Source organism: Fodinibius sediminis (assembly GCF_900182555.1).
Lineage (GTDB): Bacteria > Bacteroidota > Rhodothermia > Balneolales > Balneolaceae > Fodinibius > Fodinibius sediminis.
This window is the reverse complement of record NZ_FXTH01000018.1, coordinates 1-57,671: the sequence shown is the minus strand read 5'-3', so window position 1 is coordinate 57,671 and position 57,671 is coordinate 1. Positions and strand designations below refer to the sequence as shown.

The following is a 57,671-nucleotide window of genomic DNA, read 5'->3' as shown; positions in this document are numbered from 1 at the left end:
CCCCAGCTGGTCCGTTCGTGATTGATAACCGCAGCCACTTCTTCGTCGGACATCATTTCGCCGAACGGCTGCATGATACCCTGGTACTCGGTTCCTTCGATAGGTACTCCCTGTAATCCGTAAAGCACAATTCGAATATGATCCGTAGGATCCTCGGCTGTCACTACCGGATCCCCTGCCATGGGTGGGAACACTCCTTCTACGCCCTGCCCATCACTTTGATGACAAGAGGCACAGTTGTTCGCATAAATTGTGGCACCATCTATTTTCTTTTTGGCAGCCTGAGCTGCAATGGAATCAGCCTTTGCTTTCTGGGCAGCCGATGCTTCAGCATCCATGGATACCTGCTTTAACGATTGCAGGTAGGCCACCAGCGCTTCGGCCTTCTCAGTAGCAATAATTTTACCGTTGGATGGGCCATATTCCCCGGGCATAGAAACGACGGTAGCATCTTTGGAAGGATTTTCAACAATCTTAAATAGCCACGGGTAGGAAGGCATGATAGATTCTTTCACCACCGAACGGGGATTATACAGGTGCATGTAATGCCACACCGCACTGGGCTGTCGCTTGCCAATACTTGTTAAATCCGGTCCGGTTCGAGCACTGCCCAGAACGGCCGGTGTCTGTCGCCAAACGCTGGGACGGTTGATACGTGCATAATCACCAGGCGCCGATGGCCGACCCCAGTTTTCATCCATAGCAATCGGACGAACCTGCTGGGTATGACAGTACACACAACCTTCATTGATGAATACTTTCATCCCTTTGCGTTCTAGCTCAGTTATCGGTTCACTGGCAGGCAGTGGTTCATTTTCCTGTTGCACCCAAAGGGCTGGAAATACCGCTATTATTAAGCTGAGGAACACAAATCCCCAGAAGACCACGCCGAATAGTAATTTGTGATTTTTGTGAAAATTAAGCTTCATGACAGGTTAAATAATTTATGAATTGGTAGATTCAGCTGTCTCAATACGATTTCCGGGCCGCATCTTCCAGACGTTATAGGCGAATATCAGATGTGAGATAAACATCATCGTGCCGCCTACGGCTCTCCACACCCAGTAAGGTTGCATCAAGGTGACGGACTCGATAAAAGACTCACCAGCTATCCAGCTTAGTCCCTGCAGCGTACCGCCAACCATCAATGGAATACTGTACACCAACACGCCAATCAGCGCCAACCAGAAGTGAGCTCCGACGGCAAATTGTGGCGGCTCGTTGCCGGTCATTCGCGGAATAAGTCCGTAAACGCCGCCCCAAATCAGGAAGGCAACAAAACCATACAAGCTCATATGCGAGTGGGCAATAGTAAAGTTGGTAAAGTGCCACACCTTATTAAGAGATCGGAAAGCTTCCAACGTGCCCTGATATGAAACAATGGCATAGAAAATGACGCCAACCAGAATAAACGGCAGTGAGTAACTACGGGCAATGGATCGCCACTTGCCACGCATCGTCAGCAGGAAGTTTCCGGTACCGGCTGTTACTGGTACGATCATACCCACACTGAAGACGATAGCAACGGTTTGAATCCACCATGGGATAGGACTAAATACAAAGTGGTGCGATCCGATCATAGTGTAAAACACCATTTGCGTCCAGAAGGCCAGCACCCCCAGTGAGTACGAATAAATAGGTCTGTTTAACAATTTGGGCAAGAAGTAGTAGGTAAGACCTAATACCATAGGCGTAAACCACTGTCCCACGCCTTGGTGCATGTAATAGCCCTGAATCACCGTTTGGCTTATTCCATCCTGCTGGTAGCCCGGCAGATAAGCCACCAATACAAGAATAATAGTCCAAAGGCAGGCCGCAAGGATATACCAATTGGAGATATAAATTTCTTTCACATTCCGATCTGCAATGGTTTTATACAGATTGTAGGCAACCAGTATGAGTCCCAACGCAAAAAGGGCGAAGATCGGCCAGATAAACTCGCGATATTCCTGCGCGCCATTGTTTATACCAGCCATTAGAGCAATGACACCTAATACAACAGAAAGATTCATCAGACCTAAACTGCTCCATCCTAACCGATAGCTAAACAGTTCGCGTTGACTTGTGCGCGGTACCACGTATAAAGCAAGCGCTAGCATCCCTTGGGACAAAAATCCCCAGAATACGACGTTGGTATGAACGGGACGCAGGCGCCCAAAAGACAGCCAGGAGATGGTATCGAGTTCCGGCCACACAAATTTAAGCCCAAGATATTCACCGACGAGAGTTCCAAACACCAGCCAAAAAGCCGAACAGGCAATAAAGGAAAATATCAGCCTGACAGACTCTGGGGATGTATCTATGCGCTCCTCGGCTTTTGCTTTTTCGACCGTTAGCGGCCGCTCCACAGAAAGTACAGCAGAAGGTTTATTCATTGTTGATTTCTATTTTTTGACGTATTTCTTAAAATTAATTCTCCAATTCAACCTGCAACCTTTTTAATACTTTGGCAATTGTTGGTTCCGGCACTTCAGACTGATCACGTTCTTTTAAGTTTGAAAACCCCGGTGCAATTTCAATTTTTGTCTTTTCTTCACTGAGTTGCATTAGGTGAACATACAGCATCACCTCTGAAGCCGATTTTATACTCATTAGCCCCATATCGCTTTTACATCCAACAAGTTTCAAATCTAATCCAGGTATAGTTTTTTTAAGCTTATCCATTACCGTACTCTTTCGAGCATTCACTATTTCTTGGATTGGATGTGCCATCAATTTTTATCAGTGTGATTTTTCAACCTGTTTCATTTTGAACTTCTTCTTCTCAAATGCCTTGGATAACAACTGATACAATACCCCTGCCAGAAAAAGAATAATGGCTAATACATTACCGTGACTACCTATTATTCTGACAAGCGGGGATAACACCAGGTCACCAAAAATTCTGACTGCTAAAAAGCTGTGCAGCAAAATCAAGGGTAGGTAGAAATACCCGTGCCAGGGCACCATTTTTCCTGACAATGAAGGAATAATGACCGAAGCGTGAGCAAATATCATGCTGAAAACAAATCCTACAAAAATTATGTGGAGCAGTCCGTCATACATTGGACCCGCGGTTGGGAAGCCGTACCAGAGCCCGAATAGTCCTGCCAATATCAGCCAACCATAGCCCGTGAGCAGGCAGATGGCACTGTAGCGGGTCCACTCGACCGATTTGATCGTGCGCCGGGCTACATCGTATTGTATCAACCAGCCAGCTACTCCGATTAACAGCAGCGAAGCTATACTCCATCCAATGGCACGATCAACGTGTGTAACAATTAATGCTATAATCCACCCTAAAATGAGTCCGGCAAATATTTGTTGCGCCTGCTTGGGCGGACGCATGATACGATTGAGCTCTAGCCGTTCGCCAAAAATGGTAAGCATGGGAAAGGCCGCCCACCAGCCAACCAGCATATAAATCGGATACCCAGATACATAAAACAGATTACCAACCAGTAAAGCGCCAGCTCCCAACGCCATGATCAGGTGGTAAATTTTAGGCTGCAAGTAGTATAGAAAACCCATGACAACGGCAAGGCCAACCGAACCTAATATGAGGCTCCACTCCCCCAGTACTTGCAAGCCGGTTAACAGAAAAACCGTTGAAACGGCCATAAAAACGGGACCGATGAATGCCCATTTCTTGTCAAGTGCGGCCGCTCGTTCCAGTCCAATGAGCGTACCTAAAAAACCGTTAATCATAAGTGGCCCATGGGCTAAAGGAGATACGGCATGATCAACTTCCGACAGGAATCCCAATCGGACTAAACCAGCATATAATCCCGTCAATAAACCGATGGCAGCCAGAAACAACAATCCTACCAAAATATATGTCGGTACGTTTACCTTACTATTCATCGTCGCCTACACATTTTTTATTGCACACGTTGCTGAGGTGGTGGATGTGCAAAAAAATCCACGTCCTCTTTGATCATATCTACGGTCCATTCGGGCTCCCAAACCATGCGGGCTTCATACTCATTGATTTCATCAATGGATGCCAGCTTTTCTTCGACTTGTTGTTGCAAAAAACGACGCATAGGACAGCCCGGAGTCGTAGCCGTAAATTCTACAATCACTCTGCCATCGTCATACAGAATGTTGTAGACCAAACCAAGGTCTACGATGTTTACTCCGAGTTCGGGGTCAATCACTTCTCGAAGCTTCCGGGCTATCTTGCGCCGATCTATGGAAGTATAATCCATCATTTGTTACTCAGCATTTTTACCGATATGTACCTTCCAGACTTCGGGACCTTCTTCCAGATAATCCCAACTGAAGCTATCCTGTCCATGCATTGCAGACATTTGGTAACGCAGAGGTTTCGGATCATGGTCATTAATGATGATAAAAGCCTCTCCCTCATCAAGCCCGTCATAGGTATCAAAAATTGTTGCGTGCTTTTTATGAGGAGGAATTTTACGAACATCGATTTCTTCTACGGTATCAGGCATTTCTTCGACTTTTTTGTTATTAGCTATTGGTTGATAGTTATCAGGTTTTGCTACTTGTGAATAACCATTGAATAACCATTAACAAATAACTATTTTACTGCTTTTGCTTCTTCCCAACTTTCAATCAAGTGCTCACGCTTGTTTTCGCGACCGCTCCATTTATCTACCTCCGGAAGGGCATCCTTTGCTTCATTTATTACGTGATCCATCCATTCTTCGGACAACCGCTCGTTTAGTTCGATATAATCTACCCACTCCATAGGCACTTCATCGTCAGGATAAATAGCTTCCTCGGGACATTCGGCTACACACGCATCACAATCAATGCATTCAAAGGGATCAATCACTAAAAAGTTGGGCCCTTCCCGAAAGGCATCTACGGGACAAACAGCAGCACAGTTTGTGTGCTTGCACTGGATACATGGGTCAGTTACTACGTAAGCCATTGCTCCTATCGTCGGTCGTTATTCTTTGTTTCAGTCCAAAGGTAGGAGTAGGAAAAATTAATTTCAACTATAAAATCGGTTTTTACCAATTTAATTGATTAAATAGTTACAGATGACTATTTTCCTATTGGTCGATCTGATAAAAAAACATATAACCATGAGCAATAATCACTCACTAAAAGGTATGACACCCGATGCCACAATAGGGCAAATCGTAAGTGCTGAAAAAAACGCTGGAGAATTGCTTTCCTCTATTGGGTTATCACCTAAAAATCACCAATCCGAAACTCTGCGATCGGTATGCCAACAAAAGAAATGGAGTGAAGTAGAAGTCTTAAAATGGCTAAAGAAGAACCAGCAGCATAATGGTGCACAAAAAAATGCAAAGGATAAGGAAGAACCACCAGACTTTGGAAAAAACTTACAGAAGTGGTGCAAGTATCTGGAACAACATTTTCTGACAAGAAATACTGAGCTACTTGATGACATTAACCGCGATTTTCCCCGAGTCCACAAAATACATGGCAATCAATACGAGTGGCTAAAAAATATGCAGTGGTACCTTGATAAACTGGAAGAGAAGCTAAACTACTACTTTTACTTCCAGCGCCAAAAACTATTTCCTCTTCTTGAAAGCCTAAAAGACCCAAAAAAGAAAGTATTACATGGTACCATCAAAAAGGTGAATAGTGGAATTGAAATTATCGAGGACGACCAAAATACAATTTTAGAGTTAATTGATGCTATTGAAGAAAAAGGACAGGGATTAAAAAATCCAGAAGATGCATGTTCAACACTTCGTATTCTTAATTACAATGTTAAAACACTATTTTCTTCGCTGAGAAAACAGATAGAAATAGAACGGGAACACCTCATTCCATTGGTAAAACAAAAATTAGAATCGGGATAATCTGACCATTCATATTAAATCCTACTGTTATGTTTACAGGATCAAAAGAAAAACTACTAGAACTTATTAAGAGAAAAGGTACCATCTCGATTGATGAAGCGGTTGAAAATACTGATTTAGCAAAAACCACATTACGAGAACACTTTCTGCAGCTGGAACGAGACGGATATATAGAACGCGATTATGTACGATCCGGCCCAGGCCGGCCAAGCCTTGAATACCAACTAACACAAAAGGGAAATAACCTATTCCCCTCCTATGAATCAGCTCTCATCAAAGAATTACTTAGTTTTTTAAAATCAAAAGATGATGATGAAACGATAAAAGAATTCTTCAAAACTTTTTGGGAGAATCGAATTGAAAAAGCCCAACATCGTATGGATCAATCCTCAGAAACGGACTTCGATACAAGGATTGAGGCTTTAGAACATATGTTGGAAGAAGAAGGGTTCATGCCTGAAATTAATATGGATGAAGAAAGTGAAACACTCACCATTAAAGAGTGCAATTGTCCATTCAGTGAAGTAGTCAAAGAAACCAGGCTTCCCTGCAAACTTGAAGCCATGTTTTACAAGAAGCTATTTAATGATAAGGCTGAGCGAACCACTCATATTGCTGAAGGAGATTTCTCTTGCACTTATAGTATTCCAACCAATGACTGAATTTTATTACATCATATCCTTAATATTTCCATAACCCTGTAAAGGTGATACCCATGATTGTACATGACCTAGCAAAATTTGTAACCAGTGCAACGTATAATGATTTATCTGATGAGGCGGTTAAGCAGCTTAAAATAAGGCTGCTGGACTCTTTAGGAACAGCTATTGGGGCCATCGAGGGACTGCCAGTTCAGTCCATTCGAAAAATGATTGACGATTACCTGGGTGGATCGCAATTATGTACGTTGATAGGAGGAGAGAAAACGACCCCGGAGCGCGCCGCTCTTTACAATAGCGCCCTGGTACGATATCTCGATTTTAATGACAGCTATTTGGCAAAGGGAGAAACCTGTCACCCCAGCGATAATATTGGCTCAATCCTGGCGGCCGGAGAAACAACTGATCTTAGCGGAAAAGATTTTCTAACGACTTTGGCTGTTGCCTACCAGATTCAATGTCGATTGAGCGATGAGGCCCCGGTCCGAGACAAGGGATTTGACCATACTACCCAAGGTTCCTATGCCGTAGCAGCAGGCGTATCGAAAGCATTTGGACTCGATGAAGAGAAAACAGCCAACGCAATCGCCATTGCCGGTACCTCACTGAACGCCCTGCGTGTAACCCGAACTGGAGCCCTTTCTAACTGGAAAGGACTGGCTTATCCCCATACAGCCTTTGGCGGAACCCACGCGGCACTTCTGGCAAAGCACGGAATCACTGGCCCACCTGCTGTTTTTGAAGGTAATAAAGGATTTATGGATTCTATAGCCGGAGAGTTTTCTATTGACTGGTCCGCCGAAAACCTTGAGCGCGTGACTAATACCATTATCAAAAAGTACAACGCCGAGATTCATTCGCAATCCTCTATTGAAGGAATGATTGAACTGAAGGATAACCACGGTTTTTCGGCTGATCAGGTAGAAAAGATAGAAATCGAAATTTTCGACGTAGCCTACCATATTATTGGCGGCGGTGAAGAGGGTGACAAAACCATTGTGCGAACGAAAGAAGAGGCTGACCATAGTCTTCAATATATGGTTGCTGCTGCCCTATTGGATGGAGAAGTGATGCCCAAGCAGTATCGAAAAAAACGCATTGAGGCCGATGATATCCAGTCACTGCTCCAAAAGGTACACGTATCTCCCAAGGAGGAATACAGTGACCGCTTCCCTGATGAAATGCCGACAAAGCTAACGGTGCATCTTAAGAATGGAGTAACACACGAGATTGAAAAACATGATTATGAAGGTTTCCATACCCGACCTATGAGCTGGGACACTGTTATTCAAAAGTTTGAAGGATTGGCTGAACCTTATACCTCGCAAGAGCTTCGAGAACAAATAATTGATCACGTAACCAATTTTGAGAATTACAAAGTAACAGATTTGATGGGCTTGCTAAAAGATGTCGAGCTTGTCTCTCTAACCACAATCCCCACGATGAATAATTAAAGGAAGTTATATTATGAGTGAAGAAAAAACATTCGATTTCCTCAACAAGAACGAGCGAGAATCAAAACCCCGAACTACAGGCGTAACAGAAATTCGCGGCCCCTACTATGCTGTAATGGGTAAACGATACCTGCAGGATATTATGGAAACGATGGGCGAACATGTGGATTCGCTGAAGTTTTCCGGCGGATCCTTCTCGATCATGCCCAAAGAGGCTGTGACTGAGCTGATTGATATCGCCCACGACCATAATTCGCTGGTATCTACCGGTGGTTTTATGGAATACGTGCTAACGCAAGGTAAAGACGCCGTAGATCAATATATCGACACCTGCAAAGATTACGGCTTTGATATCATCGAACTGTCGGCCGGATTTATTACCCTGCCTACCGACGACTGGCTACGGCTGATTGAAAAAGTCCAGAAAGCTGGACTCAAAGCGAAACCCGAAATCGGCATTCAGTTTGGTGCTGGTGGTGATACGGCAAAAGGAGAACTTGAGTCGGAAGGTACGCTTGATACCAGTTATGCGGTGAAGCAAGCCAAGCGCTTTATCGAGGCCGGAGCCTACATGATCATGATTGAGTCGGAAGGTATCACCGAAAATGCCGATCCCTGGCGAACGGACGTGCCCGCAGAATTTATCAACGAAATCGGTCTTGAAAAACTGATGTTCGAAGCGGCCGATCCGGAGGTGTTTGCTTGGTACATTAAGAATTACGGTCCCGAAGTCAACATGTTTGTTGATCATAGCCAGATCGTACAGCTAGAAACACTCAGACGTGGTATCTGGGGAACCAAAAGCCTTTGGGGACGCGTGTTAACCTATAAAAATTAGGACCCATCTGGTGCAGTACTTTTGAAAGAGGTACTGCATCTTTCTTACTAACCAAGAAATAAATAACCGTTTATGCTAACTCATAATATTGGATATCCGCGAATCGGAGCTGAACGAGAACTAAAAAAAATTATTGAATCATATTGGGCGGGGGATATTGATAAAGCAAACCTGTTGGAAACCACGAAGGAACTTCGGGTGAAACACTGGGCGACACAGAAGGAAGCCGACATAGACCTGGTGCCGTCGAACGATTTTTCGCTCTATGATCAGGTGCTCGATACCACCCTGCTGGTCGGCGCTATCCCAGAGAGATATAGGCATCTGCTCCACGAAGAGAATGAAAAAAATCAAAGCTATCCGATCGATACGTATTTTGCAATGGCACGCGGGCTGCAGGATGATGATCACGATATCGCCGCAATGGAGATGACCAAATGGTTTAATACAAATTATCACTACATTGTGCCCGAATTTTCGGTCGATCAACAATTTCAGTTTCGTTCAACAAAGATTTTTGATGAATTTAAGGAGGCAAAATCCGCAGGTATCAAAACAAAGCCAACGCTGATTGGCCCGGTTAGCTTCTTGCTTCTGGGAAAAGAAAAGGACGGTTCCGAGGATTTCCATCGCCTGGATTTGCTGGATGAACTACTGCCGGTATATCAGGAAATTCTGAACCGGCTCGAGCAGCAGGGCGCGGAATGGATACAAATTGAAGAGCCATTTCTTGCACTTGAACTGGAAGAGCATGCCCAGGTCGCTTTTCAAACGGCCTATCAGCAGCTGGCAGAAGACCGCAGCGAGCTGAAGTTGATGCTGACGACCTATTTTGAAGGGTTGGGTGAAAATACCGAGTTGGCCTGTGGGCTGCCGGTCGATGGGCTGCATATTGATTTAGTCGAAGCGCCCGATCAGCTGGATAGCGTCCTGAATAAACTTGATGATTCCAGTAAGCTATCCCTCGGGCTCATTGATGGTCGTAACATCTGGAAGGTTGATTTTGAGAAAACAGCAGATATTGTCCGAAAAGCTGCGGAAGCAATTGGACACGATCGGCTGATGATCGCCCCTTCAAGTTCGTTGCTGCACTGCCCCGTAGATCTGAATCAGGAGACTGACGTGAAAGCGCTTCCGACAGATATAAAACGCTGGATGGCTTTTTCAAATCAAAAACTGGAGGAGCTGTCTCTGTTGAAAAAATTAGTCGGGGATGACCTTTCAAAAACAGAACGCATAAAAGTAAAGGCGCAACAAGCCGCCCTGGCTGATAAGCGGGAATCGGCGCTGGTGCATAATTCCGATGTACAAGAGCGCTTGGAGAACCTGGACGATGATATTCTACATCGCAATAATCCCTATTCTATACGTAAAAAAGCCCAGCAGGAATATGTGGATCTTCCTGACCTATTCCCATCGACGACCATTGGATCTTTTCCTCAGACGAAAGAGGTTCGCCAGTGGAGGGCTGATTATCGCAAAGGTAAGCTCTCAAAAGAGGAATACGAGCAAAATATTAAAGAAGCCATTGAGGAACTTATCCGGAAACAGGAAGAAATTGGCCTCGATTTGCTGGTACACGGAGAGTTCGAGCGCAATGATATGGTGGAATACTTTGGCGAACAGTTTGCGGGTTTTGCCTTTACTCGACATGGCTGGGTTCAGAGCTACGGGACCCGGGGCGTAAAACCGCCCATTATTTACGGTGATGTCCATCGCCCTGATCCCATTACTGTTCGATGGTCGTCATATGCACAGTCGCAAACGAATAAGCCGGTGAAGGGAATGCTTACCGGTCCGGTAACTATTCTGCAGTGGTCGTTTCCACGGGATGATCAGCCCCGTTCCGAAACAGTCAAACAGATTGCACTGGCGATCCGAGATGAAGTCGCCGATCTGGAAGAAGCCGGCATTCAGGCTATCCAGATTGATGAGCCGGCTTTCCGGGAAGGACTTCCGCTGCGGCGTGGTAACCGGGAGCACTACCTCGACTGGGCGGTAGATGCGTTCCGGATGGCTTCAACCGTGGTGGAGGATAAAACGCAGATCCATACTCACATGTGCTACTCGGAGTTTAATGATATTATTGAACATATCGCCCGTCTGGATGCAGACGTCATTTCTATGGAAACATCCCGTTCTCAGATGGAGCTTCTGGACGCCTTTGTAGAGTTCAACTATCCCAATGAAATTGGTCCCGGTGTTTATGATATCCATTCGCCGCGCGTACCTTCTACAGCCGAAATGACAGAGCTGCTTGAGAAGGCCGTTGACGTTCTTCCGCCCGACCAACTGTGGGTTAATCCTGACTGTGGACTTAAAACTCGCGGCTGGGAAGAGACGCTACCGTCTCTTAAAAACATGGTAGCTGCAGCTCGACATATGCGTGATAACATTTTAGAAACAATTTAACCTCAGATGAAGCCCAGCTTTAAAATGGGTTCCATCTTACACTTACCAAATCATAAATAAAAAAAATAGGATTATGAGTTCTAATAACGAAAGCATTTTTCCACCCGCAACACCAACGATGTCAAAAAAGCGAGCCGACCTGGCCCCCGATCAGGTGGAGGCCTTCCGAAATTTCAGCAGCGAGGTTTTCAAGGAAGGCGCTCTCGATGAAAAAACAAAACAGCTGATCGCCGTGGCTTCGGCTCACATCACTCAGTGTCCTTACTGCATTAAGGGACATACCAAGCAGGCTAAGCAAAAGGGCGCGACTAATGAGGAGATTATGGAAGCTATTTGGGTTGCTGCAGAAATGAGAGCCGGTGGTTCATATGCGCATGCAGCTCTGGCTATAGATGAAATCGAAAAAATAGACGGTTTATAATATACACGATTATGGAACAACGAATTAACTATCAGGAAATAGCACCAAAATCATTAAAAGGTATGTATGAGATTGAAAAGTATGTCGCAAATTCGCAATTGGAAGAATCACTAGTTCAATTAGTAAAATTGCGAGCTTCTCAGATTAACGGTTGCGCATATTGTATTGACATGCATACCAAAGACGCGCGACAGGCAGGGGAAAGCGAACAGCGATTGTATACCCTCAGCGTATGGCAAGAATCACCATTTTATACCGATAAAGAACGCGCTGCCTTACGATGGACCGAAGCACTTACCAAGATTTCAGAGAATGACGTTTCAGATGAACTGTATGAGTCGGTTCGTAAACACTTTGCCGAGACCGAGCTAACGGCCCTAACTATGGCCATCATTGCCATTAACGGCTGGAACCGGCTGGCCATTAGTTTCCGCAATATTCCAGGCAGTTACAAGCCAGAGCTATCCAAATAAAATGACAACACTTTATTTCAATGATCATAAAACACATCATCTGTTATGTGCCACAAACTAAAGAACCTTTCTGCTAATCAGTTAGAACACCTGATAAAAAGATCAATTGATGAATATAATGGTGAAAACTACCTGTACACGGTTAAAGATCTCAACTCACCAAATGTGAACTCAACCGAAGAGAAACTAACTTTTAAAGTGGAAATAGAATGTGCCGAAAGGACGACCCATTGATAAACTATATTCAAATACCATCAATAATGTACAATCATGGTTAAACAAAATCATCGACATATCGTTATTGTAGGCGGCGGCTTTGGCGGTATCACAGCGGCCAAACAGCTTAAAAAAGCCAATGTGGATGTTACGCTTATAGACAAGTCGAATCACCATCTGTTCCAACCACTGTTGTACCAAGTGGCCACTGCGGCTCTTTCGCCGGGTGATATTGCAGCCCCTATCCGAGCCATTATCGGTGAGCAACCGGGCATGCACATATTGCTGGGAGAGGTGACAGATGTTCATCCCGAGAAAAAGAGTCTTGAGCTGGCCGACGGGCGCACTGTCTCGTATGATCAGCTTATCATGGCTCCAGGCGCCCAGTACAATTACTTTGGCAATAATAAATGGAAGGAGCACGCCACAGGACTAAAATCCATTGCTGATGCCCTGGATACTCGCGAACGCATCCTTCTTTCACTTGAGGAGGCTGAGCAGATTGATGATCCCAAATTGCGTGAACCTTATCTGACCTACGTGATCATCGGCGGTGGGCCTACCGGCGTGGAAATGGCCGGGGCAATTGCCGAGATCGCCAAACGCAATATGATGCGTGACTACAAGAATATCAGCAAAAACGAAACGCGCATCTTCTTGGTCGAGGCGGGTCCCAGGATCCTGAACGGTTATCCAGAGGAGCTCTCCAAGCGTGCTCGTCAAATGCTGGAAGATATGGGGGTTCGCGTGCTACTCAACACACCAGTTACTAATATAGAAGAGAATGCTGTTCAGTTTAGCGAAGGAACCATTAATACACCTAACATCATTTGGGCTGCAGGCGTTGTAGCATCACCATTGTTAGATACGTTAAATGTGGAGCAAGATCGTACCGACCGGGTAAAAGTAAATGACAATCTAAGCGTGCCCGAATATCCAAATATATTTGTCATCGGCGATGCGGCCCATGTTAAAGGTGAAGACGGAAGTCCACTGCCCGCCCTGGCACCGGTAGCTATGCAGCAAGGTAAATTTCTCGGCCAACTTCTTAAAAAGGAACCTTCCAAAATAAATGATTCTCCTGCATTCCATTATAAGGATAAAGGAACTATGGCAACCATCGGACGAGCTAAAGCTGTAGCTGATATTAAAGGATTTAAATTTAGTGGTTTTTTTGCCTGGTTTATGTGGTCGTTTGTTCACATTCTGCAATTAATGTGCTTCCATAATAAAACGCGCGTTTTCCTTGAGTGGATATGGTACTATTTCACATTTAAACGCGGGGTTCGCCTGATTACTGATCGCCTTGAATGTAAACATTGTAGCGAAAATGAAATTTTATCAAAACTAAAAACCGACCATCCAGAGTATGACCTCTCAAAAAACAACCATAACTAAAAATATCTGGATCATGATAAAATATATATCTGCACTCGTACTAGGAATAATGCTGCTTGTAGCTGGCACGACGTTCATATCTGCCCAGGATAGTGATACAACCGGCACATCAAAGCAGGATGAGTTATCGCTTATTACCGAAACGCCCGAGGAAGGATTCGAAGTAGCGGTTCAGCTGGCCAGAAAAGGAGTAACAACAACGCAGCCCAATAAAAAGGTACTTTTTATGCTGCGAGATGTATACTCTAAAGACCCGGACGCGCTTATTGCCAGCTCCCACGTTGTTGCCGTACACTACCAAACAGTAGCGGCAGCCAACAATTACTGGCACGAATAAAAAAGAGAAAGGTGCTGCTATGACAAGCTCTCTTTTTGATGCTTTGAAGTCTCAGGTCGGTCGTAAGATCTTGACCGGCGCAACGGGCCTGGGACTCATTGTTTTTATTGTAGTCCATTTAGCAGGTAATCTGACGCTCTTTGGCGGTGCAGAAGCATTTAATCGATATACTTTTAATCTGGAAAGCCTTGGCTGGATTTTATATATCCTGGAGGGATTTTTGGCCTTGGCGTTTATCTTACATGCGGCAATCGGTATATCAATATGGCGCAAACGTCGCAAGAGAAAGCCGGTTGGATACAAAAATTTTCAGAGCAAGGGAGGACCCAGCCATATCAATTGGTCGTCACGTTCGGCTATTTTTACTGGTATCGTACTGCTTATATTTCTGGTTATCCATCTTGAGAATTTCAAGTTTGGGGACACCCAAACTATCATTGTGGATGGGCAGCAGATGCGAGACTTAAAAACGCTGGTAATCGATACTTTCCAAAATCCGTGGTATGCTTTTGGCTATACCTTTGTGATGATAGCTCTTGGCTTTCACTTGGCTGATGGATTCTGGAGTGCCGTTACTTCGCTGGGGATGAAACGCCGTCGATTCTCAGATATTTTCTATGTAGTCAGCATCATATTTGCCATCCTGATGGCCATCGGCTTCTTGTTTATTCCACTATATATCTACTTGACCGGCGGCCACGGCACACTGATTTCTTACTGAGTTATCGATCAATTTTTCTATAAAACAGACATACAAACGAATTAGATAAGAAGACTTGATAGTTTCAAAGCTAAGAATACAATTATGAGCAATACAACTAACACAACTCAGGAACTGGACGTACGTAACCTTATCCCCATCAAAAGACATGAAAAGCTGTTAAAGCTTTTTAAAGATCTGCCTGTTGGTGAAAGCTTTATTTTCATCAACGACCACGACCCCAAACCACTGTATTATGAGTTTCGGTCGATATACGGGAATGTAGTGGGCTGGGAATACCTGCAGCGTGGCGGCCAGGAATGGAAGGTAAAAGTAACCCGAACCGAGGAGTCTAAGGGTCGCGAATTTGAGGATATTTCAACCCTGATGGATCTCCGCGAAGCCGATAAAAGCGACTGGAAGCATATTGTTTTCCACCGCTACGGCATGATGATGAAAGGAGATACGATGGAACTGATCGCTGAAGAAAATCTCGAAGAGATCCAGAACATTTTTAGTAAGAAGTTCACCAACGAATATAAATGGGAAAATAAAAAGGAAGAGCCGGGTGAATATGTCGCCCATATCACCAAAAAAGAAACCGGTGACGGTATTGCTGCAGATGATGCAAGCGTTGTAAATAAATTTGATGTGCGCCCCCATCCCCCGGCCAAACGGCACGATATGATCTTTGACGCTTTTGACGAGCTGGAGCCCGGCCAGGCGTTCGTGTTTACCAACGACCACGATCCCAAGCCGCTGTATTATCAGATGGAGGCCGAAAGCGAGGAGTCCTTTGAGTGGGAATATCTGCTGGCTATGCCCGAGGAATGGAAGGTAAAAATTACTAAGAAGTCTCAATAATTTTATTGATGGATAAACAACCCATTGTAATCAAACGAATATATAAAAGTCTATCTAAAAATGACGGCTACCGCGTACTGGTGGACCGCCTTTGGCCCAGGGGCATCTCCAAAGAGGAGGCCCAGCTTGATGATTGGGCCAAAGAAATTGCCCCTTCTGACGAGCTACGCAAATGGTTCGACCACGATCCTGACAAGTTCAATGAATTTAAAAAACGCTATAAAAAAGAGCTTGAAGATCACAAAAGTAAACTTGACAAGCTGGTGAGAAAGTCAACTAAGAAAAAGGTAACACTGCTGTACGGCGCAAAAGACCAAGAGCATAATCAAGCAGTAGTTTTAAAAAAAGTTCTCGAAAATAAACGACAAACCTAAGCATGCTATGAATCTAAAATCTAAAACGGCGATCATTACCGGTGCAAGTAGAGGGCTCGGAGAAGCATGCTCCAGGGCCTTAGTCCAAAAGGGAGCAAAAGTCTACGGCTTAGCAAGAAGTTTAACCAAGCTGAATAAAATTCAACAACAAATTGGTGACGGCTTTACACCTGTCCGCATAGATATAACCAATGCAACATCGATTCAGAATTGGGTAGATGATACTTTTTCTACAAAGCACTTCCCCGATATTCTTATCAACAATGCTGGGAGTGGACATTTCGGGAAAGTTGATGAGATGCAGCAGGAGAAATGGTATAGTATGGTTGATACCAATATCAACGGAATTTTCGAATTGACATCCCGAATTGTACCTCTATTGAAGCAGGCGCCCAAAAGTTCACACATTATAAATATTGGCTCTATCCTGGGAACATTAGGTAACCCGGAAATGTCAGGCTACTGTGCTACGAAATTTGCGATCCGAGGCTTTAGTGAAGCACTCTTCAAGGAGCTTAGGTATGATAATATCAAGGTTACCTGCATTAATCCCGGCTCTATAGAAACAAATTTTTTTGAAGATGCAGGAGTTACTCCACATGAACACATGCTTCAACCAGAAGATATCGCAGATACCGTCATTCATATTCTGGAAACACCAGCTAATATGTTGATTAACGAGGTTACCATGCGACCGCTTAATCCCAATGCGCCGGGAGAATAGCAGTAGCATTACCAATTATACAATTTTAAATTCAGCGGTATATGATGAGGCGAAGCTTTAAAGAAATTTATGACAAGCTGTTTCATATTCTTAAAAAGTATAACTTTCCTGAGGACCGGGCCCGCTTAATTGCCCAAACACATACCCAATCGAGCTGTGACGGCGTCTATTCGCATGGACTCAATCGCTTTCCGCTTTTTATAGATTATGTAGAGCGAGGATTAATCGACGTAGCTACCGATCCAGAAAAAGTGGGCTCTTTTGGGGTCATAGAGCGTTGGGATGGAAAGCTAGCGCCCGGCGTCTCCAATGCTCATTACTGTATGGATCGTGCGATGGAGCTTGCACAAAAACATACGCTGGGCTGTGTGGCCCTACGCAATACCAATCACTGGATGCGCGGTGGTACTTACGGATGGCAGGCCGCTGATGCCGGAAAAATTGCTTTATGCTTTACTAATACAAAACCCAATATGCCGCCCTGGGGTGGCCGAGAAAATCGGATTGGAAACAATCCTTTCATTGTAGCTATTCCAAGAGAAGAAGGCCATGTTGTATTAGATATGGCTACCTCTCAATTTTCACTGGGAAAAATGAATACTTATAAGCTAAATAATGAGCCACTTCCATTTGCTGGGGGCTGGGACAAAGAGGGAAATCTAACGAAAGATCCGGAAAAAATACTTGCCACAGGCCATGCCCTGCCAACCGGCTACTGGAAGGGGTCGGCATTGACAATCGTTCTGGATATGTTAGCCGCTCTGCTTTCTGATGGAAAACCAACCCATAAAATTGAAGAAGATAAGGAAATCGGCATTTCTCAGGTTTTCATCTGTATCGATCCTTCGACGTTTTCGAATCCTGATTTGAAAGGTCAACTATTAGATGAGATCATTAATCATGTACATGATGTTCCTCCCATGCACGAAGGAGACCGTACCTACTATCCCGGAGAACGCACGCTTGCAACTCGAAAGGATCACCTGGAAAATGGAATTCCGGTCAGTGAGTCAGTGTGGGAAAATATCGCACGGCTTTCAACGTGAGCTCAGTTACACTCCCAAGATTCTAAGATCGCTTTAGAAAACCGTGTCACCCTGAATTTATTTCAGGGTCTGTAAGCAGAATTCTTAATTAATAGCTTTTAAAACGACATAGCAGAAGATGCTGAAAACAAGTTCAGCATGACATAGGTGGTATTTCAAAGCGCCCTCTAATGTAATTTCTGGATTTCCTTATAAATCATAGTGACCAGCTGCTTCGGGCTGATATACAATCTCATCTACTTTTATACGTGTTGGGCCTGAAGGAACAATCCAATCGATGGTCTCCCCCTCACTATATCCGATAAGTGCAGCCGCAATAGGTGAGAAAATTGAAATAAGATTTTTTTCAATGTTAGCATCCTCTGGGTATACAATCTTAAGTTCAACCCGTTTACCACTTTCAACAAATGATATTTTAACTTTTGAATTCATAGTAACCACATTATGTGGCATCTCTTGTGGTTCAAGAATCTTAGCCTGTTCCAGTTCTGCGGCCAAACTCTCTGCCTCATTATCAGAAATAGCTCCCTTGTCCTGGGCTTTTCTGATACTGTCATATATACGTTCGTAATCTAATGAGCTTAATATAATTCTATTCATGGTCGTCCTTTTTCAAAGATTACAAAGCAACTTGTTTTATTTTAAACATACTGAATTTCGATCAATTAAAGGCATACATCTTGTCATGTCAGAATTGACTTATTATTCCTTTTCATAGTCCATATTTTAAAAATTATCCAAAAGAAAAAGAGTCCGCCGAAGATTGCTGCTAGCCCTCCCAAAGCAGCGACAATCAATCCCATGTATATCTCAATGGAATCTATGTTTTGATCGGCACCAAACGTTTTTCTGGCAAGCCCATAGCTTCCTGCATAAGCAAATCCCACTACAAAAATAAATTGTCCGGCCCCAAACAACATTGGTTGTATGGCAGCATACTTCTTCAACCTAATACTGTACTCGTATCCGTAGAATTCCATCAATAGATAAGCCATACTCATAAAACCAATCGTTATTCCGCCCAGTGCTGCATGATAGTGGGCAGGAATTAAAACATTCGCCCCATCTATAAACCCACCCATTATAAATCCAATTACGATAAAAGATATGCTAACCGATAGTCCGGTAAAATATGGATTACTTAATTGGCTCTTGGAGAAATTCCCTCTATTTATTTTCCTAAAGAACTTAACAGTTATGATCAGAATAAAAATAGTAATTACAGGAAAAATTCCCCACTCCATATAAAAGGTAAAACCCCTGGTATACATTGGATCCGTTGTTCCATTTGCCAACAACATTGGGGCAAACAAGGTTGGTAAGATAAATGCCCCAAATAAAATAATAGCCCATTTATAAGAAAGTATCGTTTCCCCCAATACTTTTTTTCCCAGCATAAGCCATATTGAAGACAGAGCAGCCATATTGACAAACTGCAACAGGTGCCCACCTCCCCAAACCACCAATTCGTAGTATCGCTTAGAATCATCCATTGCAGGTGTCATCCACCAGGACATTAAAAATGTAAGCAAACTTAGAAAAAGCAGAATACCTGTAGCTTGTAAACCAGCCACAGATGCTTTACCTAAAGGCGAACGATTACCAATAGCAGAAGTAGATAAAAGTTTTGGACTAAATACCGTAAGGATAACTCCAAAGGCTATTAACAGTAAACTAAAAATGAAAAAAGCATGATCTAAAAGTGGGATATAGTCCGTCATTATTGGTTTTGCTCCTGGCACAAATATCATTGAAACCAATAAGCCACTGCCAAAAAGCGAGATTAGGAATGCAACGTCAAAGGATGTATCGTTTTCCCACGTTGATGGAATAAGAACAAACAGGCTGCAAATAAACGCATAAACCCATACCAGTAAAGCTAAATTAACATGAACAACTAAGAGCCTTCTTATCCACTCTGTGTTAGAAATCAATTCACTAATGAATGGCGCACGTCCAATTAAAAAAGCTCCGGATAATAAACCTGCTAAAATTAATGAACCCAGGCTTAGTTTAAACCATTTTTTTGATATACTGGATACATTCGATTGTATATGTGAACTAGTTTCTTTGTAACGATCAGGCATAAAAGTTTATCTAATAATTCCAAAAACGGTGACTTTTTCAATCATCATCAAATTGAAGGGCAAGTTGTTAGATATAAAAATGGTCAGATAGGTTACAAAAATTATCATTTAGCTCATTTTCATAAGATTCCTCTTAATACAATACTTGAACAATGAATCATCAAACTTATATAAACAAAGCTGTTAAATTAGCTCAAGACAATGTCCAAAATGGAGGCAAACCTTTTGGTGCCGTAATTGTAAAAGATGATACGGTTATTGCCACCGGCATCAATAAAGCCGTACAAACCGGGGACACCACTTCACATGCCGAAACGGAAGCCATCCGAAAAGCAGGAATAGAAGGGAAAAGTAATCAGCTTAAAGGAGCTACTTTGTATGCTAGCGGCCATCCCTGCCCGATGTGCTTAGCAGCCAGTTATCTGGCAGGTATAGAAGAAATCTACTACGACAGTACGCTCGATGAAGCTGAGAAAGTAGGATTGGGAGTTTCCCACATCTATGAAGAGCTAAGGAAAAATTTGGATCAGCAAAAGCTACCGCTGAGGCAGTTTTCTTCCACAATAGAAGTCAACCCTATTAAACAATGGGCAGATAGTGAGAAATAATTATATTTCGATTACATAGCACCAGAGATAGAAAATCAGATCATTGCTGCAATAGACTTAACGGGTGGAAGTGCAACTATTTAATTGACCTTTATTGTGCCCAAAGATCCTGGTAGTTATACCTATATTCGCTCATTATTAAAAAACCTATCGGTTTGTCTTCTAAATAATAACTAAAGTAATAAAAGGAATCGTTCATAGACCACCTCCCCCTTTTCTCTTATCTATATAGAAAAAGTATATTAAAAGTGGTACCCTATTACACAAAGAAAACCTCTTTTCAATAAGCTATATTCTTTATGTCCGAGTTCGATTCCCTTCAAAAAAATATCAATAGTATAAAGAATCGAATTGAAAATGCTTGTCTAAAGGTAGACCGTAACCCCAATAATATTCAGCTTATCCCGGTAACCAAAACAGTCGAAACTGACAGAATTCTACAAGTGGTACGCATGGGATATCCCGCTATCGCCGAAAATCGGGTGCAGGAAGCACGGCGAAAGATCAAACAAATGGGACAGACAGCTGAACAACTGGAATGGCACTTTGTGGGTCACCTCCAAAGCAATAAAGTTAACAAAGTGGTACGCTTTGCTTCGATGGTGCAGTCTATTGACCGCATGAAAATTGCCGAAAAAATGAACCGTCGGTTGAATAAAGTAGGCAAACAGATGGATGTGCTGATACAGGTCAACGTTTCCGGTGAAGAAAGTAAATATGGACTTGCACCAGACAATACTTTAGCATTTATAGAAGAGTGCGCCAAACTCGATCATCTCAATATTAAAGGACTGATGACTATAGGACTATTCTCTGATGACTGGCCCAAAGTACGTCAGGGTTTTCGGGAACTTCGTAGATTACAAGGTAAGATCACCGCACTACAGATTGATCACGTACAGATGCAATACTTGTCCATGGGCATGACAAATGATTTTGAAATCGCTATCGAAGAGGGCGCAAATATGATACGTATAGGTCGCGGTATATTTGGGGAACGAATGCATCCCGATTCCTATTACTGGCCAGGCATCAATGAGGCAAAAAGTCATCACCAGAATACGAGAAATAATTAGCTGTACTAATGAATTCAGTTTCTGAGAACACGGTCCCAACTGCCTTAACCATCGCCGGGAGTGATCCCAGTGGAGGTGCTGGCTTGCAAGCTGATCTTAAGACATTTTCTCATTATGGTATCTATGGGATGACTGCCATCACCTGTCTAACGGCCGGTAACACTCAGGGAGTATCAGAGGTGAACCCTATAGATCCCTCCTTTATCAGACAACAATGTCAAAGCGTAATCCAGGATATAAAACCATCCGTCACAAAAACGGGTATGCTTTTTAGTAAAGAAACCATCGTGGCCGTAGCTGATGATTTAGCAACTATCTCCTGCCCCATTGTGGTTGATCCCGTTATGGTTACCAAGCGCGGGGATATCTTGCTATCAAAGAATGCTCAGAACTATTATATCGAGCATCTGTTGCAACTCTCCGATGTTTTAACTCCCAATATTCCAGAAGCCGAACTTTTGACTAAAGAGCAAATAAACAACAGCGACGATATGGAACAAGCTGCAAAACGTTTGTTAGAAATGGGTTCTAAGTCTGTGGTCATTAAAGGAGGACACCAAAAAGAAAGCAAGAACTCAAATGACCTTTTCTTTGATGGGAATGAGATGATCTGGTTGACATCAAAACGATACCCAACCCAGCATACCCATGGAGCAGGTGATGCTTTTTCAGCTGCAATTAGTGCCTTACTGGCAAAAGGGAAATCGCTGCGTCAGGCGGCTGAGCAAGCCAAGCAATTTATTATTCATGCCATTAAAAGTGCGCCTGGCCTGGGAAAAGGTCAAGGTCCTATAAATTTTTCCTTATCACATCATCCAAAATAGATTTAGGTATTATCCCCGTGTAAGCCGAATCGCATAGTATAGAATTGCCAATCCAAGGAGAAAATTTATGCGGCCAATCCAGGAAGATATTTTCCGAAACCTCTGTGTTTGTATTGCTTCTTCATCTTCATTCATTAGCCGGGCAGCCTTGGGACCAGCATAAAAATCATGAATCCCACTTAAGATAAGCACACCTGCAAACAAATGAAGCTTTATAAACAAATGCGATCCGAATCCACTGTCCCAAAAAGAAGCGTTTAGCAAACTTCCCAAGGGAATACCTCGGCCTACTAAATTCGTAACTCCTGTAACCAGTAAAATCAGAAAAAGGAACCACGAAATTTTACTAAACTTTTCGCCTATAATCTTGAAAAAGGTACCCCGATTTTGAACCAGTAATTTATTCCTTGAAGCTGGTACTAACACAGCAACGGTAAACATCATGCCACCAATCCAAAAAATAGCCGAAAGGATATGAATATAGACTGAGATATAATACATAAAACTACTTCTAATAATAGCTGTCAATTATCTTTTGGGAGCCAATCGAAAGTACCGTCTGCTGTGATACGCAAATTACCCTCCTTTCCTTTGCGTGCCAAATCAGTCAAGGTGGTTTCCTCCAGCATCACTCTGATTTCATCTCTGGTATCGGCCCACTGTTCATGTAGCGGACAGGGTTTGGCTGTGCCACATCCCGGCAATCCCAAAGCACATTCGGTAAGTAAGTCCATACCATCAATCGCGGCGACTATTTCAACCAAGGCAACCTCATTACCATCCTTTTTAAGTCGAACTCCACCCTTAGGCCCCTTTTGTGATTCCAAAAGACCAGCTTTCGTTAGTTCCTGCATTATCTTCGTTAAAAAGTGGGGAGAAATATCCAAGTCGTTACTTATCTGCTTGATAGAGATATATTTACTGTTAGAGCTGGATGCCAGATATAGAGCCCCACGCATTCCATATATACACGATTTTGATAAGAGCATAGCGTTATTACATATTTAAGACTATCTTGTCTCAAATATAGAAATTTTTCTTACATATTCTTATTAACTCTGAATGCAATTTATTAATGACTGTACTTATTAAGTAGAAACTATCTATTATACTGGTAATACTTAGAGGTATGCTATTGAGATGACTATAATATTGAATGATATAGATCACCCTCAACAAATTTATCAGGATAGACCACTGATACTCATTCTAAGTTTCTTTAGGATGTGATAATAAATTTCGGGAAACCGTTTCCCCTTATTCCTGTTCGGTACTACAAATAGTACTACATGAAATCCCAAAATCGCAGCCCATTTCGCGCACAGGAATATATCGCATAGATTACGGATCAGGGGGCAACTATATCCAATGAATAGTTTTCACAGCTTTCCTACTCGTTGTTACACATGATGTAACATGACACCTCAAAATCAACCTCTATGAATCATAAAGCCATATATCAGTTTGGTTTCGGATCTGAAAGTTGTGGGTTCGAGTCCTACCGGGCGTACTTAAGTAAAGTGCCCGTCATTTTTTGGCGGGCACTTTTTATTTTAGTTTCATTTTATCCTAACTGGAAAACACGGGAAAGCTCATCTTTTCTCCATCCTGATGTAACAAATGATGGTACATGGAATGTCAGTTTTACCTGGTGTTTATCTTTTTGCGACCATTACACTGATAGACCAATTATGACCCGTACCTTAAGGATTTGGAAAATTCGAACTCTGTTTGAAATGCAGGCTTCCCTGGAAACTATACCATTCTAACCTAGAGTTTTCGGGCAATTTTGTGCTATTATACTACTAGACTCTCGTATGAAGGCTTCTATATTCGGGGCTTTACCAGGGAATTGGCACAAAAATCCGTTGTATTGGCCATACGGTGGATTCCTCAACCGCTGGGTGCAGAGTTTTTATAAAATACCATCTTCGATAGCCAGATTACCCCCCAAGGAGCCGCACCTACATAACCTGCAGACTGCTGCCAATTTACTGGATGTATCCACGGAAGTATTCATTCAGAAGAGCTAGGTGTGGCTATTATTCGCAGCTTTGTCACCAATCGGATAAATAATTTTCTTCAGCTATAAAACCTAAGCTTTTGCCTTTTTTACAAAACTCAGTTATATACCAAAAAACTTGTTTCTCCTTATTAATCATCAACAATCAGAATAATAGGTAATTGCCAACATTGGATTCATCTTCAAATTCTATCGGCGGCATCATTTATGCCCATAAAGCAGCTTTTTGGGCTGGGATATTGGCTGTAACAGTTGGTGTAATCCTCCATCTTCCGATGTATCTCAAGGCTAGTGAAACAGGCTACCGGCTGGTAGGTATGCCGATGGATATACCTATGATGATCGGAATGGTTCTGATTGTTGCCGGACTTCTGCTCACCCTCTACGGATTAATCCCAAAGTCTGAATCTCAACGCTCTGAAATAATGAACCTGAAGGTGCGTGCTTTGGATGATGCTCCTATTCGTTCATCACACGTCGCATTGCTTCTGGTTATGGCCGCTGCTGTAACCATCGATGTGATGAAACCCACTACCCTGTCCTTTGTGCTTCCCGGTATGACCGAAGAATACGGACTTAAATCCCCCTTAAATCCCGATGGAACTGTTCCCGCCGCATTGGTTCCCTTTGCAGGAATTCTAGGTACCGTCATTGGTTCTTTTGTGTGGGGATGGCTGGGAGATACTATCGGACGACGCGCTTCAATACTGCTGGCTGCTGTAACTTTCATTGGCACCAGTATCTGTGGCTCAATGCCTACCTATTCGATGAATGTTTTTATGTGTTTCATTATGGGACTTGGAGTCGGAGGGATGCTCCCGATCATGTATACAATAATGGCCGAAACCATACCCGCACGCCATCGGGGCTGGATTATGGTACTTATAGGCGGAGACGTTATTGGAGCCTACATTTTGACTAGCTGGCTTGCCGCCGAGCTAGTACCCATATACAGTTGGCGAATTCTCTGGCTGATAGGCCTGCCTACCGGCGTATTTCTTATTCTGCTCAACAACTGGATTCCGGAATCGCCTCGCTACCTGCTTACCCGCGGACGCCATGAAGAGGCAAAAAAAGTAATGCAACGATACGGTGCCAAAATTATCGAGGATGAATCGACCAAACTTAATGTTGAAGAAAACGTGCAGGATCGTCTCATCCAGTTATTTCAACCGCCGTTTCATAAGATCACTTCAGCGGTCATTCTGTTGGCACTCGGGGTTGGGTTCGTCTCTTTTGGATTCCAGCTTTGGATCCCATCCAACCTGCAAAATATGGGTTTCACGGAAGCCGAAGCTAACTACATGCTTCGCGATTCTGCACTTATTGGATTCCCGCTTAATTTTCTCATAGCCTGGATGTACGGTAGATGGAGCAGCAAGAACACCCTGATACTTTTAAGCGGATTTACTGCTTTATCGCTGCTCGGCTTTGCCTTTGCGGGAAGTGCTGTAGCCGATAACCAGCCTCTGCTCTACGCCCTGCTGGTTATGCCCATATGGGGAATCAGCTCAGTAGTAGCAGTACTTTCTGCATATTGTGTAGAGATTTATCCTACCCGCCTGCGATCTCGTGGCAGTGGTTTGGGAGCTGGTATAAGCAAAGCAGGAGGTGTAATAGTAATCGGATTAGTTGTACTGTCAGTGGCTTCACCTTCTATTCTCGGAACATCTCTTATTGGTGCTGTGCCCATGGGGCTTGCTGCGATAGCTCTGGCAATGTTTGGGGTTGAAACTCAACAGCGTCAGCTTGAGGATATTACTGCTGAGCAGTACGGGAACTGGTCGTTTCAAGCAGTTGAACAAAAGCAAACAAGTTAGAGGTTCTTTTTAACAGCTCTACCTCATTACGGTCTATTTCACGCACAGAAATATCTCGTTTAGATTACGGATCTAGAGGCATATTTCTCCAATGAATTGCTTTCCCAGCTTTCCTATTAGTTGTTACAAATGATGTTACATAAAATCTCAAAATCGCTCTCTATAGAGCATAATACCATATTACAGACTGTCTTCGGATCAGAAGGTTAAGGGTTCGAATCCTTTCGGGCGTACTCTCTATAAGCCCATGACTCGCAATGAGTTATGGGCTTTTTTATTCATCCTTAAGTTATAGTATTTAACGTTAATTATTGTTTCGGGACAAGGCTGGGACAAGGATTCCTCCTGCATCATTTTAAAATTAACTCCTGTGTAGGCTCCCCTAAAAGTTGACCGTATGAAAGTAGATAAAATTTACTTATTGAGCCCCTCCCCATTTATGTACCAGTCAAAAGTACCAGCCGTCATGCAAATGATCCTTGAACTAACTTCTCAAAAGAACGACCAGTGATGAGTTATTTATTCAGACTTTTAGGAAAGAGGCTTAGACATTGATGAATGTTCAGATCGGCTTCTATACAAGATCTGAAAAATTAAAAATCTGTAGGATTCGGTTCTGAAACGTACTTACCTATATAACCATTGAAAGTCCTTAAGAGTAGGGGTAATCTTCGCTTAATTAGGGGAATCTTCAAAACCGGTTTTTTTGAACTTACAATTGGTTCCTTTCCCTCAATGATGCCCGCCAAAAGATTGAGGCTTGGAGGAGCGACTATAACTCCTTTCGGCCTCACAGCTCACTAGGAGATTTAACGCCGAATGAGTACATTCATAAACATCATATATTGCCCGATTCTCTACATTTATGAGTGGGTGAATTATGAAGAGGGGGGCTCACCCACTATTTAGCTAACTGCCTGTTTGTGAATAGTATATTTAAAGAAGTCAGCTTGCTTAAGATCCTCTTCCAGTGATTTTAGCTCATCCGATTTGATAGTTCTTAATGGAAGTCGGGCAGGCCCACAATCCAAGGCTAATAATTTCATTACTCCTTTCGCTGCACCGCCATAACCATACTGATCTATCAAGCGTACAAATTCCATCGATTTTCGCTGAAGTATGCGAACTCTCGACAGTTCTCCATGATCAAAAGCATTGATTATTTCATGATAGAGGTGAGGAAATAAGTTATAGGTACTACCAACAAAACCGCGTGCTCCCAGCATAAGTCCACAACTCATTAGCTCATCATTGCCAAACATAATATCATATTCGCCATCATTGTATTCTAAACACCGGCTAAAATCTATTAAGTCACTATTGGTAAATTTAATCCCTCTCAATGTGGGAATCCGGGTTGATGCTTCGGCCAGAAAATCGTACATCGTAAAATCCACGCCCGATAGGGCGGGAATATGATAATAATAGAACGGCAGGTCGGGTGCTTCCCTAACTACTTCCCTACAAAAAGAAACGAGTTCACTTACAGTCCCGGGCTTTCTGTAAAATGGACCTACCATAGATATTCCTGCAACCGAAGTACATTGGGCTGCATGAGATGCAAGGCCTTTAGCATCATCAATGCCAGCATGGCCCACATGAATCAAAAGCTTAAATTCATCGTCCACTGTATCACTCCAGGCCTCCGCAAGATCCTTTCGTTCGGCTGTCGTGAGTGATAGCCCCTCGCTGGTTGATCCATTAATAAAAACTCCTGTAATGCCAAGCTGGCGAAATCGCTTATATAATTTTGGAATTAACTTGAGGTTAATACTCCGATCTTGATTCATTGGAGTAAACGGTGCTGCAACTAATCCTTTAATTTTTTGACTATCCATCTTAGAAATACTGTTTAATAAAAATTAAATTATAAATTTTATGCTCTTTGATCTAACTCGTCCATGGTAAGACGAACACTCACGATATAAGGCTCCTCCCCTTCGATCCAGTGCCCGTAGGTGGTAGTAACAATTGTACCGTCTGGTAATAGCTCCATGGCTGGATACGCGCAGTCCCACTCATGCTTATTGTCCATAAGCCGCACGCGATACTGCCCTTCCCGCTGGGGATTGAGGATATCATCATAAGTTCCAACCCAAGCTACCCAATCACCCTTAGTTGGTGAAATGTGAGTCGTATCCCGGAAAGAAATAAATAACCGTCCGTCGTGGGTATAAATAGCTTGGTGACGATCGCCGGTTAAAGCTCCGGGTAATTCTACCGGCTCACTCCAGGTCGTTCCTTCATCATCTGAAAAAGTCACAAATGAGTTAAACTGGCGGCTATTTTCACGTAAGAGCATGGCTATCTGGCTACCATCGGGAGATCGCAGTACTCCAGGCTCACAGAGATCGGCTTCCCGATGAGTAGCAACAACCACCGGATCGGTCCAGCTGAGCCCTCCATCAGTGGATCGCGTCTTATAAACATAAAATTGTCCGGCCTCACCTCCGTCATCAATAAATCGACCATCATCATGGAAAAAGGCCATATAGGAACCGTCTTTAAGCCGTAACAGATCCGACATGGCAACAATACCTCCGAAATCTCCAATCGGTTCCAAGGAGGACCACGTTTGTCCATTGTCTTCTGAAAATCCCATCCTGATAGGATATAAACCGGAAAACATAATCAACCGCTTGGTCCCGTCTGGACCTACAACTGGATAAATCGTAGGAACTTCCCTGGAAGTTGACCAATTATCAGGCACCGGCAACCGGTCGCTCCAGGTTAGTCCGGCGTTAGTACTTTTCTTCATCACAATTTGCCCACCCCCGTGTCCTTTGGGATATACCGTGTACATCGTTTTTTGATCGTCCAATAATACCGTGGTTGGATGTCCCAAATACTGTCCTTTCTCTCGATCTACTACAATCTGGCGGTCGGTTTCATCTGCTAAATCAATCAGTGGTATGTTATATCCTCGTGGCTGATCATAACCAGTCAACAGAGTGTTTCCACTCCCAATGTTGAGACTGGACAATACAGTTGAACCTGCCAATAAAGTCGTTAGCTGTAAAAAGTCAAATCGCTTCATAAGCTATAGTGGTTTATTCTTTCTATTATCAATTTCTTTTGAAGTGGCCCGAGTTTTCGATTCTCAATGGCCAAACAGGCAACCCTGTTCATCTGTAATAGGTTACTTATAAATAGGATGTTCGACCATAGTTCATTTTTCACTTAAATCCTTCTGGTACTTGTTCAATTAATTCCTAATATACATTATTACAGTATCCGGCATAATAACCTGAACTTATCCATTCTTTTGCATCACTTCGCTGCCTTCTGTTCATTTTGTACTGAAAACTTTATATCTCTGGCGATCCGGGTTGTCCCCTTATCTTGATTTACCGGAACGAATGTAAACATCCACTTCCAGGCGCTGCCGCCATGGGGAACCTTTAAAAGTACTTTATTCCATCCTTTTTGTAAGACGATTCTGGTAGGAACCCGGTAGTAATAGTCTTCGTTGGAAAAAGGTATTTCGCTGGATTTTACAGACACTCCTGGATTATTCCACTGGGGCGGAACCACCTCCTCATCATTTATCCATACTTTAGGTTTCGTTTGATCCCACTCCCCCTGCACAGGCGTTGGTCCTCCTCGACGTCCCCCTGATCGGCTCCAGTTATTAAATCCGATCCAAGCTCCCACACGCTGCTTTTTATGCGAATAAACATAGGTAAGTGCATAAACCGTCCCGGAATCCTGCTCTACAGGTGAAGGAAAACCGAAGAAATGCTTCAAGTGGATAGTGCCTCCATAAAGTACTTCATCGTGCCACTCATGAGATTCCCCATCAACGAAATATTGATCCTTAATCTGCGTCTCCACAGGAAAAGATCTACTCATATCACCATTGTGATCAAATGGACCGATAATTCGCCATGGGATATGTGCATTTTTTAAGTATGGAAAAGGCTTATCCCGAAAGTAACGTTCGCGATGGATAAGCAGCCGTGATTCAAATTCCCGGAACTCCAGATATGCTTCCGTAGAGTCGGGTGGAAGATTACTCCAATATTTTCGGCCATAACTTTTTTTCTTTCCGGTCCATACGGCTTCACTGTAGGTAACCATGCCGGGATAAACCGGATTTTGACGCAATAGATTAATTTCGTGCTCAACGCGATTATCATGCCACAGACAAAGCTCTCCACCCAAGCGCTTTTCATTTCCAAACGCTGCCCGAGTAGGCTGCTGGAAAAATAAGCGGTACATTCCGGCCAGCGGATCAAGATGATTAAGATAATTGGCACGCGAATCAACAAACGGATGTCCCTTTCGGGGTTCGGTGTTTCCCATCCAGAGCTGGTCTATAGAACTGCTGTCCTCCGGAACCTTGATGCCCGGCTTCCAGTGAATAACCTGCCTATCATGACTGTGAACACGCTGAAATATAGGCTTTAAAAAATCCGGATCTACCTGTTCCGATTCACGACGGGCTTCGTCAGTACCCAAATGGATATAAGGCATCTTCACTGCGGGCACTAAACCGACCAGTTCTTCAATCACGTCTAAAATAATTTGCTGAACCCGTGGTGTATTCATTGAATCGATATCCAACGCTTTGCGGAAGGCTTCCGTATGACCCGGAATATCAAGCTCAGGTATAACAGCAATATGATGCCGGGCGCTAAAATCGACCAGCTCTATAAACTCCTGCTGGGTGTAAAAATGACCCGGTTTTCGACTGGTCGCATTTTCAGACTGCAGTTCCGGGTATTTTTTACTTTCCAGACGCCATCCCGGGTCATCGGTAAGGTGTAAATGCAGTCTGTTCATCTTGTAGTTAGCCATGACCCTTATCTGCTCTTTCAACTGCTCAATTGACTGGTAATTCCGACCCAGATCAACCATATACCCTCGGTATTTAAAGGCCGGCCAGTCCTGAATGGTACAACTTGCTAAAAAATTTTTCCTCTCTCTTTGGGAGATTAACTGCCGCAATGTTTGAGTTGCATAATATACACCCGCTCTGTTTTCGGCTACTATTTGGGAATTCTTATCCGTCTTCAGCTGATAAGCACCTTCATAGCTCCTGGGATTTTGAACGTTTCCTTTACGAATTGATATAATAAAATCGGCCTTTGACCTACTCTTTACTTCACTTAGACCTTTTGCTTTCAATATTTTTTGGAGATGCTTTATTTCACCTGAAAAATCCCCCGCTGAATCCACCCAGTAATCATTAATCATTATATCATCAGACTCACACTCTATTATTTGAGGCGCTGGTATAAGAGCTGGAGATTTAACTTTACTGGATTGACTTGCTGCAATCATCGGTAATAATACAACAGCTAAAAGAAATAAGCATCGCTTTACAATACCGAGGCTATTCATTTTGAATCCAATACTTTTTGTTAGTTCCACTATCCTAAAAGTTCCCCGGTAATTCTATTTTAAAAGGCCAGGCAGGTAATCCTGCTTCATTTATAAGGTTCACTTCCGGATAAGGGGCCCAACCATATTTAATTTTTGTCACCGAAATCTCTTCTGGTATTTGTATTCGCAAGCTATTTCCACTAACGGTCATGGTATCTGGTGTAATGATCTGTTCCCTGGTCCCCGACCTATTATAACCCTGCAGTACCAACCCATTGGGCGAATTGCCGTTTGTGGTAGCAAGCTTTTCGGCATGGTCAAAAGTAATGGACAGGATACTGTCTCGCAGCTGATAATTTTCGAACTTCGGACCTGAAAAAGGGATGGATTCCCCATAAACTTTGCCAAGGGCTATGCGACTTAGGCGCCGGCCTATTGGTCGTTTCTTCGGAGGATGCACATTTGAAGGACGCCTTGGGTCTCCCAGATCTACTGTCACGGTCATACTGGTATTAGGAAGCTTTAGCACATCCTGTTGCCCTTTCCGAAACTCCGGCCAACGGTTTCGTCCCTGTATAGCCGGGAGCTGAACATATAAAAAAGGAAAACTGCCCTGTTTCCAGGCCTTCCGCCAATCTTGAATCAGAGTTTTGAACAGCCGGGTATGCTCATCAGGATAATTCGCATTAGATTCTCCCTGGTACCATAAAACTCCCCGTATGCCATAGGGAATGAGGGGAGTAACACCGTGGTCATATAAATAGAAAGGGGCAAACGGATGCTGATAGGCATTCACTTGGCCCGATTTTAGTGCCTCTCCAAGGTTCTCCTTGACACGTGAAGCGATAAACGGGTGCAGCTCCTTTACTGAGAACCAGTTATCTTCACCACCGGGTATATATTTTTTCAATTTTGGATTATTCCGCAAGGCCTTCTTGCTAAGCCAGGCCTGGGTTGGTGAACCCCCGATAGCATTTTGGATAATACCTACCGGTACATTCAAACTATCCTGAAGATTTTGTGCAAAGTAATAGGCCACTGCCGAGAATTCCGGTGCTGTATCCGAACTACTGTGCTCCCAGGAAGCCGACTGATAAAAAGATCCATGTACTATTTTCCGGAGTTCCTCTTCGGTATAGGGTTCGGGGCTGAGGTGCACGCCCTGCTCCATTTTGAATAATCTTATGTCTGGGTGTTTTAGATTAGATTTAACGCTGTCGAAAACTTCAGATTGTCGTAGCGGCCAAGCCATATTCGACTGCCCGGAAGCCACCCAAACCTCTCCTACCAATACATCTGTAAAATTAATAGTATCAGTTTCAGTGGCAACCTGCAGGTCGTAGGGACCTCCAGCCGAGATTGCAGGAAGCTTAACACTCCACGAACCTATGCTATCAGCAAGTGTTTCCCTTGAACTGTTCTTTAATTCAACAGCTACGGTTTGGCCGGGTTCTGCCCCACTGCCCCAAATAGGGATGGGGGATTCTCGCTGCACCACCATATGATCACTGAAAACCTTAGGCAACCTGAGCTGTCCAAGTAATGGAGAAGCTTCCAATAGAAGCAGAAAAAAGAATATTAACGAACCGGAGATTAATCCAAACCAGGTCTGATAGTATGTCATTAGTTTAGTTTTTAAGACCTTCTGCCTGCAGTTCATCCAACGTTACCTTTTGGAAATACAGATCGCGCACTCCTTCATATAATATTCCCACTGTTTGCTCATCTACCGCGGTCATACAGGAGTAGCCAAATCCCTGATTTTCATTCAACAACAGCTGCTTATCATCCGGCCAGCTCATACCATCATCCTTACTCATCTTTATAGTCATCTTTTCCCGGGCTTCCGTACTATTCGGATTGGAGAATAATAAACAATGTTTGCCCGACTCCCCTTCCAAATACGGAAATTCGATTAAGCTTGCCATGCATACAGGCTCAACTAGTGCTGAACGGGATGTTGGATGCTTTTCCCAGCTTTCACCTAAATTATTGGTGGTATATACAGAACGGACTCCGCCCCTGTTATCCCGCATATTGAGCATTAAGGAACCGTCGCTTAATTCAACAACCTGAGCTTCCGTAGTATTGGATTTTGCGCCCGTTCCAATTTGCCATGTTTCTCCATGATCTTGGCTGTATATTATCGTTGCATAGGGCATACCCTCTTCATTTTTAAACTGAGCAGGAAAAACAAGTGTGCCGTCCGTCATACTAATACCTTTTCCCGGTCCCTGCAGAAGCAATGTCCAGGCAGGATCCTTAATTTGTTTGGTAATATTAATGGGATCGGACCAGGTTTTACCATCATCCTCACTTTTTGTCAACATAAATTGTCCGGTTTCTTTGGGTTCCAGCCCGGGACCAGATGCATTCCAGGCCCGTTTACCAGGCATCCCGTGTGTCCACAGAGCAGCTACCCAAATCGTACCAGTCTCCCGATCCACTAAAATGGACGGATCGCCAATACCATTCTGTTCTTCTGGCAACCCTCCCCATTCTTTCATATCCATAATAATTTGCATAGGCTCCCAGCTTTCTCCTCCGTCGATACTTCTATTAATGCCCACGTCAATATCCCCCTGAAGATCGCTGGAATTATCATAACGTATGTCATAAGCAGCAATAAGTGTTCGCTCATTGGTGGTAACCAATCCTGGGATTCGATAGGTGTCTACTCCATTATCTCCTCCCTGTCGCAACGCAATTCCAACCTTCTTAGTAATTCCAGGGGAAGCTTCTTCAGGTGACCAACGAGTTCCATTATTAAATGTAATTTCTTCGAGACCGGCATCAACGACATTTAACAGATCCGTATCATCATTGAGTTCATAGGATACCCAAAAATTATTCAGACCAGTTCCCAGCAGTTGATTACCCTCTATGATCATTTCTTCCTGAATATTTTTTATTCCTCCAAAATGTATGGCTTCTTCAAAACCTGTATCCGCCGGAGCATACAGGACTTCTACTGATTTTAGATTTTCAATCTCAGTTGTTCCTTCTGTCGTAATTTTCAGACTTTTAACCGTCTTTGGAGTATTATTCTCATCGACAGACAGCTGTACTCTCAATACCGGATTTCTTTCTTTACCGATGAGCACCGGTGTCACTTTTTGATGAGTAGTTAGTTTCTCTTGTGCTACCTTATTTACAGAAGTCCCTGAATTCTTGCATGCTGCAAAAACAAACAAAGCTGCGACTGATGCCAGTAAAAGCGTTTTAAATGTTTTCATATTCGAAACCTTTCAATTATTTAAAAAAACCCGGCCCTAACTTCCTTGCCACAGACTTATGAGCAAAGGAACTAAGGCCGGGAAGGGGAAATATAGCGGCTAATATTTATAGTCTAGAAAGATAAAATTAGTATCCCGGGTTTTGTTCGAGCTCTCCATTCTGACTCAACGTACTCTCGGATATTGGCCATAACAAGAGGTGATCTTCTCCCTGACGATCCTGCAACGATGGCACCAATTCAAAGGCTTTGCCAAAGCGCACCAGATCCCACCAGCGCTTACCTTCAAATGCCAGCTCACGCAACCGTTCCTGAAGTATTGCCTCGCTGTTAGCCTCTTGCGTGCCATTTACGAAAACATGATCAGTGTAGTCATCCCCATACGCACGTTGACGTACTTCATTAATTTCTGAACTGGGATCCTGTCCCAATCCATTCTTCGCTTCAGCTATCATCAATAAGACATCTGCATAGCGATAGAGTACCACATCATCTAAGAACTTACGTGCTCCGTCTTCTACAAAGCCACGGAATTTAGTTACAGCAGAAGTTAAGAGCGCAGAATCACCCTCTTCTACCGTGTAAACTTCAGCAAATGACCCATCCTTACGACTATCATCATCGCTAAACTGCTCTCTAAGCGTTTCGGAGGGCGCCCATCGATTGAGGCCGCCTCCGGTCCCAATAAGTTCTGCAGATTCTTCGTCTACATTCGACGGGATCTGATCATTTCGAATGTACATATTATTATTATACATCCACCCAGACTCCAGGTCTTCGAAATGTATGGCCATTAGAATCTCACGATTACCCTTATTCTCATAGCGGAAAATCTCATCAAAGTTTTCTAACAACCCGACATCAGCATTTTGAACTTCCTGTAGCGCTGACAAAGCAGTACTGAAATCGGTCTCCCCACCCCCCATACGCTTGGCGGTCCATAAATAGACATTTCCCTTCAAGGCATTGGCGGCTGGTCGGGACCATGTACATCTGCAGCTGGGGAAACTATCATCCGGAAACAGGCTAAGCGCCTGATTCAGATCTTCCTTAATAAGGTTAAAAACTTCACTTACATCGGCACGCGGCTCTCCGGTGGCTCCATCAAAACCTTCGATCGGTTCTGTAACCAACGGTACATCACCCCAGGTTCGGGCTAAAATGAAATAAACATAAGCCCGCATTGTATAAGCCCTGGCTAATGCGCGCTGCTTTTCAGACTCATTTGTAAATGTTACATCCGGAATCTCACTGATAGCCAGATTAGCTGTATAAATAGTCGTATAAAGCCGCAGCCAATTGGGTCCCGCGTAGTTTGCATCTATGGTATTTTCGAAATACCGCTCTAACCCTTCCGAAGCCTGCATTCCATAGGAGAGCTCCTCACTACGTCCAGCGCCCCAGATATAAAGGTTAGAAGAAGCCTGTGGACGAAACCATTGATACATCCCATTAAGTCCACCCCGTACATCCTGTTCATTTTCCCAAAAGGAATTAGCAGTAATTGAACTGGTGGGGGATAATTCCAGATTATCAGTGCACGATACGACCGTAAAAAAGCCTACTATCAAAAACGCTAGTTTGGTTAAGTTATTCATAACACTTTTCTGAATTTCTTGAAATTTTGTATTAAGCTTACACATGATCTCTCTTACAAACCGATTTCAACTCCCAGAATAAAGCTCTGTGGATTGGGATAACGGCCGCTGTCTTGTCCACCTTCCTCCGGCAACAATCCTTTGTAATTGGTTATGTAATGGAGATTATTACCAGTGGCGTAGGCCCGGATATTTTTAAACCCAGCTTTATTTAACCACCGTGCCGGAAATGTGTAGCTAAGGGTAATCTCTCGTATTGCGAGATAATCACCTTTTTCATAATAACGGGTATTTCCTCTAAAGAGATTGTTCTGAGCAAGCTGATCTGCCCAGTAATAACGCGGAACGTCTGTCTGATCTCCCTGCTCTTTCCAGGACTCTTCCACAACTTCCTGAGATATATTGATATCTCCTTGAAACTGTCCATTAAACCGGGCTAAGCTTTCATGGTAAATGGTATGACCAAGTGCAAAATCTGTACGGACAAAAATATCAAGATTTTTATAATTAAAGGTACTGGAAATACCGCCCGTCCAGTTTGGAAAACGATTACCCGCATATACTCGATCGCGGTTGTCAATAACACCATTATCATCTTTATCCAGCCATTTTACATCACCGCCGAACTTGGTCTTGTCAGTTCCAGTTACAAGTTCATCTACGGGACCATTAGCCGCTTCCTCATCGGTAGCATATATGCCCTCCTGCTGATAAGCAAACATATCGCCAAGACGTCCACCTTCCTGGAGGCCCCCTTTGTAAACGTATTCACCAGATGCCCGATCATAGACCAGGATACCACCTATACGATTATTTTCATTATCATTCTCAGGAAGCTCCAGAATTGTATTCTGGTTGTAAGAAGCATTGGCTCCCAAAGACCAATTTAATCCGGATTGATTTCGAAGAATATCTGCTTCTACTTCAAACTCTACTCCTTTGTTTTCCAAAGATCCCAAATTTGTAAGTATGCTTAGAAAGCCCGTATAGTGCGGAAGTTCAAGACTCTGTAGGAGATCGTCGGTAACTCTACGATAATAATCCGCAAGGAAGGTGAGGCGATCATCAAACAAACCGACATCAATTCCGACATCCACCGTGCGTGAGCGCTCCCATTTAAGATCCTGATTAGGCAAACGGCTACTCGCCACTATTGGTTGGCCGTTATACTCGGATCCTACACTGTATTGCCCTTGTGCATGGAAGTCAGACAAGCCGCTGATATTTCCGTTTATGCCATAGCTTGCTCGTAATTTAAACGAAGAAATTTCTTCCGGAACTGCTGACCAAAAGCCTTCTTCATGCATATTCCATCCTGCAGAAACTCCAGGAAATAAACCCCATTTACTATTATCGCCTAAATTCGAAGCCCCATCATAGCGCGCTGATGCAGAAAGTAAGTATTTCTGGTCAAAATCATAACTGACACGACTGAAATAACCAGCTATAACCTGGTGGGAAGTACTACTTGAAACCGCTGTCTCTTCAGATGCCGCATTCAAGGTTGGAATATTATCCGTTGCAGCTCCCCTGCCGGCCGCATACAAGTTATAGTTCTTGCGATCATAGTAGGAAAATCCGGCTTTAGCTGAGAAATTATGATCCTGGCTAAAGGAATTTGCATAAGTAAACACCCCATCAACCTCGCGTTGCCAATAAAGGCTATGGGACGCCGAAGCATTTCTTGAATTAATAAACTGGGTAGCGGTATTGTAATACGATTTCTGGAATGAGTTATCAATACCCTGAACTGTATAGAGTGAAGCAGAGGGCTCAAAACTAATATTATCTGTTATATCCCAGATACCACTCAATCCGAGCGTCAGCCGGTTCAGATTATTTTCAGCCAGACTTCGGTTTAAATGATATACCGGATTCCCCATGGATCTATTTTGTCCGGGAGCCAAGGTCCCATCCTCATATCGGAATTTAGCTGTTTGTGGTAAAGCTAAAGCACGCTGAAAAATCTGGTTAATACTAAATACCTGACTATCACTTGAGTTGCTAAAATTTACATCTGCACTTACGCTAATGTTGTCGCGCACCTGAACATTTCCACTTGCATCAAAATTTAGACGCTCATAGCCAGTTTCGATAGCCGCTCCTTCACTATTTAGCCACCCCAGACCAACCCGGTAAGTAGCTGTTTCAGAACCCCCCGAAGCTGACAGATAATGATTGGTTGTCACAGCCGTCCGGAATAGCTTATCCTGCCAGTTAGTACTATTGAATATAATCGTTTTAGAAGGATCCAGCGGGTCTGGCATACTTTCCCACCCTTCATTCAGCTTGTGTTCATTTTCGGGAGTCAAATACTGGGGAGTAAAAGCGGTATTCTTGGTTAGATCATTACCCGTACCAAAACCATTGGCCCAATCAAGACGTCCAAGGTATTGTGGATGTTTTTCACCAGTTGCTGCCATTCCCATCCGGCCGTATTTAATGTATTCCCGAGCCGATCCCAGATCATACTTATCTCCTAACTGTGAAAACTGTACGCTGCTGCGATAGTTTATCTGTGTGCTTCCAGCCTGTCCTGACTTGGTTTCTACGATAACAACCCCATTAGAAGCCCGAGCACCATATATAGCGGTAGAAGCCGCATCTTTAAGCACTTGAATACTCTCAATATTATTAGAACTAATATCATTAAGGTTATTTCGCTTAACCCCATCTACTATATAAAGTGGCTGCGCTCCTTCTGGATTACTAATAGAGGTACCACCACGAAGAATAATTCGTGGAGCAGTTCCCGGTTGTCCGGTAGTGTTCTGAACACGCAAACCCGAAACATTACCCTGCAGTGCAGATCCAATATTTGTAAAAGGCACATTGTTCAGGGTAGAAGTATCCAGTTTGGAAACGGAAGTGGTCAATGTTCGGCGGGCCTGCTCCCCATAACCGATTACCACCATTTCATCCAGTTCTTCTACATCTTCAACCATTACTACATCAATGGTTGATCGTCCTTCAACCGAAATCTCGCGGGTAGCAAAGCCTATAGAACTAAATACCAGGGTCGCTTCAGGTGATACTGAAATTTCATACATACCGTTTGCATCGGTAGATGTCCCTGTTGTAGTCCCTTCAACAGTTATATTTACACCCGGTAAGGTTGCACCTGTTTCCTGTACTGTTACGGTTCCTGTTACCGTAACTTGATCCTGAGCCAAAACTTCCTGACACTGCCATAGTAGCACAAAAAACACTATTAGAAGTTGAATTGAGCGTAACTTAATATTCATAGTATTGAGTGTTTTTAAGTTAAACCTTTACATACATTATTTACATACATTTCCTTACTATATTTCCCCTAACTAGGTTACCTTTCCTTATTATTTATAGATTTTCGTTATTATTTATAAGCCTCCAAGCCTATTTCAAAAGCATTATGCAGAACTCAAAAAGGGATGTCTACTCAAAAATTGATTCATACTGCTACTATATTGATATTTATTAAATATTTATTAAATAAATAATCAATTACGTGGTAATTAAGGGAAGGATATTACCAATACACTATTTTCGAATGGTTTAAGGAGCAAGCAACAATTTGTAAGAAAAAAAGATGGTTAATTATTCCATCTTCCTTTTAACGTCAATAATAATAGTAAACACGTTGAGCAGTTAGATTTAATACTTAAAAGTAAGCTTTGTTAAACTTATGGTGCCGTTATTGAGCCATGTGTTTCTTAGCTACCGTATTAAACCAGGTTCCTTGTTTAAATGGCTTAAACCCCAAAAATTGATTCCATCCCCTCGGAGTACTGATGACACAAAATCAAGCAAAAGATTTTTGAACTTATTATTTCTTTTATTATTTACCCTTAAGCCCTCCAAGCCAAAGGATAAAAAATGAGAACCTATTTTATGGACTCATTCCTATCATTATCTCTATCATAATTAACTTTGGCTTAATTGTTTTATCAGCCAATCATTTTTGAATTATAAGAAAGGGCTTCTGCTGATGAAAAATCTAATACAATATGTAATCCTGTTGCTAGTAGTAACTATGGCATTATATTACAACGCCATAGCTCAGGATTCCTCCGCAGATACGAGTAAAAATATTATACATTGGCATAGTCTTTCCGACTATCCCGACAGTAACGGGGTAGCTGGTGCTTTTGTCGGCACTCATAATAATGTTCTTCTAATGGGTGGAGGTGCTAATTTTCCGTCAGCTATGCCTGGGAAAGGCGGAGAGAAAGTATTTTATAATACAATCCATATCCTGCAACAGGATAGTGCATCCTATAATTGGCATACCAGTCCGGGACTGACGCTCCCTGATTCGCTGGCCTATGGAGCTACTGTCTCAACTGAAAACGGAATTATTCTTATCGGCGGAACTGATGGCAAAACGGTTTCATCAAAGGTTTATCGACTGCAATGGGAGCCCGATTCCAAATCCATCGATATAGAAAATCTTCCTTCGCTTCCCAAACCACTTGCATTTATGGATGTGGGTTTTATCGATAATACTATCTATGTAGCCGGTGGGCAACACTCGATGAATGACCCCGAAGCGACCAAAATATTCTGGAAGCTGGATATCTCTAAAGAGGAGGACTTACAATGGGAAGAACTGCACCCATGGCCAGGTCCCTCACGCATATTGCCAATAGCTGCTGCCCAATACAAAGGAGACACCCCCTATTTCTTTCTGTTCAGTGGCCGCAACCTTAACGCCGATGGATCAATGAATATCCTTAACGATGCATACCGCTATAATATCAAGGAGCAGAAATGGAATGTACTGGGAGATGTAGGACATAATCTCCCGGATAGTAGTCGTTCGGTTATGGGCGCCTCTGCTCTACCCTCCGGTGACTCGCATATCCTCGTTTTTGGAGGTGATTCCGGTGATGCACTAATGGAACGACTTGAACTTATTACTCAAATGGACAGTCTCCGAAATCAGATGCAAGTACTGCCATCTTCCAGACAGCAGGATATAAAGCAACAAATCGAAGCGTTTGAACTAAAACTCACAGATAATTTAACCCAAGAAAATCCTTTTTCAAAGAATGTACTTTCTTACCACACAATCACAGATAGCTGGGACAACGTAGGACAGCTGCCCAATCCTCCGCCGGTAACAACAACAGCAGTGAAATGGAATGATCAAATTATTCTTCCCAGCGGAGAAACGAGGCCCGGCGTGCGTACCCCGGAAGTTTGGCAGGGCACAATTGATTCCCGGACCCCTCAATTTGGTTGGGTCAATTATAGTGCACTGGGGCTCTATGCAATCATTTTAATTGGTATGGGATTCTATTTTTCACACAGGGAAGATGCCACCGATGATTACTTTCTAGCTGGCAACCGCATTCCCTGGTGGGCTGCCGGCATTAGTATTTATGCCACGCAGCTCAGCGCCATTACTTTTATTTCTACTCCGGTTCTGGCCTATGCCGATAATTGGATCGTTTTTATCGCCTATTTTACCATCTTTCTAATGGCACCGGTTGTCATTTACTTCTATCTACCCTTTTTCCGGCGATTAAACGTTACTTCAGCCTATGAATACCTTGAAAAACGGTTCCACCTTGCGGTCAGGCTCTTTGGTAGCGTTTCGTTTATTCTTTTTCAACTAGGTCGCATGAGTGTAGTGGTATTTCTGCCCGCTCTGACCCTCACTGCCATACTAGATATGAACATTTATGCTGCCATTATCTTAATGGGAGTCCTTGCAATTATATACACCACTCTCGGTGGTATTGAAGCCGTAATATGGAGTGATGTATTACAGGTATTTATTCTTGTCAGCGGTATTATATATAGCCTCTATTTCATTATTAATTATGTAGGTGGATTGGAGATAGTCTATACTACAGCGCTGGAACACGATAAACTGCAGCTTTTTGATTTCAGTTTTAGCTTTACATCCCTGGCAACCTGGTCGATTTTCCTGGGCTCATTTGCACTTCAATTTGGCCCTTACACCACTGATCAAGCTGTCATTCAACGCTATCTAACCACCCGCGATGAAAAATCAGCTGCTGACAGTATCTGGACCAATGGGATCATCTCCATTCCCACCGGATTTCTCTTTTTTGCCCTGGGAACTTGCCTCTACGTTTTTTACAAACTAAATCCGGATTTTTTATCTGTAGGCATGCAAAATGACCAGGTGTTCCCGCTTTTTATTGGGCAACAGCTACCTATGGGATATGCCGGACTTTTAATTGCCGGAATTTTTTCCGCTTCCATGTCGAGTTTGGACAGCAGCATGCACAGTATTTCCACTGTTGCAACAGTGGATTTTTATGAACGTTTTGTTCCTGCTTCAACTGAAAATGCCCGATTGAACCTAGCACGCTGGGTTACTGTACTTACTGGTGTATTAGGAACTCTTATTGCTTGTTTATTGGCCAGCTTTCCTATTCAATCCCTGTATTTCTTCTTCCAGGAAATCATCGGATTACTAAGCAGTGCCTTAGCCGGCATCTTTATTCTTGGCATTTTTACCAAGCGCACACATGGCACAGGTGCTCTCATTGGAGCTATTATAAGCTTAATAGTCCTTTACATCGTTAAATTCCATACACCTATTCACTTTTATATTTATCCACTTATTGGTATTCCCGTATGCGTTTTTTCCGGATATTTTATCAGTTATCTGTTCCCCGACCACGGAAAGAAGTTGGAAGGGCTTACATATCGCACACTCGTAACTAAAAGAGACGAAAATTGATATCCCCCATGTTCAATGAAAAGCCAAAAGCACTTGCTAAGAAGTATAAAGAAGCACTTCTATCAGATGTTATCCCTTTTTGGGAAAAGCATTCTGTCGATGAAAAATACGGAGGGTACTTTAGCTGTCTAGACCGGGATGGTACAGCCTATGATACCGACAAGTTCATTTGGCTGCAGGCAAGGCAGGTATGGACATTCTCCATGCTATATAACCGCGTAGATTCAAAAGATAAATGGCTCAGTATAGCAGAAAAGGGTTATCAGTTTCTGAAAGAACACGGTATGGATGCTTCAGGCAATTGGTACTTCTCTATGAACCGCCGGGGAGAGCCCCTAATTCAGCCCTATAATATCTTCTCAGATTGCTTTGCAGCCCTTGCCTTTCATGAGTACTACCAAGCTACCGGGGAGGAAGAAGCCCGAACTATTGCCATCAGAACTTACGAGAATATTCTAGATCGACGTGATAATCCTAAAGGACAGTACGAAAAATCTGTTCGCGGTACACGTCCCCTTAAAGGCTTTGCCCTTCCTATGATGTTAAGCGTACTCAACTTAGAAATGGAAAATATACTGGATCAGAAAAAGGTAGAGCAATCACTTGACCGGTGCATTCACGAAGTAACAGAAATATTCTGGGATGACAAACAGAAAGTAATGCATGAATACGTACTGAAAAACGGTTCGTATTCAGACAGTTACGAAGGACGGCTGGTTAATCCAGGCCATGGCATTGAGGCGATGTGGTTTTTGATGGAGATTGGACGACGGCGCAGTGATCAGAAGCTCATAGAAAAGGCCACTGATATTACCCTCAACCTGATCGAGTTCGGCTGGGATTCTGAATATGGCGGTATCTACTACTTTCTTGATGCCGAGGGACACCCGCCCCTGCAGTTGGAATGGACACAAAAACTCTGGTGGGTACACCTGGAAACTCTTATTGCCCTTTCCAAAGGTTATTTGCTTACAGAACGCAGCGAAAGTGCCAAATGGTACCAAAAAGTACACGACTACAGCTGGAAACGATTTAACGATTCCGATTACGGTGAGTGGTTTGGTTACCTCAACCGCCAGGGTGAACGCTATACCACCCTCAAAGGGAGCAAATGGAAAGGCTGCTTCCACGTACCACGAGCTATGTACGAATGCTGGCAAACGTTCGAAGAGTTAGCCCAGAAAGAATGAATTACAGTTGATTAAATATTTATGATAAATTATGAAATAAATACAAAATAAGGAGCTTGTTAATAGCAGATAGTGATTCCACAAAAACCGACTGGGCACTTATATCAAATAGTTCTGTCAAATAGTAAAAAACTGAGGGACTATCCCTATTACCATTCTACTGAAAGTTTTAACCGAGTTATTAAAGAGGAATTACTACCAAAGATCAACTGCACAAATATTACTCATATTATGTGTTATGATGCAGGTTGTGATATCCCCATATAAAATAATGAGATCAGAAATATTTTAACCTTTCCTTCCTAATGCAAGACCGATATTTTTGAAGCCCTTTTAGGGGCTGACCGGGCCTCTTGTTTAGATAAACCTGAAATCGATTGACTGTTTCATTGAGATCGTTGTATTATATTGATATATGTTTTTTTAAGATATTAAATAGATCAAAATTATAGCATCTCATGGATCCTATATATAAAAAGAATGTAGACGCCCGCCACTCATTCAAACTCAAGAATACTATAGGGCAATCATTTGATGGTCTTTGGCATTTTCATGAAGAATATGAGCTGATCTATATTTGGGGGGGCAAAGGGGAAAAGGTTATTGGAGATAATGTCTCTGTCTTAAATAAGGGGGATTTATTGTTTCTGGGTTCAGAGCTACCTCATTTATTCAACTGTGGTCAAGAATTTACCAAGAAGGATAGAGCTGGTTCCTTAGTTATACATTTAAATAACATTTTTTTTAACAATGATCTTCTTAAATGCCCGGAATTTAATTCAATTCGAAAGTTGGTTAAGCAGTCAAAATCAGGCATAGAATTTTTTGGAGAAACGAAAGTCATTGCAGATCGTATCCAAAAAATGTTTACACTGGATAGAACAGATTGTATGCTGGAAATTCTTTCCGTTTTAAATACTCTATCAACTAACTTCGATTCGAAGTCTTTAGCAAGCTCTGGCTATACCACTTCTTTTAGTAAAGAGGATTATCAGAGAATCAACAAAGCCTGTAAGTATGTTATGGAGCATTATAAGGAGGACATTTCTCTAGATGATATCGTCAGTATTATTGGACTCACTAAAGCCGCTTTCTGCAGACATTTTAAAAAAGTAACGGGAAAAACTTTTTTCACTTATATCAAAGAATATCGGATTGGACAAGCTTGTCGTTTGTTAATGGAAACGAATTTAAATGTGACTGAAATCAGCTACAAATGTGGATATAACTCCATTTCAAACTTTAATAAGCAGTTTAAAGATATTTTGAATACAAATCCTTCTATGTACAGAGAAAGATTTGATAATCAGCCCAGCTTCTAATGATATATCGATACCTTCTTTATCGGACAGTTTTTATGCTAGGTTCATACCGGCAAAACCACCACCGATAATGATAATCTGTTTATCCTCAAGATTTTTCTTCTCTAACTAAATTCTCAACCATTTAATGCAAACGTAACGTAGCAATTTTTTAAAAACTATCTTCCGATATCCCAGAGCAAAAAGGTCATGGTAGCATGATATGAGTTTTAGTATTTTACATCTGTATGTAAAACCACCATCAATTAGTGTTCAACCATATCGCCCTCCTATTTTATGTTTGGATGAAATAAACTTTATCATGAGGTGTATATATCAATCCTAACTTTATCTCTGATATATTCAGATCAGGAATTTTATTCTCGCTTGGCTGATTATGATTTGCCGATAAATATGATTAAGGATCTGTTTCGTATCAATAAATAAGATGCCGATAATATTTACTTCAAATGCATATATTCAACGCTGAGTCAAGTGTATGCTGGCATGAAAGATGTTTCAGATGTTTATTGGTTTCAAAGTGGAGGACAGAGAATCATATATGCCATTTTATGTACTGGATGAGGCTTACTTTATAGTTCAAATCAGATGGGGGAGCTTTCCTAATGTGAACCTTCTTCCTAAGTCTAGTTGCAATTCAGAACTAATGTGGAAGCTTACAGAAATAATATACTATTTGTGCAACTGAATAAAATTACCGGTTTTATATATCTCCATCGGAAGTGTAAACTTTGTTAATAATGGCAAGACAGCAAGATTAATATGATTGAATTTTCTGGCAGCCAATTTATTACTATAGCTGAAATACTAGGAACCTTTGCTTTTGCCGTATCAGGAGCTACTGCGGCTATTCAACACAGATATGACTTATTTGGGATTCTTGTTTTAGCTTTTGTCACAGCAATTGGGGGAGGTACAATACGAGATTTAATGGTTGGAAATTTACCGGTGAGTTGGCTGACAAATTCACTTGCAATCTGGTCTGTTATTGCTGGTTTTATACTTACGGTAACTCTTCGAAGTCGCATGCGGAAAGTGCAAAGCTGGATATTCTTTTTTGATGCTGTTGGGTTGGGCCTATTTACAGTGATGGGAGTGCAGGTTGGCCTTAGGGCCGATATGAGTAATGGGATTGCAATTGCACTTGGAACTATTACAGGATGTTTTGGCGGTGTGGTCAGGGATGTTCTGTCAGGATCCCGTCCCCTTATTTTTCGAAAGGAAATTTATGCCACCGCTTCAATTATTGGAGGCTTGATATATATAGTTCTCTTGAAGCGTTTTGGAAGTAGCATTGCAATACAGGCCATAGCTATTTTCAGTACAATTGCACTTAGATTCATTTCCTATCATTATCAGATTGGATTGCCTCAATTCAACTACAGATCTGATGATATAAAATCATCTCCATGAAAGGCTGCTACAGACAAACCACAAACATGTATATCGACTTTATAAGCCGAGGAGGCTAAACTTATTGTTAAAACGTCCACACCGGAGCCGGGCGATTGAACACCGTCTGGATGGCCTCTCCCTCAGCGGGCCATCCAACTTTGGAGTATGGATTTTGTGGCCGATCAGCTCTTCCACAGGCGTCGGCCCCGTGCCTTAACCATAGTGGAGAATTTTAGTCGCATATGTCTGGGCATACATGCTGATTCCTCTATCAAAGGTATGGATGTAACCGGGATCATGGAGCGGATTTACTGTCAAATCGGCCAACTGCCTATTCGGATTCAAGTCAACAATAGCAGTGATTTCACCTCCAAAATCTTAGACCAGTGGCCACGATAACGGGGTTACGTTGGACTTCTTCCGACTTATAAAAACCACCGACAACCCCAATATATAGTCTTTCAACGAGAGATTTCGTGATGAATGTTTGAACCTGCATTGGATTTTATCCCTGGATGATGCTCTCGGGAAGATTGAGATCTGGTGGATCGAATATAACTCTTTCCGGCCTTACTCAGCTCGCTCGGAGATATGCATCCGAATGGGTACTTTCAAAAACATAATATAACGTCCGATTCTATTCTTATAACTGGTACATAAATCAGGAGGAGATCATTAGGATAAGCTAAAAAAAGCCCTGCACCTTTTCACAGTGCAAGACCTGCTTTTCATCAAGAGAAATACAACATAAATAGCAGATTTATTTTTTCATACTGATTTTTGTATAGGTAAGTACACTATATGTAAACGGTCCCCTCCACTACAATTATTTTAAAGGATAAACTTTACACTTACTTAAATATGTGATTATAAGCTAATTACTGATATGCGTGATTTTCACCAAAGGCTAAGAGTATATTACACTACAGGTAATTACAGAGGATTCTATAAGGTCACTGAACACCAGATGCGGCTAGCAGGCAGAACCTTTATGAAGTTTTCAAATGGAAAAAAGGAAATATATTCCACTGGACTATTTATTGAGGGTGTGCTAGAATCTATCTTCGATCAAATAGATGAGTACTATGCAAATAAAGAAAGCATATTTCAAGCAATGTAACTTACTCCATCAGTAATATGAAGAGTCGAATGACATTATTCAAATATTTCCGCTTTTCTTCGCAATTTTCATTATATAGATGCAACTTTCTTTTTTTCATTTTGTATAAAGCCCATTCCGGCTATAGGGTGCAGATTCATCCAATACAAAAAAGACGATATTCGAATCTTCATTAGCTTTTAGGATCAACTGTTCATCTTTGATAATTACTTGATCGCCTTCCCCAACCATTTCGGTGTGATCCTCAATGGTTACACTTCCGCTGAACAGATACATAAAGCCGGTAAGCCCTTGCAGTTTGGGACTTTGAATGATGTTTCCTTCTTGCAGATGCAGGTCATAAAACAACACCTCGCTTCTGAATAACATCGGGGCTTCGGATTGCTCGTGCCCAGCAAGCAGCCGCCATTTATTTCGGCTATTTATTACATCGGGCTCATAAAACTGCACCTTTGGTTTCAGGTTATCCGCTTTGGGACGGATAAAAATCTGTAGCATCTCCACGGTCTCATCGCCTTCACGAACTCCCTCTTCATGCTGAATGCCGCTGCCAGCATTCATCAGCATCAGATGCTTATTGAGAATGGGTATATCATTGCCGTCACTGTCTTTGTGATGCATTGTGCCTTTGCGAATGTAGGAAAGAATCTCCTCATTCTGATGCAGGTGCATCGGAACCAGTGCGCCGCCTTCGAGTATGGCGTGTTCCAGCCGCCCTATCTGGGCAATACCATGATCGTTGGCGTCCGGTATGGTCCGGCCCAAGGGAAGAAACCGAGAAGTAAATGGTCCCCGGCTTACCTTGTGTCGTTCGTTTGAATTGGCGATGTGTATCATTAGTACTTTCCGCCTATGAAGTTGAACCAATAAGCTGTGTTACAAAAGCTGGCTCGATCTCATCATCCAACTTCTGGAGCGTTACGTAAGAGACCACTAAAACCCCCAAAAATATAAGTGGAGTGAGAATAGCTGATATGGGATCGCCAGCTGCTGCATGAGCAATACCGCCAGAGATCATGTTGATGGTAAATCCAGCATAAACCCATTCTTTAAGACGTCCTGTAAAGGGAGCAAGCAACAGCAGGACACCAATTATTTTAGCTATGCCCAGTTCTATTCGAAAGTAATCCGGGAATCCAAGGTGTTCAAAGGTTTGGGCCATATCAGGACTAGTGAAGTACATCGTAGCACTAAATAGCATCATAGCACTGAATATTCCCGTGGTAATCCAATATGTTATTTTCAATTTATTCATTGTGATAAAAGATATTTCTGTTATAATTCGTTGTCGTTAAATTCAGATTCAATGTGTTTTTTTGTTCAATTCTTTCAGTAAATCCTGCACGTCAAGCGGTTGAGTAACCATCTTGACCGAGCCGTCCTCGGTGCATTCCCATTCCTCGCGGGGACGGTCACAGTACAGCTCCACGCCATTGCCATCGGGATCCCTTAAGTAAATTGCTTCCGAAACGCCGTGATCGCTGGCCCCATCGATGGGGTATTCCTCATCAATGAGGCGCTGTAGAATTTCAGCCAGATCTTTGCGCGTGGGATAGAGAAAAGCGGTGTGATAGAGTCCTGCGCTATTGCGTGGCGCAGGCGAACCTCCTTTACTGTGCCAGGTATTGAGGCCGATGTGATGGTGATATCCTCCGGCTGACAGAAAGGCCGCATTCTCACCATACATGGTGGTTAGCTCAAAGCCGAGCAGATCACGATAAAATTCAAGAGCCCGATCCAAATCAGATACTTTCAAATGCACGTGCCCGATATGGGTCTGGGACGGTGTGGTATAATTAGTATCCATAGTTAATTAATCTTTTGAATTCGTAGTCTTCACATGTCTTCCAACACATTCGATCACTCAAACAACTACAGCCTCATTTTCTTTTATCACTTTCATTCCAGCACTCCACCGTGCCAATTCATCCAGCATTGTGCTGGCCGCTTTCTCCATTTCTTCATTGGGTATAAGCTCGTTTTCATCATTTATAAATTGAGGAAAAAACGGAATATTCACCGCTTCTACCAAAGGCGCCATCTTAAACGTCAACAGATCTCGTTTCAGATCGATATACGCTCTCGTTCCCGCCGATACGCCTCCATAACTCACAATTCCGGCTGCTTTGTAATTCCATTCCTGTGACAAGTACTGCAGGGCATTCTGTAGGGATGCCGGATAGGTGTGATTGTATTCTGCAGTTACAAAGATGAAGGTGTCTGCCTCCTCAATTTTGGCACTCCACCGTTTGGTATGTTCATGCTTGTATTTTTTCATTCTCGGATGATGAGGTTCATTCATCATCGGCAGATCAATTTCTCCGAGATCGATCATTTCCACATCAAAACGGTCGTTTTGACCAGCGACTTTAGAAATCCATCGTGCTATAATGGGCCCGTTTCTACCAGGGCGCGTGGTTGAGGAGATAACTTTTAAGTTGTACATCTGTTCTAAACTTGTTTTCGTATTGTTTTGTTTGGGTTTTCAGGTTAAGTGATCCGCAAAGGATTAAAACTTTGCGGATCCAATCGTCAATGCCTCATTGCTGCATAAACTCTCCGTCCGCTTTAATACGCACCTCGTTGCTGATCATGGGTGGTGGAAATCCGTTGCCGAGATCAAACTCCGAGCGATCAATGATACCGGTAATTTGAATTCCGGCCTTAAGGTTCCCCTGGGTCATCTCATTCTGGATGTTCCCGCGGTAAATCATCGTCACAGTAACGGGTTTGGTTACCCCGTGCAGGGTCAGGTCGCCGGTCAGCTCATATTTATCATCGCCCACTTCTTTAATATCCATGCTCTTAAAAGTCATCGTTGGATACTTTTCAACGTTAAAAAAGTCGGGGCTTTTGAGGTGATTATTGCGCTTTTCGACGCGCGTATCGATAGAAGCCGTTTGTACGGTCAGTTCAACCTGCGCGTCGCTAAAATCCTCTTTAGAGGCTTCAATGGTGACATCATAGTCGCCAAAATATCCCGGTACATCTGCAATACCCAAGTGGGTGACGGTAAATCCGAGCTTCGAGTGCGCAGGATCTTCCACCCAGGTATCTTGTGCAAAGACGCTGACAGGAAGAATTAAAAGTGTTAAAATAAAGGTTAGTTTTTTCATTGTGTTATTTGTTGGGTTATGTTTTAAAGTTAATTGGTTGTGATTAAACTACTGGTTTACAAACTGTTTGATGAAGGTATCGAGTCCTGTAGGCTTGCGCCCAATCAGCTTTTCCATATCATCAAAAATAAAATCAAGCGCTCCATTGACGAACGTTTGGGCCGTCATCACGCTCATATCAACTTGTTCTTCGGGCAAGCCGGCTTCGGTCAATGCTTGTTCAAAATCTGAGACCGAAGTATCTTTGTAAGTAATGTCGGTGCCAGATACTTCACTCAGCATCCCGGCAATTTCATCGAGGGTATAGGCCTGGTCTGAAGTAATTTCGTAGATGCTGTTTTTGTGTTGTTCAGCATTGGCAAGTCCGTTTGCCAAGGCTTCCGCCATCTCCGAGCGCAGTGCCAGATTGATGGGATTACCTCCGGATGGAAAAGTCCACCGACCTGTCTCTAGAGCATCGCCCAAAAAGAGCGGTAGATATTCCATATAAAACGCATTTCGGTATAAAGTGTAGGGGATGCCGGATTCTTTAATGAGCTTCTCTGTTGCAGCATGATCCGGCGAAAGTGGGCTTAGCTCTTTATCGGCCTCTACAATGCTGGTGTAGAAAATCTGCTCGGCGCCGGCTTCTTTAGCTGCTTGAATCACATTATTGTGTTGACCAATTCGTCCTTTCAGAGTGCTTGAGGAAATCAATAGCAGGGTATCAATGCCCTCAACGGCTTTCTCGATCGATGGGTAATCAGTATAATCACCGATTCTTAACTCTACGCCTTTCTCTTTAAGTTCGGCGCCTTTTTTCTCGCTTCGGACAAGTCCGGCGATATCCGCATCGGGATTATTCTCTATTAAAAAGTCAATGGTTTGCGATCCTAAATGCCCGTTTGCTCCTGTTATAAGTATCATAATGTTAAATTGTTTCTTGGTCTTAAAGTGTGATTTAATTGTGTAGTACTTTCCATCCGGCCAGTCTATTGTAGTTATTTCTGTGAATTATCTGCATAAGCAGAACCTGCATGCATTCCAGGGTACGACTGAAGACAAGGTCATCAATTTTGATAGGGTTGAACCCCACCGTCTCAATCAATTCGGTAACCGTTTCAATGGCTTGAGCATCATTACCTGCGATAAAAGAATCAAACTTTTGGCCTTCAATTACTGGCTGGTCAAAATCAGCAGCAAAAGTAGTGTTAAATGCTTTTACCACTTTGGAATGTGGTAACCACTGTTGTAGCTTTTCCGCTGCGCTAATATCAGATTTTATAGTTAAGTCATCGAAATTTTCATCTATGGGATTAGCAATGCTGACCACCGTCTTTTGTGTCGCTACGTCCCGTATCTTTTCAGCAATTTCTTGTTCCTGCTCATGTGGAACGGCCATGATAATAATATCGGCTTCCCAGCTACAGTCGTGAGCACAATCCATCGTCTTCACATCGGCGTTTGAATATTCCTGATCTATTTCTTCTGTAAGCTTAGGTAGTTTACTGTAATCCTGATCGAACAGGAGCAGACGATAGTTACCGCCGGCAACATGTTTTGCAATGGCGGATCCCATACTCCCGCCAGCTCCAATAATTGCTATTGTTTGTTTCGTAATAGGCATACTGCTTAATCGATCTTTAGGTTTTCTCAATTTGATACTACAAAGGTAACCTGCCTATACTCCCTTCTCATTGATATGTGCTAAGAAAAATCCTTGATATATATCAAGGATTGTGAAGAGGCCTTTCAGTACACATTTAAAAAGCGGATACCTGTCAAGGCATCCGCTTTATAGTTTGGTATAGGGATTATTACTTAGGGATATAATAGTTTCCCAAATGCTTTAACCAGAGGTATTGTCGTATCCGCAAAGAAAATCAACGCTACCGCAGGTGCAACGGTTTTTACAGGGCATACTCTCGGTCTTTATGCTGTACAGTCACCCATTTGGTAGTGGTGAATTTTTCCTTCACAAAGTCTCCATTAAAACGTCCGACTCCAGACTGTTTTTCTCCGCCGAATACGGCATTGGCATCGTCGTTGACCGGCTGATCGTTGATGTGAATCATACCCGTCTTAATATGATTAGCTACGTTCAGGGCACGTTCGGTATCTCCAGAATGTACGGCACCGCTTAATCCAAGGTCAGTATCGTTGGCTAAGGCTGCAGCTTCTTCATCCCCGTCAAAAGAAATAATCGTAGCCACAGGACCGAAAATCTCATTTTGAGCAATCTCCATATCGTTGGTTACATTGGTCAGGACAACCGGATGAATAAGATTGCCTTCAGTCTTTCGCTCTGTTAGCAGCTCAGCGCCCTCTTCAATGGCTTTATCAATCATACTATTTATTTTTTCAGCCTGGCTTCTGTTAATAACCGGTCCCAGTTCCGTTTCCGGATCCTTGGGATCACCGACGTTAATAGCGTTGGCTTTTTCCACATACTTTTTCGTGAATTCATCGACTAATTTCTTATCCACTAAGATTCGGTTAATGGCCATACAAATTTGTCCCTGGTGCATAAACTTGCCGAATATGGCAGCATCAACGGCTTTGTCCACATCTGCATCATCCAGTACTATAAAGGCGTTGTTGCCACCCAGCTCCAGGCTGACGTCTTTCATGCGTTCACCGGCACGTACGGCAATGCCCTTGCCAACAGGAGTAGATCCAGTGAAGGAGACAAGATCACTCACGGGGTGCTCAACAAGGTAGTTTCCGATATCAGATCCTTTGCCGAGTACTACGTTTAATAATCCCTTTGGAAGCCCGGCTTCCTCAAATATTTTTGCAATTAAGGTGCCACCGGTTACCGGTGTATCTTCAGCGGGCTTTAACACAACGGCATTGCCCGTAGCCAGTGCCGGGGCCACCGATCGCATGGAAAGTGTCATGGCAAAATTCCAAGGAGTAATTACTGTAATAACGCCTTTAGGTTCGCGATACATGCGACTTTCTTTGCCGGGTATCATTGAAGGATAAATTTCCCCATTCATAGTAAACGGATAGCCCGAGGCAACGCGGATGTTCTCGAGGACCAGCCCCCACTCCAACGCTGCTTTGGTACGGGTTCCTCCCATCTCACGGGTAATCCAATCAATAATCTCATCTTTTCGCTCTTTCATTATACGAGTTGCCTCGTCAAAAATATTTCTCTTTTGAGAGGGTGGGGTTTCCGCCCATTCTTTTTGAGCTTCTTCGGCGGCAGTGTAAGCCTCGTCGATATCTAATTCACTTGCAGACTGGAAGGGGAAAATGCTTTTCTGAGTAAAAGGATTCAATACATCGAAAGACCGATTACCATTCCCTTCTTTCCATTCTCCATCTATATAGCTTTTTCCTAAATCTTTATAAGGTTCCATGGGTACAATATTTTCGTTGTAGTTTATTTTTCAAATGAATGCCGAAATCATCATTGCTTTCATATCAACTCTATTTCTGTGTTTCTTTATTATAGTTTTCCAGTGAACAGTTGTCATTGACATGTGCTAAGAAAACCTCTTGATATATATCAAAAAAGCATTACAGGATACTTTATGCTGTCAACAATGATCCGGTTTATATAAGTTGGAACAAATAACGCTTTAAACTTATTCCCCGGTCATCATGGTTATTCAACACAAAGATGGAAATAGTAAAGGATCATTTTTTATTGAAGAGGACGGTGAAACAAAAGCTGAAATTACCTATTCAAAGGCCGGTTCAGATAAAATAATTATTGACCACACGGAAGTATCCGATGAACTTCGAGGCCAAAATATCGGTAATGAATTGGTTGAGCATGCGGTGAATTATGCTCATGAGAATGAATTGACGGTAATTCCACTCTGTCCATTTGCCAAATCGGTTATTGAGCGGGATGAGTCATTGCAGGATGTACTGAAATAGCATGTTCACCTAACTATTTACAATACTTGTCACTATGAAACAAAACTCATCAGCAAGTCAAAAGAATTATTCGTGGCCCGAACTACCTGCTCTGGCCGAGTGGCAAGAAACACTTGAGGTGGTTCACCTATGGTCGCAAATTATCGGGAATAATACGTCTTGAAAATATGCCGTGGATTAATCACTGCTGGCATGTACCGTTGTATGTATCTGCCCGTGGATTGTCCACTTCATTAATCCCGCATGCGTCAGGAAGTTTCGAAATTGAGTTCAATTTTGTGGAGCACCGATTGGAGATTCGAAAGATAGATGGGAAAAAGGCTTCCTTTACTTTGGAGTCGATGTCTGTGGCCGATTTCTACGGTAAAACATTCGACAGAGTCAAGCAGCTAAATCTTGAAATCGAAATTTATTCCCTGCCTGTTGAGATCCCCGATCCCATAATGCCATTCCCGGAAAATAACCAGCAGGCACCTTATGATGCAGAAGCCGTACACCAATTCTGGAAAGCTCTGACTCATGCACAGAGGATCTTTACACAATTCAGGTCAAATTTTATGGGTAAAGTGAGTCCTGTTCACTTTTTCTGGGGAGCATTTGATTTGGCGGTATCACGTTTCTCAGGACGAACCGCTCCAAAACACCTGGGTGGGGTTCCAAACTGCCCTGATTTGGTTATGGAAGAAAGTTATTCCCACGAGTTGTCAAGTGCCGGATTTTGGCCGGGCACCGGTTTTGGAGAGGCTGCGTTCTATTCTTACGCTTATCCAGAGCCGGAAGGATACCAAGATTCAGTTATCAAGCCTCAGGATGCATTCTATAACGAGGAACTGGGAGAGTACCTACTCCCTTATCAGGCTGTGATGAACGCATCAAACCCGGATGAAATACTGCTCGATTTCCTCCAGACGACCTATGAAGCTACTGCCGTCAACGGAAAATGGGATAGAGAAGCCCTTGAGAAATAGCAAACTCTTTACTTACTCATCTGCCCACGAACCCGGCTTAGGGTTTCGGGACTCATCCCCAGGTAAGAAGCCACAAGGTTCAGTGGTACACGATTCATGAACTCAGGATTTTGCTCTATCAGACGGTTGTACCTTTCTTCAGCGGTAAGCCCAAGTCCATTTTCCGCGCGTTGCTGGAGGGCTACGTAGGCATTCTGCACAATGATACGATGATATCGCTCGTAGGCGGGAATTTCATTCAAAAGCTTTTTGTGATTTTTCCGGTCAAGCATCAACAGTTCACTATCTTCAAGCACCTCAATATTTAAGGTGGTTGGCTTACCAGAAAAGAAGCTTTGCAGGTTTGCCATCCACCAGCCCTCAAAGGCAAAACGTATCACATGCTGGTTACCTTTTGAATCCACCGTGTAAGAATAGAGCGCACCCTTTTCCACAAAAGCTAACTCACGACATACATCACCTTCCTGAAGCAGAAATTGTCGTTTGAGCACTCGCTTCGGACGGAAATTATTTTTGCACATCTCCCACTCCTCATCGGTTAGCGATACATGCTCCTGAAAACTTTCTTTCAGTACCTGATACATTCGTTGTTGGCTTATTGGTTGCTGCCTTGTTTATACAAATTGATTTATCAAAGATATCTGAAAATGTACAGGGAATTATCAGGATTTAAAAAACGGATATCCTCCTGAAGAGAATACCCGCTTACAGGCAAATGGGATCTTGTTCGTCAGTTAGTTTTTAATAAACTGAACGTTTAATTGTAGTTTAATTTTATCGCCTACAACCACGTTTCCGGCTTCGGTCACGGCACTCCAGGTTAGGCCAAATTCTTTTCGGTTGATGGTGCCCTCCACTTCAAACCCAGCCTTGGTCTGACCATACTGATCGGTGACGGTACCGCCATGGACGACATTCAGTCCAATTCTTTTGGTGACGTCACGGATGGTTAAATCACCGGTAACTTTGTATTCGCCTTCACCAACTTTCTCAAAGCCTGTGGATTCAAACTTAAGTTGTGGATACTCTTTTGCATTAAAAAAGTCATCGGACTTCAGGTGCTGGTCGCGATCTTCATTGTTTGTGGAAATGCTATTGATATCAGCAGTAAAATTTGCTTTAGCATTTTCAAAGTCATCGCCTTTAGCCTCAATTTGTCCATTGTATGAATTAAAACTTCCTGTGACGGTCGAGATTACTAAGTGTTTCACTTTGAATTGTACTTCTGAGTGCGTTGGGTCAATCTTCCATAAAGTCTGCGTTGCAGTTGTCATTGTAGCACTTAGTTTTATGTTAAACTTTTGTTTGTGCTATAAACATACTGCTGGCCGGTCAAAGAACCATTGATATATGACAGGAAATTGTCTTGATATTTATCAAGATTGGAGAGCAAAACTGTTTCTTAGGATAACAGAATAGTCGTTGCTATATAATTCACCTTTTAAACAAGGGTCTAGTGAAGCATAGCATGTTATAAAACTTTGTAAGATATTGCTATGCAATGATTAATAAATATTATAAACGTTCAAAAATTTCTGAGGCCAAATTTCGGCAATTGATTCGTTATTTTTCGATGGATTTTACGGCCACCGATGCCGCTGAACTTACTGGTATTTCCCGACGGTCGGTCACTGATATTTACGGGCGGCTTCGCCACAAAATCGCTCGCTGGTCGGA

The 57,671-nt window shown here is 42.8% G+C and carries 52 protein-coding genes and 4 pseudogenes (1 of these 56 running past the window's edge); 28 read left to right on the top strand and 28 right to left on the bottom strand.

What is annotated here, in order from left to right; all coding sequences use genetic code 11:
- From FN808_RS16445 to FN808_RS16415, 7 genes are all read right to left on the bottom strand, one after another.
- Positions 1-929: the 5' portion of a cbb3-type cytochrome c oxidase subunit II gene (locus FN808_RS16445; RefSeq protein WP_142715710.1), read on the bottom strand. It extends 85 nt beyond the left edge of the window; only the first 929 of its 1,014 coding nucleotides appear in the window; its start codon is at positions 927-929; its stop codon lies beyond the left edge, outside the window.
- A gap of 15 nt (positions 930-944) precedes the next feature.
- Positions 945-2,375 (bottom strand): cbb3-type cytochrome c oxidase subunit I, encoded by a 1,431-nt coding sequence (locus tag FN808_RS16440; protein WP_142715709.1) that lies wholly within the window; start codon positions 2,373-2,375, stop codon positions 945-947.
- Between the two features lie 34 nt (positions 2,376-2,409).
- Entirely contained in the window at positions 2,410-2,712 is a 303-nt protein-coding gene (locus FN808_RS16435; protein ID WP_142715708.1) for a hypothetical protein, read from the bottom strand.
- Positions 2,713-2,721: 9 nt separating this feature from the next.
- Positions 2,722-3,843: a DUF8744 domain-containing protein gene (locus FN808_RS16430; protein WP_142715707.1), complete on the bottom strand. Its 1,122-nt coding sequence runs from the start codon at positions 3,841-3,843 to the stop codon at positions 2,722-2,724.
- Positions 3,844-3,860: 17 nt separating this feature from the next.
- On the bottom strand, positions 3,861-4,193 hold the full coding sequence (locus tag FN808_RS16425; RefSeq protein ID WP_246068379.1) for a metal-sulfur cluster assembly factor: 333 nt from the start codon (positions 4,191-4,193) through the stop codon (positions 3,861-3,863).
- A gap of 3 nt (positions 4,194-4,196) precedes the next feature.
- Positions 4,197-4,439: a DUF2249 domain-containing protein gene (locus tag FN808_RS16420; RefSeq protein ID WP_142715706.1), complete on the bottom strand. Its 243-nt coding sequence runs from the start codon at positions 4,437-4,439 to the stop codon at positions 4,197-4,199.
- An 89-nt stretch (positions 4,440-4,528) separates the two neighbouring features.
- Positions 4,529-4,885, bottom strand: a complete 357-nt coding sequence (locus tag FN808_RS16415) for a ferredoxin family protein (RefSeq protein WP_142715705.1) — start codon at positions 4,883-4,885, stop codon at positions 4,529-4,531.
- Positions 4,886-5,042: 157 nt separating this feature from the next.
- On the opposite strand from FN808_RS16415, the gene FN808_RS16410 reads away from it, so the two are divergent.
- From FN808_RS16410 to yiaK, 14 genes are all read left to right on the top strand, one after another.
- Positions 5,043-5,795, top strand: a complete 753-nt coding sequence (locus tag FN808_RS16410; protein ID WP_142715704.1) for a hypothetical protein — start codon at positions 5,043-5,045, stop codon at positions 5,793-5,795.
- Between the two features lie 29 nt (positions 5,796-5,824).
- Entirely contained in the window at positions 5,825-6,457 is a 633-nt protein-coding gene (locus FN808_RS16405; RefSeq protein WP_142715703.1) for a helix-turn-helix transcriptional regulator, read from the top strand.
- 53 nt (positions 6,458-6,510) lie between these two features.
- Positions 6,511-7,908: an MmgE/PrpD family protein gene (locus FN808_RS16400; protein ID WP_142715702.1), complete on the top strand. Its 1,398-nt coding sequence runs from the start codon at positions 6,511-6,513 to the stop codon at positions 7,906-7,908.
- A 13-nt stretch (positions 7,909-7,921) separates the two neighbouring features.
- Positions 7,922-8,746, top strand: a complete 825-nt coding sequence (locus FN808_RS16395; RefSeq protein ID WP_142715701.1) for a phosphosulfolactate synthase — start codon at positions 7,922-7,924, stop codon at positions 8,744-8,746.
- A 72-nt stretch (positions 8,747-8,818) separates the two neighbouring features.
- A complete protein-coding gene (metE, locus tag FN808_RS16390) occupies positions 8,819-11,158 on the top strand; it encodes a 5-methyltetrahydropteroyltriglutamate--homocysteine S-methyltransferase (protein WP_142715700.1) in 2,340 nt (779 codons plus the stop codon).
- Positions 11,159-11,231: 73 nt separating this feature from the next.
- The gene (locus FN808_RS16385) at positions 11,232-11,579 is read left to right on the top strand and encodes a carboxymuconolactone decarboxylase family protein (RefSeq protein WP_142715699.1); all 348 of its coding nucleotides are present in this window, start codon (positions 11,232-11,234) and stop codon (positions 11,577-11,579) included.
- Positions 11,580-11,590: 11 nt separating this feature from the next.
- On the top strand, positions 11,591-12,052 hold the full coding sequence (locus FN808_RS16380) for a carboxymuconolactone decarboxylase family protein (RefSeq protein ID WP_142715698.1): 462 nt from the start codon (positions 11,591-11,593) through the stop codon (positions 12,050-12,052).
- Between the two features lie 270 nt (positions 12,053-12,322).
- Complete coding sequence (locus FN808_RS16375) at positions 12,323-13,666, top strand: NAD(P)/FAD-dependent oxidoreductase (protein WP_142715697.1); 1,344 nt, start codon at positions 12,323-12,325, stop codon at positions 13,664-13,666.
- Between the two features lie 76 nt (positions 13,667-13,742).
- Positions 13,743-14,003, top strand: a complete 261-nt coding sequence (locus tag FN808_RS16370; RefSeq protein ID WP_350354197.1) for a hexameric tyrosine-coordinated heme protein — start codon at positions 13,743-13,745, stop codon at positions 14,001-14,003.
- 19 nt (positions 14,004-14,022) lie between these two features.
- Positions 14,023-14,724 (top strand): succinate dehydrogenase cytochrome b subunit, encoded by a 702-nt coding sequence (locus FN808_RS16365; protein ID WP_142715696.1) that lies wholly within the window; start codon positions 14,023-14,025, stop codon positions 14,722-14,724.
- 84 nt (positions 14,725-14,808) lie between these two features.
- Positions 14,809-15,567 carry a DUF2249 domain-containing protein gene (locus FN808_RS16360; protein ID WP_142715695.1) on the top strand — a complete coding sequence of 253 codons (759 nt, stop codon included), beginning with the start codon at positions 14,809-14,811 and terminating at the stop codon, positions 15,565-15,567.
- 8 nt (positions 15,568-15,575) lie between these two features.
- Entirely contained in the window at positions 15,576-15,941 is a 366-nt protein-coding gene (locus tag FN808_RS16355) for a DUF488 domain-containing protein (RefSeq protein WP_142715694.1), read from the top strand.
- Between the two features lie 7 nt (positions 15,942-15,948).
- Positions 15,949-16,665 carry an SDR family oxidoreductase gene (locus tag FN808_RS16350; RefSeq protein ID WP_142715693.1) on the top strand — a complete coding sequence of 239 codons (717 nt, stop codon included), beginning with the start codon at positions 15,949-15,951 and terminating at the stop codon, positions 16,663-16,665.
- Positions 16,666-16,706: 41 nt separating this feature from the next.
- The gene (yiaK, locus tag FN808_RS16345) at positions 16,707-17,711 is read left to right on the top strand and encodes a 3-dehydro-L-gulonate 2-dehydrogenase (RefSeq protein WP_221930087.1); all 1,005 of its coding nucleotides are present in this window, start codon (positions 16,707-16,709) and stop codon (positions 17,709-17,711) included.
- A gap of 189 nt (positions 17,712-17,900) precedes the next feature.
- On the opposite strand, the gene rnk is transcribed toward yiaK, so the two are convergent.
- Positions 17,901-18,311: a nucleoside diphosphate kinase regulator gene (rnk, locus tag FN808_RS16340; protein WP_142715692.1), complete on the bottom strand. Its 411-nt coding sequence runs from the start codon at positions 18,309-18,311 to the stop codon at positions 17,901-17,903.
- Positions 18,312-18,394: 83 nt separating this feature from the next.
- Entirely contained in the window at positions 18,395-19,798 is a 1,404-nt protein-coding gene (locus FN808_RS16335) for a cbb3-type cytochrome c oxidase subunit I (RefSeq protein WP_142715691.1), read from the bottom strand.
- A gap of 152 nt (positions 19,799-19,950) precedes the next feature.
- On the opposite strand from FN808_RS16335, the gene FN808_RS16330 reads away from it, so the two are divergent.
- From FN808_RS16330 to thiD, 3 genes are all read left to right on the top strand, one after another.
- Positions 19,951-20,406 (top strand): nucleoside deaminase, encoded by a 456-nt coding sequence (locus FN808_RS16330; RefSeq protein ID WP_142715690.1) that lies wholly within the window; start codon positions 19,951-19,953, stop codon positions 20,404-20,406.
- Between the two features lie 299 nt (positions 20,407-20,705).
- Positions 20,706-21,482, top strand: coding sequence for a YggS family pyridoxal phosphate-dependent enzyme (locus FN808_RS16325; protein ID WP_142715689.1), 777 nt, complete (start codon positions 20,706-20,708; stop codon positions 21,480-21,482).
- Positions 21,483-21,490: 8 nt separating this feature from the next.
- Entirely contained in the window at positions 21,491-22,306 is an 816-nt protein-coding gene (gene thiD / locus FN808_RS16320; RefSeq protein WP_142715688.1) for a bifunctional hydroxymethylpyrimidine kinase/phosphomethylpyrimidine kinase, read from the top strand.
- Positions 22,307-22,315: 9 nt separating this feature from the next.
- Here the strand turns inward: thiD and FN808_RS16315 are convergent, their stop codons facing one another.
- Together FN808_RS16315 and FN808_RS16310 are read right to left on the bottom strand one after the other, a co-directional pair.
- The gene (locus FN808_RS16315) at positions 22,316-22,807 is read right to left on the bottom strand and encodes a DUF4149 domain-containing protein (RefSeq protein ID WP_142715687.1); all 492 of its coding nucleotides are present in this window, start codon (positions 22,805-22,807) and stop codon (positions 22,316-22,318) included.
- A gap of 23 nt (positions 22,808-22,830) precedes the next feature.
- Positions 22,831-23,295, bottom strand: a complete 465-nt coding sequence (locus FN808_RS16310) for an RrF2 family transcriptional regulator (protein ID WP_142715686.1) — start codon at positions 23,293-23,295, stop codon at positions 22,831-22,833.
- A 1,204-nt stretch (positions 23,296-24,499) separates the two neighbouring features.
- On the opposite strand from FN808_RS16310, the gene FN808_RS16305 reads away from it, so the two are divergent.
- Both FN808_RS16305 and FN808_RS16300 read left to right on the top strand, forming a co-directional pair.
- A complete protein-coding gene (locus FN808_RS16305) occupies positions 24,500-26,149 on the top strand; it encodes an MFS transporter (protein WP_142715685.1) in 1,650 nt (549 codons plus the stop codon).
- Positions 26,150-26,865: 716 nt separating this feature from the next.
- A pseudogene (locus FN808_RS16300) lies at positions 26,866-27,018 on the top strand (integrase core domain-containing protein); the annotation flags it as partial.
- Between the two features lie 36 nt (positions 27,019-27,054).
- Here the strand turns inward: FN808_RS16300 and FN808_RS16295 are convergent.
- The 7 genes from FN808_RS16295 to FN808_RS16265 form a co-directional block, all read right to left on the bottom strand.
- Positions 27,055-27,987: a dihydrodipicolinate synthase family protein gene (locus FN808_RS16295; protein WP_142715684.1), complete on the bottom strand. Its 933-nt coding sequence runs from the start codon at positions 27,985-27,987 to the stop codon at positions 27,055-27,057.
- 38 nt (positions 27,988-28,025) lie between these two features.
- The gene (locus FN808_RS16290; protein WP_221930086.1) at positions 28,026-29,150 is read right to left on the bottom strand and encodes a sialidase family protein; all 1,125 of its coding nucleotides are present in this window, start codon (positions 29,148-29,150) and stop codon (positions 28,026-28,028) included.
- Positions 29,151-29,419: 269 nt separating this feature from the next.
- The gene (locus tag FN808_RS16285; RefSeq protein WP_142715682.1) at positions 29,420-31,525 is read right to left on the bottom strand and encodes a family 20 glycosylhydrolase; all 2,106 of its coding nucleotides are present in this window, start codon (positions 31,523-31,525) and stop codon (positions 29,420-29,422) included.
- A gap of 4 nt (positions 31,526-31,529) precedes the next feature.
- Entirely contained in the window at positions 31,530-33,002 is a 1,473-nt protein-coding gene (locus tag FN808_RS16280) for a sialate O-acetylesterase (protein ID WP_185958456.1), read from the bottom strand.
- 103 nt (positions 33,003-33,105) lie between these two features.
- Complete coding sequence (locus FN808_RS16275) at positions 33,106-34,713, bottom strand: sialidase family protein (RefSeq protein ID WP_142715680.1); 1,608 nt, start codon at positions 34,711-34,713, stop codon at positions 33,106-33,108.
- Between the two features lie 127 nt (positions 34,714-34,840).
- Complete coding sequence (locus tag FN808_RS16270) at positions 34,841-36,283, bottom strand: RagB/SusD family nutrient uptake outer membrane protein (RefSeq protein WP_221930085.1); 1,443 nt, start codon at positions 36,281-36,283, stop codon at positions 34,841-34,843.
- Between the two features lie 80 nt (positions 36,284-36,363).
- Complete coding sequence (locus FN808_RS16265) at positions 36,364-39,555, bottom strand: SusC/RagA family TonB-linked outer membrane protein (RefSeq protein ID WP_142715678.1); 3,192 nt, start codon at positions 39,553-39,555, stop codon at positions 36,364-36,366.
- Between the two features lie 695 nt (positions 39,556-40,250).
- On the opposite strand from FN808_RS16265, the gene FN808_RS16260 reads away from it, so the two are divergent.
- The 6 genes and pseudogenes from FN808_RS16260 to FN808_RS19495 all read left to right on the top strand — a co-directional run.
- Positions 40,251-43,010 (top strand): sodium:solute symporter family protein, encoded by a 2,760-nt coding sequence (locus FN808_RS16260; RefSeq protein WP_185958455.1) that lies wholly within the window; start codon positions 40,251-40,253, stop codon positions 43,008-43,010.
- Positions 43,011-43,018: 8 nt separating this feature from the next.
- Positions 43,019-44,200, top strand: coding sequence for a n-acyl-d-glucosamine 2-epimerase (locus tag FN808_RS16255; protein ID WP_142715676.1), 1,182 nt, complete (start codon positions 43,019-43,021; stop codon positions 44,198-44,200).
- Between the two features lie 458 nt (positions 44,201-44,658).
- Complete coding sequence (locus tag FN808_RS16250) at positions 44,659-45,522, top strand: AraC family transcriptional regulator (RefSeq protein WP_142715675.1); 864 nt, start codon at positions 44,659-44,661, stop codon at positions 45,520-45,522.
- A 762-nt stretch (positions 45,523-46,284) separates the two neighbouring features.
- Positions 46,285-46,935, top strand: coding sequence for a trimeric intracellular cation channel family protein (locus FN808_RS16245; RefSeq protein WP_142715674.1), 651 nt, complete (start codon positions 46,285-46,287; stop codon positions 46,933-46,935).
- Between the two features lie 132 nt (positions 46,936-47,067).
- The gene (locus FN808_RS19500; protein ID WP_350354196.1) at positions 47,068-47,316 is read left to right on the top strand and encodes an integrase catalytic domain-containing protein; all 249 of its coding nucleotides are present in this window, start codon (positions 47,068-47,070) and stop codon (positions 47,314-47,316) included.
- A gap of 70 nt (positions 47,317-47,386) precedes the next feature.
- Positions 47,387-47,545, top strand: a pseudogene (locus FN808_RS19495) (integrase core domain-containing protein); the annotation flags it as partial.
- Positions 47,546-48,133: 588 nt separating this feature from the next.
- Here FN808_RS19495 and FN808_RS16230 read toward each other — a convergent pair.
- The 8 genes from FN808_RS16230 to FN808_RS16195 all read right to left on the bottom strand — a co-directional run bounded on the left by FN808_RS16230 (position 48,134) and on the right by FN808_RS16195 (position 54,500).
- Positions 48,134-48,874: a pirin family protein gene (locus FN808_RS16230; protein ID WP_142715671.1), complete on the bottom strand. Its 741-nt coding sequence runs from the start codon at positions 48,872-48,874 to the stop codon at positions 48,134-48,136.
- 13 nt (positions 48,875-48,887) lie between these two features.
- Positions 48,888-49,292, bottom strand: coding sequence for a DoxX family protein (locus tag FN808_RS16225; protein WP_142715670.1), 405 nt, complete (start codon positions 49,290-49,292; stop codon positions 48,888-48,890).
- A 48-nt stretch (positions 49,293-49,340) separates the two neighbouring features.
- Positions 49,341-49,844 carry a VOC family protein gene (locus tag FN808_RS16220; protein ID WP_142715669.1) on the bottom strand — a complete coding sequence of 168 codons (504 nt, stop codon included), beginning with the start codon at positions 49,842-49,844 and terminating at the stop codon, positions 49,341-49,343.
- 57 nt (positions 49,845-49,901) lie between these two features.
- Positions 49,902-50,483, bottom strand: a complete 582-nt coding sequence (locus FN808_RS16215) for an NADPH-dependent FMN reductase (RefSeq protein ID WP_142715668.1) — start codon at positions 50,481-50,483, stop codon at positions 49,902-49,904.
- Positions 50,484-50,577: 94 nt separating this feature from the next.
- Positions 50,578-51,153 (bottom strand): YceI family protein, encoded by a 576-nt coding sequence (locus tag FN808_RS16210; RefSeq protein WP_142715667.1) that lies wholly within the window; start codon positions 51,151-51,153, stop codon positions 50,578-50,580.
- Positions 51,154-51,201: 48 nt separating this feature from the next.
- Positions 51,202-52,059, bottom strand: a complete 858-nt coding sequence (locus FN808_RS16205) for an SDR family oxidoreductase (protein ID WP_142715666.1) — start codon at positions 52,057-52,059, stop codon at positions 51,202-51,204.
- A gap of 34 nt (positions 52,060-52,093) precedes the next feature.
- Positions 52,094-52,759, bottom strand: coding sequence for an NADPH-dependent F420 reductase (locus FN808_RS16200; protein WP_142715665.1), 666 nt, complete (start codon positions 52,757-52,759; stop codon positions 52,094-52,096).
- Positions 52,760-53,042: 283 nt separating this feature from the next.
- Positions 53,043-54,500, bottom strand: coding sequence for an aldehyde dehydrogenase family protein (locus FN808_RS16195; RefSeq protein WP_142715664.1), 1,458 nt, complete (start codon positions 54,498-54,500; stop codon positions 53,043-53,045).
- Between the two features lie 244 nt (positions 54,501-54,744).
- On the opposite strand from FN808_RS16195, the gene FN808_RS16190 reads away from it, so the two are divergent.
- Together FN808_RS16190 and FN808_RS16185 are read left to right on the top strand one after the other, a co-directional pair.
- The gene (locus FN808_RS16190) at positions 54,745-55,026 is read left to right on the top strand and encodes a GNAT family N-acetyltransferase (RefSeq protein WP_142715663.1); all 282 of its coding nucleotides are present in this window, start codon (positions 54,745-54,747) and stop codon (positions 55,024-55,026) included.
- Between the two features lie 34 nt (positions 55,027-55,060).
- Positions 55,061-55,994 (top strand): annotated as a pseudogene (locus FN808_RS16185) (DUF5996 family protein).
- 8 nt (positions 55,995-56,002) lie between these two features.
- Here FN808_RS16185 and FN808_RS16180 read toward each other — a convergent pair.
- Both FN808_RS16180 and FN808_RS16175 read right to left on the bottom strand, forming a co-directional pair.
- Positions 56,003-56,578 carry a Crp/Fnr family transcriptional regulator gene (locus FN808_RS16180; protein ID WP_142715662.1) on the bottom strand — a complete coding sequence of 192 codons (576 nt, stop codon included), beginning with the start codon at positions 56,576-56,578 and terminating at the stop codon, positions 56,003-56,005.
- A 150-nt stretch (positions 56,579-56,728) separates the two neighbouring features.
- Positions 56,729-57,268, bottom strand: a complete 540-nt coding sequence (locus FN808_RS16175; RefSeq protein ID WP_142715661.1) for a YceI family protein — start codon at positions 57,266-57,268, stop codon at positions 56,729-56,731.
- 227 nt (positions 57,269-57,495) lie between these two features.
- Here FN808_RS16175 and FN808_RS19275 point away from each other — a divergent pair.
- Positions 57,496-57,671: pseudogene (locus FN808_RS19275) on the top strand (IS1595 family transposase); the annotation flags it as partial.

Excerpts from the sequence above, each read along its gene's own strand:
- FN808_RS16440 (WP_142715709.1), bottom strand. The coding sequence starts at position 2,375 with ATGAATAAACCTTCTGCTGTACTTTCTGTGGAGCGGCCGCTAACGGTC.
- FN808_RS16435 (WP_142715708.1), bottom strand. The coding sequence starts at position 2,712 with ATGGCACATCCAATCCAAGAAATAGTGAATGCTCGAAAGAGTACGGTA.
- FN808_RS16430 (WP_142715707.1), bottom strand. The coding sequence starts at position 3,843 with ATGAATAGTAAGGTAAACGTACCGACATATATTTTGGTAGGATTGTTG.
- FN808_RS16425 (WP_246068379.1), bottom strand. The coding sequence starts at position 4,193 with ATGATGGATTATACTTCCATAGATCGGCGCAAGATAGCCCGGAAGCTT.
- FN808_RS16420 (WP_142715706.1), bottom strand. The coding sequence starts at position 4,439 with ATGCCTGATACCGTAGAAGAAATCGATGTTCGTAAAATTCCTCCTCAT.
- FN808_RS16415 (WP_142715705.1), bottom strand. The coding sequence starts at position 4,885 with ATGGCTTACGTAGTAACTGACCCATGTATCCAGTGCAAGCACACAAAC.
- FN808_RS16410 (WP_142715704.1), top strand. The coding sequence starts at position 5,043 with ATGAGCAATAATCACTCACTAAAAGGTATGACACCCGATGCCACAATA.
- FN808_RS16405 (WP_142715703.1), top strand. The coding sequence starts at position 5,825 with ATGTTTACAGGATCAAAAGAAAAACTACTAGAACTTATTAAGAGAAAA.
- FN808_RS16400 (WP_142715702.1), top strand. The coding sequence starts at position 6,511 with ATGATTGTACATGACCTAGCAAAATTTGTAACCAGTGCAACGTATAAT.
- FN808_RS16395 (WP_142715701.1), top strand. The coding sequence starts at position 7,922 with ATGAGTGAAGAAAAAACATTCGATTTCCTCAACAAGAACGAGCGAGAA.
- metE (WP_142715700.1), top strand. The coding sequence starts at position 8,819 with ATGCTAACTCATAATATTGGATATCCGCGAATCGGAGCTGAACGAGAA.
- FN808_RS16385 (WP_142715699.1), top strand. The coding sequence starts at position 11,232 with ATGAGTTCTAATAACGAAAGCATTTTTCCACCCGCAACACCAACGATG.
- FN808_RS16380 (WP_142715698.1), top strand. The coding sequence starts at position 11,591 with ATGGAACAACGAATTAACTATCAGGAAATAGCACCAAAATCATTAAAA.
- FN808_RS16375 (WP_142715697.1), top strand. The coding sequence starts at position 12,323 with ATGGTTAAACAAAATCATCGACATATCGTTATTGTAGGCGGCGGCTTT.
- FN808_RS16365 (WP_142715696.1), top strand. The coding sequence starts at position 14,023 with ATGACAAGCTCTCTTTTTGATGCTTTGAAGTCTCAGGTCGGTCGTAAG.
- FN808_RS16360 (WP_142715695.1), top strand. The coding sequence starts at position 14,809 with ATGAGCAATACAACTAACACAACTCAGGAACTGGACGTACGTAACCTT.
- FN808_RS16355 (WP_142715694.1), top strand. The coding sequence starts at position 15,576 with ATGGATAAACAACCCATTGTAATCAAACGAATATATAAAAGTCTATCT.
- FN808_RS16350 (WP_142715693.1), top strand. The coding sequence starts at position 15,949 with ATGAATCTAAAATCTAAAACGGCGATCATTACCGGTGCAAGTAGAGGG.
- yiaK (WP_221930087.1), top strand. The coding sequence starts at position 16,707 with ATGATGAGGCGAAGCTTTAAAGAAATTTATGACAAGCTGTTTCATATT.
- rnk (WP_142715692.1), bottom strand. The coding sequence starts at position 18,311 with ATGAATAGAATTATATTAAGCTCATTAGATTACGAACGTATATATGAC.
- FN808_RS16335 (WP_142715691.1), bottom strand. The coding sequence starts at position 19,798 with ATGCCTGATCGTTACAAAGAAACTAGTTCACATATACAATCGAATGTA.
- FN808_RS16330 (WP_142715690.1), top strand. The coding sequence starts at position 19,951 with ATGAATCATCAAACTTATATAAACAAAGCTGTTAAATTAGCTCAAGAC.
- FN808_RS16325 (WP_142715689.1), top strand. The coding sequence starts at position 20,706 with ATGTCCGAGTTCGATTCCCTTCAAAAAAATATCAATAGTATAAAGAAT.
- thiD (WP_142715688.1), top strand. The coding sequence starts at position 21,491 with ATGAATTCAGTTTCTGAGAACACGGTCCCAACTGCCTTAACCATCGCC.
- FN808_RS16315 (WP_142715687.1), bottom strand. The coding sequence starts at position 22,807 with ATGTATTATATCTCAGTCTATATTCATATCCTTTCGGCTATTTTTTGG.
- FN808_RS16310 (WP_142715686.1), bottom strand. The coding sequence starts at position 23,295 with ATGCTCTTATCAAAATCGTGTATATATGGAATGCGTGGGGCTCTATAT.
- FN808_RS16295 (WP_142715684.1), bottom strand. The coding sequence starts at position 27,987 with ATGGATAGTCAAAAAATTAAAGGATTAGTTGCAGCACCGTTTACTCCA.
- FN808_RS16275 (WP_142715680.1), bottom strand. The coding sequence starts at position 34,713 with ATGAAAACATTTAAAACGCTTTTACTGGCATCAGTCGCAGCTTTGTTT.
- FN808_RS16265 (WP_142715678.1), bottom strand. The coding sequence starts at position 39,555 with ATGAATATTAAGTTACGCTCAATTCAACTTCTAATAGTGTTTTTTGTG.
- FN808_RS16255 (WP_142715676.1), top strand. The coding sequence starts at position 43,019 with ATGTTCAATGAAAAGCCAAAAGCACTTGCTAAGAAGTATAAAGAAGCA.
- FN808_RS16250 (WP_142715675.1), top strand. The coding sequence starts at position 44,659 with ATGGATCCTATATATAAAAAGAATGTAGACGCCCGCCACTCATTCAAA.
- FN808_RS16245 (WP_142715674.1), top strand. The coding sequence starts at position 46,285 with ATGATTGAATTTTCTGGCAGCCAATTTATTACTATAGCTGAAATACTA.
- FN808_RS16230 (WP_142715671.1), bottom strand. The coding sequence starts at position 48,874 with ATGATACACATCGCCAATTCAAACGAACGACACAAGGTAAGCCGGGGA.
- FN808_RS16225 (WP_142715670.1), bottom strand. The coding sequence starts at position 49,292 with ATGAATAAATTGAAAATAACATATTGGATTACCACGGGAATATTCAGT.
- FN808_RS16220 (WP_142715669.1), bottom strand. The coding sequence starts at position 49,844 with ATGGATACTAATTATACCACACCGTCCCAGACCCATATCGGGCACGTG.
- FN808_RS16215 (WP_142715668.1), bottom strand. The coding sequence starts at position 50,483 with ATGTACAACTTAAAAGTTATCTCCTCAACCACGCGCCCTGGTAGAAAC.
- FN808_RS16210 (WP_142715667.1), bottom strand. The coding sequence starts at position 51,153 with ATGAAAAAACTAACCTTTATTTTAACACTTTTAATTCTTCCTGTCAGC.
- FN808_RS16205 (WP_142715666.1), bottom strand. The coding sequence starts at position 52,059 with ATGATACTTATAACAGGAGCAAACGGGCATTTAGGATCGCAAACCATT.
- FN808_RS16200 (WP_142715665.1), bottom strand. The coding sequence starts at position 52,759 with ATGCCTATTACGAAACAAACAATAGCAATTATTGGAGCTGGCGGGAGT.
- FN808_RS16195 (WP_142715664.1), bottom strand. The coding sequence starts at position 54,500 with ATGGAACCTTATAAAGATTTAGGAAAAAGCTATATAGATGGAGAATGG.
- FN808_RS16190 (WP_142715663.1), top strand. The coding sequence starts at position 54,745 with ATGGTTATTCAACACAAAGATGGAAATAGTAAAGGATCATTTTTTATT.
- FN808_RS16180 (WP_142715662.1), bottom strand. The coding sequence starts at position 56,578 with ATGTATCAGGTACTGAAAGAAAGTTTTCAGGAGCATGTATCGCTAACC.
- FN808_RS16175 (WP_142715661.1), bottom strand. The coding sequence starts at position 57,268 with ATGACAACTGCAACGCAGACTTTATGGAAGATTGACCCAACGCACTCA.